The organism is Deltaproteobacteria bacterium (assembly GCA_029860075.1).
Lineage (GTDB): Bacteria > Desulfobacterota > JADFVX01 > JADFVX01 > JADFVX01 > JAOUBX01.
This window is the reverse complement of sequence record JAOUBX010000037.1, coordinates 1-42772: the sequence shown is the minus strand read 5'-3', so window position 1 is coordinate 42772 and position 42772 is coordinate 1. Positions and strand designations below refer to the sequence as shown.

39 protein-coding genes are annotated in these 42772 nt (G+C 44.4%); 16 read left to right on the top strand and 23 right to left on the bottom strand.

Annotated elements, in window-relative coordinates; genetic code table 11:
• The 16 genes from OEV42_12135 to OEV42_12060 all read right to left on the bottom strand — a co-directional run.
• On the bottom strand, window positions 1–343 hold a 343-nt coding region (locus OEV42_12135; protein ID MDH3975020.1), incomplete at its 3' end, for a hypothetical protein.
• 267 nt (window positions 344–610) lie between these two features.
• A complete protein-coding gene (gene uvrB / locus OEV42_12130) occupies window positions 611–2605 on the bottom strand; it encodes an excinuclease ABC subunit UvrB (protein MDH3975019.1) in 1995 nt (664 codons plus the stop codon).
• A gap of 99 nt (window positions 2606–2704) precedes the next feature.
• Window positions 2705–3748 (bottom strand): chemotaxis response regulator protein-glutamate methylesterase, encoded by a 1044-nt coding sequence (locus OEV42_12125; protein ID MDH3975018.1) that lies wholly within the window; start codon window positions 3746–3748, stop codon window positions 2705–2707.
• A 102-nt stretch (window positions 3749–3850) separates the two neighbouring features.
• Window positions 3851–4348, bottom strand: coding sequence for a chemotaxis protein CheD (locus OEV42_12120; protein MDH3975017.1), 498 nt, complete (start codon window positions 4346–4348; stop codon window positions 3851–3853).
• 22 nt (window positions 4349–4370) lie between these two features.
• The gene (locus tag OEV42_12115; GenBank protein MDH3975016.1) at window positions 4371–4868 is read right to left on the bottom strand and encodes a chemotaxis protein CheD; all 498 of its coding nucleotides are present in this window, start codon (window positions 4866–4868) and stop codon (window positions 4371–4373) included.
• The gene (locus OEV42_12110) at window positions 4868–5746 is read right to left on the bottom strand and encodes a HAMP domain-containing histidine kinase (protein ID MDH3975015.1); all 879 of its coding nucleotides are present in this window, start codon (window positions 5744–5746) and stop codon (window positions 4868–4870) included. The genes OEV42_12115 and OEV42_12110 overlap by 1 nt, the downstream gene beginning before the upstream one ends.
• A 40-nt stretch (window positions 5747–5786) precedes the next feature.
• Window positions 5787–6632 carry a protein-glutamate O-methyltransferase gene (locus OEV42_12105; GenBank protein ID MDH3975014.1) on the bottom strand — a complete coding sequence of 282 codons (846 nt, stop codon included), beginning with the start codon at window positions 6630–6632 and terminating at the stop codon, window positions 5787–5789.
• A 1-nt stretch (window position 6633) separates the two neighbouring features.
• Window positions 6634–7683 (bottom strand): LbtU family siderophore porin, encoded by a 1050-nt coding sequence (locus OEV42_12100; GenBank protein ID MDH3975013.1) that lies wholly within the window; start codon window positions 7681–7683, stop codon window positions 6634–6636.
• Between the two features lie 107 nt (window positions 7684–7790).
• Complete coding sequence (locus OEV42_12095) at window positions 7791–9920, bottom strand: methyl-accepting chemotaxis protein (protein ID MDH3975012.1); 2130 nt, start codon at window positions 9918–9920, stop codon at window positions 7791–7793.
• Between the two features lie 46 nt (window positions 9921–9966).
• Entirely contained in the window at window positions 9967–10503 is a 537-nt protein-coding gene (locus OEV42_12090) for a chemotaxis protein CheW (GenBank protein MDH3975011.1), read from the bottom strand.
• 96 nt (window positions 10504–10599) lie between these two features.
• Window positions 10600–13164 carry a chemotaxis protein CheA gene (locus OEV42_12085; GenBank protein ID MDH3975010.1) on the bottom strand — a complete coding sequence of 855 codons (2565 nt, stop codon included), beginning with the start codon at window positions 13162–13164 and terminating at the stop codon, window positions 10600–10602.
• A gap of 105 nt (window positions 13165–13269) precedes the next feature.
• A complete protein-coding gene (locus OEV42_12080; GenBank protein MDH3975009.1) occupies window positions 13270–13638 on the bottom strand; it encodes a response regulator in 369 nt (122 codons plus the stop codon).
• A gap of 19 nt (window positions 13639–13657) precedes the next feature.
• The gene (locus tag OEV42_12075; protein ID MDH3975008.1) at window positions 13658–13972 is read right to left on the bottom strand and encodes an STAS domain-containing protein; all 315 of its coding nucleotides are present in this window, start codon (window positions 13970–13972) and stop codon (window positions 13658–13660) included.
• Window positions 13973–14044: 72 nt separating this feature from the next.
• Window positions 14045–15070, bottom strand: coding sequence for a hypothetical protein (locus OEV42_12070; protein ID MDH3975007.1), 1026 nt, complete (start codon window positions 15068–15070; stop codon window positions 14045–14047).
• Window positions 15067–15333 carry a hypothetical protein gene (locus OEV42_12065; protein MDH3975006.1) on the bottom strand — a complete coding sequence of 89 codons (267 nt, stop codon included), beginning with the start codon at window positions 15331–15333 and terminating at the stop codon, window positions 15067–15069. The genes OEV42_12070 and OEV42_12065 overlap by 4 nt, the downstream gene beginning before the upstream one ends.
• Before the next feature lie 48 nt (window positions 15334–15381).
• The gene (locus OEV42_12060) at window positions 15382–17163 is read right to left on the bottom strand and encodes a methyl-accepting chemotaxis protein (protein ID MDH3975005.1); all 1782 of its coding nucleotides are present in this window, start codon (window positions 17161–17163) and stop codon (window positions 15382–15384) included.
• A gap of 424 nt (window positions 17164–17587) precedes the next feature.
• Between OEV42_12060 and trpB the strand changes: the two genes are divergently transcribed.
• The 7 genes from trpB (at window position 17588) to OEV42_12025 (ending at window position 23474) form a co-directional block, all read left to right on the top strand.
• Window positions 17588–18784, top strand: a complete 1197-nt coding sequence (gene trpB / locus OEV42_12055; protein ID MDH3975004.1) for a tryptophan synthase subunit beta — start codon at window positions 17588–17590, stop codon at window positions 18782–18784.
• Entirely contained in the window at window positions 18781–19638 is an 858-nt protein-coding gene (gene trpA / locus OEV42_12050) for a tryptophan synthase subunit alpha (protein ID MDH3975003.1), read from the top strand. The genes trpB and trpA overlap by 4 nt, the downstream gene beginning before the upstream one ends.
• Before the next feature lie 93 nt (window positions 19639–19731).
• On the top strand, window positions 19732–20382 hold the full coding sequence (locus OEV42_12045) for a Crp/Fnr family transcriptional regulator (GenBank protein ID MDH3975002.1): 651 nt from the start codon (window positions 19732–19734) through the stop codon (window positions 20380–20382).
• Between the two features lie 39 nt (window positions 20383–20421).
• Complete coding sequence (locus OEV42_12040; protein ID MDH3975001.1) at window positions 20422–21189, top strand: 3',5'-cyclic-nucleotide phosphodiesterase; 768 nt, start codon at window positions 20422–20424, stop codon at window positions 21187–21189.
• Between the two features lie 21 nt (window positions 21190–21210).
• Window positions 21211–22056 (top strand): acetyl-CoA carboxylase, carboxyltransferase subunit beta, encoded by an 846-nt coding sequence (gene accD, locus OEV42_12035; GenBank protein MDH3975000.1) that lies wholly within the window; start codon window positions 21211–21213, stop codon window positions 22054–22056.
• A 248-nt stretch (window positions 22057–22304) separates the two neighbouring features.
• Entirely contained in the window at window positions 22305–22790 is a 486-nt protein-coding gene (locus OEV42_12030; protein MDH3974999.1) for a gluconokinase, read from the top strand.
• Window positions 22791–22829: 39 nt separating this feature from the next.
• Window positions 22830–23474 carry a cyclase family protein gene (locus tag OEV42_12025; GenBank protein ID MDH3974998.1) on the top strand — a complete coding sequence of 215 codons (645 nt, stop codon included), beginning with the start codon at window positions 22830–22832 and terminating at the stop codon, window positions 23472–23474.
• A gap of 14 nt (window positions 23475–23488) precedes the next feature.
• On the opposite strand, the gene aat is transcribed toward OEV42_12025, so the two are convergent.
• From aat to mnmD, 7 genes are all read right to left on the bottom strand, one after another.
• Window positions 23489–24190, bottom strand: a complete 702-nt coding sequence (gene aat / locus OEV42_12020; GenBank protein MDH3974997.1) for a leucyl/phenylalanyl-tRNA--protein transferase — start codon at window positions 24188–24190, stop codon at window positions 23489–23491.
• A gap of 57 nt (window positions 24191–24247) precedes the next feature.
• On the bottom strand, window positions 24248–26485 hold the full coding sequence (gene clpA / locus OEV42_12015; GenBank protein ID MDH3974996.1) for an ATP-dependent Clp protease ATP-binding subunit ClpA: 2238 nt from the start codon (window positions 26483–26485) through the stop codon (window positions 24248–24250).
• Window positions 26486–26498: 13 nt separating this feature from the next.
• On the bottom strand, window positions 26499–26813 hold the full coding sequence (locus OEV42_12010; protein MDH3974995.1) for an ATP-dependent Clp protease adaptor ClpS: 315 nt from the start codon (window positions 26811–26813) through the stop codon (window positions 26499–26501).
• Window positions 26814–27083: 270 nt separating this feature from the next.
• On the bottom strand, window positions 27084–27563 hold the full coding sequence (locus tag OEV42_12005; GenBank protein MDH3974994.1) for a hypothetical protein: 480 nt from the start codon (window positions 27561–27563) through the stop codon (window positions 27084–27086).
• Window positions 27564–28649, bottom strand: a complete 1086-nt coding sequence (gene leuB, locus OEV42_12000; GenBank protein MDH3974993.1) for a 3-isopropylmalate dehydrogenase — start codon at window positions 28647–28649, stop codon at window positions 27564–27566.
• A gap of 15 nt (window positions 28650–28664) precedes the next feature.
• Complete coding sequence (locus OEV42_11995) at window positions 28665–29354, bottom strand: hypothetical protein (protein MDH3974992.1); 690 nt, start codon at window positions 29352–29354, stop codon at window positions 28665–28667.
• Window positions 29355–29589: 235 nt separating this feature from the next.
• Complete coding sequence (gene mnmD / locus OEV42_11990) at window positions 29590–30381, bottom strand: tRNA (5-methylaminomethyl-2-thiouridine)(34)-methyltransferase MnmD (protein MDH3974991.1); 792 nt, start codon at window positions 30379–30381, stop codon at window positions 29590–29592.
• Window positions 30382–30621: 240 nt separating this feature from the next.
• Between mnmD and OEV42_11985 the strand changes: the two genes are divergently transcribed.
• The 9 genes from OEV42_11985 to OEV42_11945 form a co-directional block, all read left to right on the top strand.
• The gene (locus tag OEV42_11985) at window positions 30622–31065 is read left to right on the top strand and encodes a rhodanese-like domain-containing protein (GenBank protein ID MDH3974990.1); all 444 of its coding nucleotides are present in this window, start codon (window positions 30622–30624) and stop codon (window positions 31063–31065) included.
• 168 nt (window positions 31066–31233) lie between these two features.
• Window positions 31234–32340 (top strand): hypothetical protein, encoded by a 1107-nt coding sequence (locus OEV42_11980; protein ID MDH3974989.1) that lies wholly within the window; start codon window positions 31234–31236, stop codon window positions 32338–32340.
• Between the two features lie 47 nt (window positions 32341–32387).
• Window positions 32388–33227, top strand: coding sequence for a hypothetical protein (locus OEV42_11975; protein MDH3974988.1), 840 nt, complete (start codon window positions 32388–32390; stop codon window positions 33225–33227).
• 128 nt (window positions 33228–33355) lie between these two features.
• Window positions 33356–34477 (top strand): hypothetical protein, encoded by a 1122-nt coding sequence (locus OEV42_11970; GenBank protein ID MDH3974987.1) that lies wholly within the window; start codon window positions 33356–33358, stop codon window positions 34475–34477.
• A gap of 77 nt (window positions 34478–34554) precedes the next feature.
• A complete protein-coding gene (locus OEV42_11965; GenBank protein ID MDH3974986.1) occupies window positions 34555–35475 on the top strand; it encodes an NHL repeat-containing protein in 921 nt (306 codons plus the stop codon).
• Window positions 35475–39197 carry a cytochrome c3 family protein gene (locus tag OEV42_11960; GenBank protein ID MDH3974985.1) on the top strand — a complete coding sequence of 1241 codons (3723 nt, stop codon included), beginning with the start codon at window positions 35475–35477 and terminating at the stop codon, window positions 39195–39197. Before OEV42_11965 ends, OEV42_11960 begins: the two co-directional genes overlap by 1 nt.
• 214 nt (window positions 39198–39411) lie before the next feature.
• Complete coding sequence (fabG, locus tag OEV42_11955; GenBank protein MDH3974984.1) at window positions 39412–40158, top strand: 3-oxoacyl-ACP reductase FabG; 747 nt, start codon at window positions 39412–39414, stop codon at window positions 40156–40158.
• A 39-nt stretch (window positions 40159–40197) separates the two neighbouring features.
• Window positions 40198–41415: a beta-ketoacyl-[acyl-carrier-protein] synthase family protein gene (locus OEV42_11950; protein MDH3974983.1), complete on the top strand. Its 1218-nt coding sequence runs from the start codon at window positions 40198–40200 to the stop codon at window positions 41413–41415.
• Window positions 41412–42772 (top strand): FAD-dependent oxidoreductase (locus OEV42_11945; GenBank protein ID MDH3974982.1); only part of this gene is annotated, 1361 nt, incomplete at its 3' end. The genes OEV42_11950 and OEV42_11945, both read left to right, overlap by 4 nt.

The window sequence follows — 42772 nt, the reverse complement described above, 5'->3', positions numbered from 1 at the left end:
TAAAGCCGTTTATCCCGTACCCTGATCCGGAATAAACGGCTTTAACCAGTATTTTATGGCTTCCTGCAGGAATATTATCGATTGTTGTGCCATATAGCTCTTTATCACCGATAACATTCCTCAAAACAACCTTACCATCGAGAATAACCTTGTAAGATTCTATTTCAAAAGGTTCCTTGATCCTCTTTAGGAGAGAAATATCTAAAACACCATGGTTCTCTTCAATTTTATCTATTGCATGGGAGTCGTAATTCAAAAAGAAAGGAAGTAAAAGGCAGACAATAAATACAATTTTTTTAGCGAATTTTCGTAAAAAGCCAACCATATGACAATTGTCTTCCATTTTCGAGGCTTGCACATAGTAACTTTTATCATAAGTTACTGCAAATATTATTTTATTTTAATTACCTAAATTATACCTAAACGACCTTTTTTTTCAATAATAATAAGTATTTTATTATTATAGGGACGATAGAAACGCAGCCCGGCTTCGTAACCATTTACCCCCAAAATACCCGCTTAACCTATGGGTGAAAGCACCGTGAAACCAATAGCTTGCGCTATAAATTCATTCCCAAGGGGCCTTCCCAGGTTTAATAATTAGACGTCATTACAATTCTTCCAGTTCCATAAACTCCAGCGCTTTGATTCTGTCCCTGATTTGAGCAGCCTTTTCAAAGGCCAGATCAGCGGCGGCTTCTTTCATCTCTTTTTTGAGTGATTTTATAATTTCAGGAATTTCATCAAGGGGTATGTATTCCCCTTTTTCTTCTTCAGCTTTAGGAACGGTTACATAATCAGATTCATAAATACTTTCAATGATATTTTTTATATTCTTTTTAACCGTTGTCGGTGTAATGCCCTGTTCTTCATTAAACCTGGTCTGCAGCTTCCTCCTTCTTTCCATTTCACTTATTGCTCTCTCCATAGATCCCGTTTTTCTGTCGGCATACATAATTACCTGGCCATTCACATTTCTTGCCGCCCGGCCACAGGTCTGAACAAGAGAAGTTTCAGAACGAAGGAAGCCTTCTTTATCGGCATCCAGAATAGCTACAAGGGAGACTTCCGGAATATCCAGCCCTTCTCTCAAGAGATTGATTCCAACGAGGACGTCATATTCACCGGCCCTTAGCGATCTTATCAGTTCAATGCGTTCAAGGGTCTCCACATCTGAATGCATGTATCTTACGCGGACCCCCATTTCATCGTAGTATTCAGTCAGGTCTTCGGCCATACGCTTTGTTAAGGTAGTCACCAATATTTTATTGCCGCCTTTGACGCACTTTCTTATTTCATTCAAAAGATCATCTACCTGGTTCCCGGCCGGTCTCAAATGAACGATGGGATCAACCAGGCCTGTCGGTCTCACCAACTGTTCAACGACAACGCCTCCCGAGGCGTTCAATTCATAGTCTGCAGGCGTTGCTGAAACATAAATGGCCTGCTTAAGCATTTTTTCAAATTCTTCAAAGCACAAAGGCCGGTTATCAAGAGCTGAAGGGAGCCTGAAACCGAAGTTGACAAGCGTCTCTTTCCTGGAGCGGTCTCCCTTGTACATCCCTCTAAGTTGAGGTATGGATACATGGGATTCGTCTATAACAATGAGAAAATCGTCGGGAAAGAAGTCTAACAGTGTGGGAGGCGGTTCTCCTTCCTTTCTGCCTGTCAAATGTCTGGAATAATTTTCTATCCCCTGGCAATGACCGATTTCTTCTATCATTTCCAGATCATAAGATGTTCTCTGCTCAATTCTCTGCGCTTCGAGATGCATCTCCTGTGACTTGAAATATCTGATTCTTTCTTCCATCTCTAACCTTATATCCTTAAGGGCCCTTTTCAAAGTCTCGGGAGGAATAACGTAATGGCTTCCGGGATAGACAACCACCTTTTCCAGCTTTTCCAGCAGGACCCCCCGCAAGGGATCTACAAGGGATAAAGAATCGACGTAATCACCAAACAACTCTATTCTTACAGCCCTGTCTTCCTCATAAACAGGAAATATTTCTATAATATCTCCCCTTACCCTGAAGGTGCCGCGATGAAAATCGCTATCCTTTCTCTCGTACTGAATTTCAACGAGCTTTCGTAATATGGCATCCCGACTTATTTCATCGCCCTCGGACACCCTGAGAAGCATACCATGATAAGCCTCCGGTGAACCGAGGCCGTAGATGCATGAGACTGATGAAACAATGATGACATCATTCCTTTCCAGCAGGGAATAGGTCGCTTCATGGCGAAGTTTATCTATTTCCTCATTGATGGATGAGTCCTTTTCTATAAAGGTATCCGATGAAGGAAGGTAGGCTTCCGGCTGGTAATAGTCGTAATAGGACACAAAATAACCCACCGCATTTTCAGGAAAAAGTTCCTTAAACTCACCATAGAGTTGCGCTGCAAGCGTCTTGTTAGGAGCAAGAACCAGTGCAGACCGTCCCGTTTGAGCGATAACATTGGCGGCGGTGAAGGTTTTGCCGGAACCTGTGACACCGAGTAAAACCTGATGTTTATCACCACGGTTGACCCCTGAAACAAGTTCGTCAATGGCCGTCCGCTGATCACCGGCAGGAGTAAATTGAGTTGTAAGTTTAAATCCAGACAAGCGCCCTGTGACTTTTGAATTTAACAAATAGGAGAATAATATTTTAATCCGGCAAGAGAAAATGAGCAATGACAATTTTCGGATTCTTATCAGAAATAATCAAACGCACATATTTACCAATGTTTGCGGAATATCCTTAAGAGAAACTACCTTGTCTACGGCCCCCACTTTAATGGCTTCTTTGGGCATGCCAAAAACAACACAGCTTTTTTCATCCTGGGCAATCGTTTTAGCCCCGGCTTCTTTCATCGTCAAAAGGCCACGCGCTCCGTCGGCGCCCATCCCCGTCATGATGATGCCCACACTGTTCGATCCCGCATAAGTTGCAACCGATCCAAAAAGCACTTCCACTGAAGGACGCTGATGGAAAACCGGCGCTTCCTGATTTAATGATACGTAATACCTTGCGCCACTTCGTTTAAGGACCATATGGTGACTCCCCGGAGCAATGAGAGCCGTTCCCGGGTATACGCCATCCCCTTCTTTTGCCTCCCTCACTTCCATAGCGCACTGGTCATTCAATCGTTCTGCAAAGGCCCTTGTGAACTTTTCGGGCATATGCTGAACAATCAAGGTCCCGGGACTGTCAGCGGGCATTCGTGTCAGCACGTCTCTAATAGCCTCGGTCCCCCCCGTAGAAGCGCCAATGGCTATAATTTTATGTGTGCTTTGCGCCAAGGCCCTGGTTTTTAAGGTTCTTCTTAACGGCGCCGCACTTTCTTCTCTTTCCACCCTTTTCAGAACTCTCGCCGAGGCCGCAATTTTCACTTTTTCAATAATGTCCCGGGCAATTATATCCATCCCTTTTTTCAGGTCCATTTCCGGTTTTGCAATAACTTCGATGGCGCCCGCTTCGAAGGCCTTCATCGTCGTTACGGCGCCTTTTTGGGTAAGAGAACTGACGATAACAACGGGAATGGGGAAATGTCTCATTAATTTTTTGAGAAAGGTAATACCATCCATTCTCGGCATTTCCACATCCAGAGTGATCACGTCGGGGTTATATTTAACAATTTTGTCTCTCGCTATGTAAGGGTCCGGCGCCGAACCGATGACATCAAGAGCCCTGTCACCTGATAAAATCGATGAGATAAGGTTCCTCACTACCGCTGAATCATCGACGATTAACACCTTTTTCTTCAATCTAATCTCCAAATTCCGACATGATTAACGTTTTTTCATAAAAAAAAGTTAATCACGTCGTCTTATTATATTTTATTTAGATGCCGGCAAGAGAAGAAAGGCTCAAAGATAAAGCCAGTCACCCTGACGCAGCTTTTCAACCTTATAGGTAAGCACTTCATTCCTGAGTGTGTTAAAGGCAATTTTTCTGCCTACGTTCCCCCCCGTATCATTAGAAACAATCCTGACCTTGTATTTATTAAGCGCTTCCTGCGCCGCTTCAATGTTCTTTGGTCCATGGGTTTTTTTTAAGGTACCTCCCTCTTGAGGTTCTCCACCGCCAAAAATCTGCGCTTCAAGGTTCGCAACTTTCGAACCAAAGTCAACCATGCTCTTGATCAGGGCATAAATCGCTACATTTCCATATTCAACGGTTGTCTTTCCTTTCTCCCTCATCTCGGGAAATATGAAATGACACATTCCCCCATACCTGTTAACGGGGTCCCAGAGAGTTACAGCAACACCGGAACCAACGACAGTTGTAATCACTATCGGTTCTTTGTTGACCAACAAACGCGCCGGTTCCAGAAAAGCGCTTCTATTTGTTATATCTTCATTCATGTTCTATGATTCGCCAAAGGTTTTATTTTAAATTAACAGCCGACTTTTTTATATACCGCATCTTTGCGCTGCCTGTTCCCGTATTAAAGAGAAGCCGTCTCCCCCTCGTGCCACCCATGTCCGAACTGATAATGGGTATGCGTTCTTCAGCCAGTATATCTTCGGCAATAAGAACGTTTCGCGACCCCACATTAAGGAGACCACTCGATGTATCGTGAATAGTGGCCCCTCCGAAGACTTTTGCCTTCAGTTTTTTTTTATTGGAACCGAGCTGTTCCATTTTTTCAATAAGCTTTTTTATAGCAACATTACCAAAGCGCGGGACAGGAAGGCCCTCTCCATTCCAGAGGGGAAGCATGTAATGATTGATGCCACCAATTTTATTAACGGGGTCCCATAGACAAACAGCAACGCATGATCCGAGTATGGTTGTTACAATATGGGGATTTCGATGAACAAAGAGATTTCCCGGATGAAGATAATGGGTATTCTCCTCCGTAACAATATCGGACATTTTCATTAAAACTCCTGTTCTTCATCGAAAAAAAATTCTGTCCCTTCCGTTGAAACCCCTTCCGTCTCTTCTTCAGAGCGGTCCGGCACGGTCAATGTAAATGTGCTGCCTTTTTCAGCCTTGCTGTCTACGGTAATTGTGCCGTCCATAAAATTAACAGCCGCCATGGCAACGCTTAGTCCAAGGCCATGGCCCATATATTTCTTTCTCATCCCCGTATCGAGCTGTTTGAAGCGGTCGAAAATAACGTTCTGATCATCCTTCGCAATTCCAATGCCCTCATCCTTGACTGAGCAAAAAAATGTTTCGTCACATTCTCTGACGGATATATCGATTTTGCCTCCCTCCTTGTTAAACATAATGGCATTGCTTATCAGATTTGACAGCGCTATAGCCATTTTTTCGGAATCCGTATTTATCCATAAAGGAGAAGGCCCGCTCTTTTTCACAACAAGCCCCTTCTCTTCTATCATGGGAGCAAAAGTCATGAGGCACTCTTCAATTAAAGAATGAACGTTAACTTTCGTTATATGAAGATAATTCTCACCGGACTCGAGTTCTGCGGCAGTAAGAATATTTTTTATCTGGAAATCGAGCTTGAGCGCCTCTTTATGAAGCATACCGGCTATCCCTTTGAACCTTTTCTCTTCAATGGACTTCATGGTAGAGAGTTCTTCGCTTAAGGCAACCATCACCGTGAGGGGATTATTTATTTCATTCCTGATATTGGAAAGAAAGTCCGTTTTTAGCTTTTCAGATTCCTGAAGTTTTTTATTAAGCGTTTCGAGATTCTTTGTTACGGCCCTGAGGTCGCTCAGCGCCCGGTTTTTGTCTTCCAGCCGTTTTTTAAATTCTTCAATGAGGTCCTCGTCACTTATATTCATTGGTAAAATTCCTCCGAAGCATTTTTAAAGCTTCATGGCTTTATATTTTTTTATAAATAGTGGGCTGAATATATTTAAAATCCGTCTCTATGCCTGTAAGGCTTTCAGCATGGCCCAGAAAGAGATATCCCCCTTTTTTAAGATGCCTGTATACCCTGTCAATAATCTGTTTTTGTGTAAACTTGTCAAAATAGATCATAACGTTTCTGCAAAAGATAAAATCGAATTCCTTCCGGAAAGGATACCGTGGAATGGTAAGGTTTAACCTTCTGAACGTAACCATATGCCGGAGTTCCCGCTTTACCTTCACCATGCCTGCCTTCCTGCCTTCCCCGCAAAGGAAATATTTCCTTTTCATTATCTTGGAAAGATCGGCAACTCTGGCCTCTTTGTATTCACCATGCCGGGCTTTTTCAAGAACTTCCGTATTAATGTCAGTGGCAAGGATTTTTACTCCCCACTTGCTCGATTCTCCCAGATATTCAGCGAGAGTAATGGCCAGGGAATAAGGTTCCTCACCTGTCGAACAGGCAGCCGACCAGACCCTCAAGGTCCAATCACCTCTGCGCTTTCCTTCCGCCATTATTTCCGGCAAGACGGTTTCAGTTAAAAAATCAAAATGTTTTTGCTCCCTGAAAAAACTCGTCAGATTAGTTGATATAGCATCAAAAAGGTTGGTAAGTTCATCCTTGTTCTCCTCCGTCACATATTTATAGTATGCCTTGAATGTGGGAATACCAAGGAGTCTGAGACGTTTTCCAAGCCTCGTCCTGAGAAGTTCCTTCTTTGCAGGCCCAAGATTTATTCCGATTGTCTGGTAGACAAGATCACTGAGGAGGTTAAACTCTCTGTCTTTAATATGAACGGTCTGCAAAGGGTCTTTCACATTAGAACTCGATAGCAAGCTGAGCCGTCAGGGAAGAAACCTCATCCTTACCTGGGGATCCTTTAAAGGCAACATAGTCTTCATCATATTCTCCACTTAAATATTCCAGCGCAATTGAGGTGTGTTCATAAAGACTAAAGGAAACTGCCACTCCATACTGCTTCTCAGGAAATTCGAAGAGTTCCTTGTTTCCTTCATATTTAGCGGCAAGAGCCAGAGCATCGGTAATAGCAAAAGCGACTTCAACATTGAATGTGACAGGCTGGTCCCCGCTGTTGTCACCATCAGCATCAAGGTCTGTTATTTCAAATTCATCGGCGGCGGCAAGATACTCGGCATCGACGGAAAGAGGCCCTATAGCGGCGCTGACAAAAGCGCTATATGCGGCCACAATATCTTTCAGCTGTATCTCATCTACTGCGCCATCTGCATCGTTAAGTCCCATATCCACCCAGTCAGCATCACTATCAGCAATATCTGAAAGGTAAGAGGCGCCAAAACTTATGCCTTCGACAGGATTAACGACAATGGCTGCAAAGGATGCGTCGACTTTATTGTCATCACCAAGCTCATGAACACCACCGTTAAAGACACCCAGCGATACTTCGATCATTTCATTCCCGTAACCGGCCATAATTGCCGATTCGTTTGTTTCCCCCATTTCAAGTGTCTGCGGATCTGAAATGAAGCTTGAGTTAAAGGCGCCGAAGGGAATATACATCTTACCGGCGGTCATGAAAAAGCCAAACCTATCGGTCAATTTAATGGTCCCTTCATCGACGGTAAATGTCTCCGTATCATCATCTTCATAAAGAACAAGAATATGCCCTTCCACAAACTCGTTAAGTTTCGCATCGAGGCCAACCTCGACAGTTGCGAGAGCAATGTCCGAACCGTCTCCATGATAGTCGTCATTAACAACACCGGCCTCGACCTCTATTACAGCGCCAAGACTGACATTTTCCGACAACTTTGTTTCAGACCGGGCGCTTTGGGGAACCATTGACAAGATCACAAAAAATACCACCGTAATAATTGATAAATTCTTCATGCAACATCTCCTTTTTTAATAATTGTCATTTAAAATTTATTAATCAACCACCCCACGGCAAACCGCAGAGAATGCACATGCCAAAAATTAATATTTAGACTGAATTATTAAAATTCCTTAAACTCCTCCTCATCCATAGGGATAACCTCATTGGGCTTGACCACTTTCTGTGTTGCCACCTTTCTTGCCGGTGCAGCGGCCTTGTGAAGCGCGCCGGGAACCGCTTTTGCCTGACCCGCCGGACCCGCCGGGCCTGCTATTTTCTTTACTGCCGGAGCCCTGTGAACGGTTGCCACGGTTCTTGCGGCGCCTGCCCCTCCAATGATTTCCGAGAGCCTGTCAACGAGGTCTTTAAGACTTTCCGCCTGTGAAGAAAGTTCCTCACTGGCTGATGCCGTCTCTTCGGAGAAGGCCGAATTCTGCTGCGTTACCTGGTCCATCTGTGTAACGGCCTTGGTCACCTGGTTAATGCCTTCCGCCTGTTCACGTGAAGCGGCGGCTATTTCAGAGATGAGGTCTGAAGCTTTGGTCGTATTGCTCACAATTTCATTAAGCACTTCACCCGATTCAGCAGCCAGTTCACTGCCCATCTTCGCCTTGCCCGTACTCTCCTCAATAAGACCTGATGTCGTCTTGGCCGCTTCAGCGCTTCTTCCGGCAAGGTTTCTTACCTCTTCGGCAACGACGGCAAAACCTTTCCCGTGCTCTCCCGCTCTTGCCGCCTCAACGGCTGCATTGAGGGCAAGCAGGTTTGTCTGGAAGGCAATTTCATCGATAACCTTGATGATCTTCGATACCTCTTCACTGCTCTTGTTAATCTCATTGACGGCATCGATCATCTTGTTTACCGAATTAGCGCCCTTAACGGCCGTATCCTTGGCCACAGTCGAAAGCTGCTGTGCCTGTCCGGCATTGTCGGCATTCTGCTGGACCGTAGAAGACATTTCTTCAAGTGACGAGGAGGTCTCTTCCAGTGACGCCGCCTGTTCCGTTGCCCCTTCCGCCAGCGACTGGCTGGAAGAAGAAATTTCCGCTGAAGCTGAAGCCACCTGTTCAGCCCCTTCTCCAACACCTTCGATAACGACATTAATGGGTCTGGTAATACTCCGGGTAATAAGAACGCCAAGAATGATGGCAACGATAAAACCGATGACGACACCTGTAAATATCTGTGTAATGGATGTGTCGGCAACGGAAACAGAAGATTCAGCGGCTTCATCCACCGTATGACCGGCTCTCTCCTCAACAGCTTCAAGCAAACTCTGCATCTTGCCGCCGATAGCATCAGCCGCCTCATCGGCCTCTGCCATATCAGCCCTTACGACGGCAAGTTTGTTCTGTATCTCAAGAAACCTCCTTGCGGCAGGGTTAAATCGCTGGTCGTGGACCTTATCCATGTCGGAAGCAACATTTCTGAGATTCTGGTTGTCTATTGCCGAGATCTCACCTTCGGCGGTACTCCCACCCTTCATGAGCGCCGAGATCCAAACATCGAAAGCATCCATCTGCTCATTATATTCATTGCTAAGTTGGGCAAGGGCTCCCGCCTCAAAGGACTGTCCCGCCTCTTCAATGCGTATCCTCGACTCGGCAAGGGTGGTCTTTATCTCCATGGCCATATCGGCCCAGCTATTTTCCTTCTTCATTATCTTTTCGGCCGATGTTCCGGACGCGATAAGCGACCTGATCCTGGCCTTGACCTGGCCCTCTAACCCCTCGGCAGCCTCCATGACGTCATCATAGGCAGCCTCAAGGGTTCTCATCGTTCTTTCCGCTTCTGCCGAGAGAGCAATTTCCTCTCCCTTCAGGTCGTACAGCTGCTTGATAAGAGGCTGGAATTTATCATTATGAAAGCCGTCGGTATCCTTGACAAGCTGCCTTAATTTTTCATCTTTCGCGGCATAAATGGTGCCGCCATTTACCTGGCCGCCACTAATAACGCCATCGACGTATTTATCGAAAAGCGCCACATTGTCTTCATGCTCCCTCCAGTGTTCCGCCAGGGCTTTATTGTCTTCTACAACAAGGATATCCATAATAATCAATTGATCGCCGGCAACGGCAGCCCCCATTTCCATGGCCGCATCAGAAAGGGGAAAGGTCTGCACTATCGTTTCTGTTCCAAGCTTCATTTCAGTCGCTGCCCGGTAACCAACAAGGCCAACAATAAGAACGACGATGGCGACGCCGATAAAACCGGATATCAGTTTTTTTCCAAGACTCATATTTCCAAACATTTTAGCCTCCCATGTTAAAATAAATTAAAAATGCTCCACGAGGGAATTAGCCGGAGCTATTATCCTTGCCTTTAGTTTCCCTTCGCTGGAGTTCCTCCATCATGACCAGTTCCTCGGAAGTAAGCACCTTGCTGATGTCGAGAAGGATCTTGACCTTACCCTTAACCTTACCCATACCCAGGATGTAATCCGTATTCAGTGTTGTGCCGAAGGAAGGCGTCGCTTCAATATCAACGGTCTCTATATCCATGACCTCGGAAACGGTATCGACAACAATTCCCATCATGACGCCATTCACATCAACGACGATAATACAGGTCCTTTTCCCGTATTCACTCTCCTTAAGACCAAACTTGAGCCTCAGATCAATGACGGGAATCACCTGCCCGCGAAGGTTAATAACCCCCTTAACATAATCAGGCGTTTGAGGTACTGTCGTTATATCCATAATGCCGATAATTTCTCTTACCTTAAGAATTTCAAGACCATATTCTTCATCCTGGAGTTGAAAAGTAAGAAATTTCCCGCCATCTATCACTTTTTCGGTTGATTCTGCAGTCGTTTTTGCACTTTCCTTAGCCATACCTCCTCCTTTCTTAAAAAACGATAATTTCCCCTCATATAAAGTTAAGCATAACTATGAGAGGCTTGCAAACGCTTGCCCGGGTGTATTCATTATTCATGTGCAAACCGATATAATTCCACCGGCATCAAGGATGAGACCTACCTTTCCATCTCCCATAATGGCTCCACCCGATATATAGTTTATTTTCTTAAAGCTTTCGCCAAGGCTCTTAATAACAACCTGCTGCTGTCCCAACAGTTCATCGACGAGCAGGCAGGCCCGCCCGCCCTCTCCTTCAACCTGGATCACCATGGATTCCCAGGGATTCTCATTATTCGCTTCCATTCTGAACAATTTGTGGAGCCTGATAAGGGGAAAAAGGTCCTCCCTGATTTTAACCATTTCTCCTCTTCCCTGGATGGTAATAACCTGCTCCCTGGCAGGCCTTAAAGATTCAACTACGGAAATGGTGGGCAGAATGTAACGTTCTCTGCCCACTCTGACGACCATGCCGTCTATAACAGCCAGCGTAAGAGGGAGTCTTATGGCAAAGGTCGACCCCTTCCCTTTTTCAGAATTAACATCGACCCTTCCGCGAAGTTTTTCCACATTTCTCTTTACCACATCCATACCGACACCTCTGCCTGAAACACCGGTAATCATCTTTGCCGTCGAAAAACCGGGAAGAAAGATAAGGTTGTATACCTGTTCATCGGTCAACTCCTGACCGCTTTTGACCAGGCCCCGCTCTATGGCCTTTTGTAACAGTTTATCCCTGTCAAGGCCACGACCGTCATCACTAATCTCGATAACAATATTTCCTCCCTGGTGGTAGGCTTTTAATGCTACCGTCCCGGCAGCCTCCTTCCCACGGGCCTTTCTCTCTTTCTCCGATTCCAGACCATGATCAACGGCATTTCGCATAATATGAATGAGCGGATCACCAATCTCATCGATAACGGTCTTGTCCAGTTCCGTCTCTTCACCTTCTATATCGATAGAAACAGTCTTGCCCTCCTGTTTGGATACCTCTCTCGCTACCCTGATCAGTTTCTGGAAGGTGGCCTTAATGGGCAGCATCCTGATGGACATGACGTTTTGCTGGACTTCTCTCGTAATCTTGTCCATCTGGGAAAGTACTTTCCTGAAGCCATGGTCATGAATGTGTTTAATGGCGTCATTATGACTGAGCAATGTCTGGATGATGACAAGCTCTCCCACCATATTAACAAGATTATCGAGTTTGTCCGTATCAACCCTGATTGCAGACTGGGTAGAAATGCCGAGTGACTTTTGCCTCTGAAGGGCCTTTTCAACCTTTTCTTCCTTGACAATCCCTTCCTTAACCAGGATTTCTCCGAGAGGCTTTTCCTGGTTTTGGAGCGCTTTTTCAAGCTCTTTTTCACTGAGCTCTCCCATTTCAATGAGTATTTCACCCAGTTTCTTTACCGACTCCCCTTCCCTGTCAAGGGAAAGGCTCGTATACAATCGTTGCTCCTGGCGCATACCGACAAATTCAGCAATCTCACCGGCTGCGTCAGACAATATCTGTGCAACCTGCGGTGTCATCTCTGAAACACCGTTCCTGATTTTGTCGAGAATGGTTTCGGAAAAACCTGCAATGCTGGCTATTTCATGAAAACCAAACATACGCGAATTACCGCAGATAGTGTGAAAGGCCCGGAAAACACCCTCAATATCTTCAGTGGCAGAACCTTCCGTCTCTATTTTCCTCAGGTCATCATTTAAATTTGAGAGGATTTTTTTTGTTTCCCCAAAATAGACAGCAGGGTCAAGAATATCACCGGAGTTTTCTTCTTCCTTTTCTTCTGTCCTTTCCGGCTGTTCAAGCCAGAAATCATCATATTCAACACCGAAATACTCCTGCAGTTCTGCCGGCAGGAGTTGATGGACTTCAATAGCGCCTGTCTCTCTTGCAAATTCAAAAATATCATTAATTTCGTCAAATCCAAGGGATGTGCTATAAAGAAGTTTGATATCTTCCATATAAAGACGAACGGGGTCAAGTTCATCAAGGAGCGGTATTTTTGAGCTGTTACTGCTCACATAAAGCACGTCACCGTCATAAGCAAGAGACTTGATCTGCAGCAGAGGGTCAATGCCCTGAGCCATGCAGCTCTCTTCAAGGGCCATGGTTATCTGGTAAATTCTTTTGCCTTCATCTGCATGAGAAACCACCCTTCCCTTTGTGTCCTCAGGAAGGGATTGAATAAAATCGGCATGGGCAGCGGTTTCGACGCTTTTCTTTTCTTCAACCACGGCCTCCTCTTTCTTTTCGGGAAGAAATTGCTTAACTTTTTCGGCAAGACTGCTGTAAATGCTTTCATCAATAGGTGAACCTTCACGGGTCATCGAGAAAACAGATTTAACGAGATCCAATCCTTCGAAGAGCGTGTCCATTATTTCAATGGAAGGGGATATATTTTCGGACCGGATATAATCGAGGAGGTCCTCCAGGATATGGGAAATATTGCTGAGAGAAGTCAGTTCACAAATACTTGATGAACCTTTTAAGGTATGCATGTTCCTGAATACGGCATTGAGGATCTCTTTATCGTCGGGATTGTTTTCCAGATCGAGCAGAAGGGCCTCAAGGTTTTCTATAATCTCTTCCGCTTCAAGGAAGAAGGAGCTTCTTATTTTATCAATATCATCCATGACATCTCCATAAGCGGCTGCAGAAGTCTCTATCCATATTCATTCAGGCTGATTCTGTGCTGCATTAAAAGCAGTGAGCAAAAAAATTCGACCCGCACAATGCTATTATGGACTTACCCTTCTTACGACGGCAATAAGCTGCTCCGGCTTAAAAGGTTTAACAATCCATCCCGTGGCCCCGGCCTGTTTGCCCTCATCTTTTTTTCCTGCCTGCGACTCGGTAGTAAGAATGATAATGGGAGTGAATTTATATTGGCTTAACTTTCTGATTTCTGCTGTGAGCGCTATTCCATCCATAACAGGCATATTCACATCAGTAATAATGACGTGGAATTTTTCTCCCCCTTTCAGCACATTGAGAGCATCCATCCCGTCTTTAGCGGTAACGACATTATAGCCCTCCTTTTCCAGCGCAAGTGAGATTGTCTGCAACATGGTTACAGAATCATCAACTGCAAGAATCGTCTTCGACATATTAAGGTCCTCCTCCTATTCAGCTATAATCTTTAAGCAATTTATCGAGCTTCAACTCTTCAAAAACCTCTTTAACCCTTCCATGTAAAGGAACTTTCACGTATAACTCACCGTCATCCTTTTTAAAGCGCCTGTAAAACATGAGTATCTTTCCCGTGCCGAAACTGTTGATCTTTTCAACGTCATCGAGGTCGAGAACAACATCTCTTTTACCACTGCGATAGAGGTCGTCCAGGGCCTCCTTAAATACAATGGAGGCCCTGTAGGAGTCGAGGTTTCCCTTTACTTTGAGTATTACTTTACCATGGGCTGCATCAGAAACTTCTATATCCATCTTTCACCTGAATGATCCTTACATTTTTATTCTTATTACAATTCACAGTGCCCCTACCCTTTCAATAACAGCTTAGAAAAGTTCAACATTGTCATCGAGGTCACTATCTTTCTTTTCAACCACTTCCTCTTCCGCTTTTTCTTCCCCGGCTTTTTTACTTTCAGCCCTCTCCTTTTCTTCCGCATTTTGCCGGAGAACTTCATTCATTACTCTTCTTTCAGCCTCCATCGTATACATTTCATCGAGATCACCAATGACGAGGTCTTTTGCTTCCCACTCGTTAATAAGCTTGTCACCAATAGTTGCAATGCGGCTGACCCTTTCAAGCTTCTCCCGGAGCTTTAAAAGGGGAGCGATAACATGTTCCACTTTCTGCTTCGTTATGTCCTGGAACTGAAGTGAAATAATAACAGCGCCGATTTCGTCGGAAATATCGTTATACATACGTGAAAGCACATTAACCGAGTCAGTTACATTGCTGATGGAATGTGTGAGATTATTGTGGGTCTCAACAAGAAATCCATCAGAAATATTCGAAAATTCCTTTAAAAACTTTTCATTGGCGGCGCTCAGTTTTTCCAGGTCCTGAAGGGCCGTTTTCAGGGAATTTTTGTTTTCATCAAGAATTCCCTTTAAATAGCTCGGTCCAAAATCACTTTCACCGCCTTCATTCCTGCCGAGAAGATAATCGACAACGGCATCGGCTTCTTCGGCGCCATCCTTACTGCTTTTAATAATTTTACCAAAATTGTTCCCAATGGTAAGCGCGGCGTCTTCCGACTGAGCAACAACGCCTTCAAGGGCCTTAATGAGCACAGGAATGAGGTTAATTCCATATTCAGCCGATTCCTTTATTTTCATAATGTAGCCATCAAGAATATCGTAACGTTTCTTTTCTCCCTCTAAAATGCGTTTCTTTTTAGAACGGTATAGTTTTAAAACGGTAACGTAGAGGGCGGCAAAGATCACCGGTTGGAACAGGACAAGAGGGTAGTGAAAACCTTTTATGGAGAAAAAGAAAGATAATGCCATGGAAAGGAGCGCGGCTAAAAGGGTGAATATTCCGAGCCTGTGTCTGAATTTACCGAATTTACTCACAGTTCGACTCCTATATTTTTCAGATCAAGGGAGATTGAACCTCCGGCATTGATAATTTTCACTTCACTAAATGTTTTTTTTGCGCTCAAAATCACCTGCGCGGCGGGAGTGGTAATTCTCTCCACATTTACAAGATCAAGACTTACTTTTTTCTTTCCCTTTTTATAAAGGTCGAGCAGGGCAGTTTTTAATTCATCGGCAATATAGATGTCAAGATCTTCACCTTCAACGGTAAGAACATTTTTTTTAATAATAATTCCCACAGGGAGCCTCCCATACTTTTATCACATGTCCAGAACTGCAATGAATTTTTAAAAAAGTTCTATATTCTCTCCAAGGCCATTTTCACCGCCTTTTTCTTCCTCTTTTTCTTTACCTTTCTCTGCCGCTAATTCACTGACGGGAAGCGCTTCAACACCGGGACAGGAGCCGACAATTTTCATTTCAATATCATCAATATCTTCCACAACGCTGCCTAAAATACGGGATGACTTATCATGAACCGTTATGCCGCCGATAAGCGTATCAATATCCTTGACCAGTTCATTACTGTTTGTATCCATAGTGTTTAAGTGAGAGATTATCTTGTCATCCACCATATGGAGAGGATTTAATATATCGATAAGTCTGCTCACTACATCGTCAAGGCCCACCTCTTCAATCTTGGTTCCCGACGCTTCGTAAGCCGAAAGTTCTTTTGCATAGGTAGAAATGCCCTTTAAGGTCTTAAGGATAATGCTCGTTTTAATAGCGGCATCAACGGAAAGTTTCTGGATTTTTTCAGCAAGAAGTCCGACGGAGGCGCCTTCTTTACCCACATGGGCCGCCTTGATCCTGGCATTAAAGGCAATGAGCCTGATGTCGGAACCGATTTCTTCTATATCACTGACATATAAGGAGATGTTGCTCACCGTCCCTGCAACGGAGCTCATTACCTCGGAAAGTTTTCCGCTCGTATCGGCATCTTCTCTTATGGATGTAGTAAAAGAAGACATAACCTGATCCATTTCAAGCCAGAAGGCCGAATAATCTTCACTGACGGCGCCTGCCGCATTACCGATATCGGACGACAGATGGGCCACATTTCGGGCTATTCCCCTTAAATTATTAATAATATCATCTACGGCGGTAACAAGCTCACTTTTGACAGATAAAATGTCACTTTTCAGAAGTCTGCAATTACCTAAAACCTGAGAGAGTGATTCAAGGCGCTTATCATCACCGGCCTCTGCATCCTCCTTTTTCAACATTTCTTTCAGACTCTTCAATGCCCCTGAAGCCTGATCTATTTTCTGGTGCGTTATATCATGAAACTGAAGTGAGACCATTATTTCACTTAAATTGCCGGAGATCTCGGACGATCTGCCGGAGATTACATTGGTTATACCCGCCGCATCGGTTGATTTGTTCTTCATGTTCTTTACGGCGCCCAGACCGAGGCTCGTATTATTCAGAATATCTCCGGCAAGCACGGCCTGTCTATCCTCTAAAGAGCGCAGCGTTGTAATGGCGTTATTAACAAGATAACTCAGAGATTTTGCCTGTTCCAGAATGTCCGATGATTTTGAATTAATCAATTTGGACATACTTTTAATATTATCGGCCAGCGCATTAAAGCTGCTGTCCCGCCTGCTTAACTTGACCGTTACTATTCTCGTTGAAATGGCCAGCATCTGGAGCATCTGGGCTATTTCCTTCAGGTCTTTTCCCGGATTTTTAATGCTTTTAATCATTTTGAGGATATCACGCAATTTAACCATGCAATGATCCATTTCCGTTTTGATACGGTTGAGATAGCCGCTGACCCTGTCCTGAAGTCCCTGAAAATCACCAATGGCCCTGGCAATTTCCTTACCCAGAATCAGCTCGGCACTTGATGAGGCTGTTGTTGAAATTTCTGTGACGCGTGAGTAAAAATCATTGAGGTTTGATCCGATGGAAAGAAATTCGACCTCCGTTTTGCCGTTTACACTTTCGAGGTCATCTGCGAGACACTTAATTTCGTCTGAAAGGCCGGAAAGAGAAATAAGATTATCTGAACCGCTGTAAGTGGAAGATTGTTTTACAATATCATCTTCAGAATTTAATTCCATTTCACTCTCCCGCCGGACATAGATAGATATCAATTTAGTGATAAGTGATTATTCTGACTTATAAAATCCCGCACAAACAGAAATATTATACATTTTGACCGATTTTAACACAGAATATTTAACTTATCAAAATATATTTTAAAATCCGGCATTTAGCAAACTTTGATTTGACGAAACCCTTCCTAAATATTCCGACAGTTCATAAAAAAGATTAGGGGCATGTTTTCTTATTTCCTTCCTTATATATTAGTAATATCACAATGAGACGCCATTGCAACAAACATTTACCCTCAAGGAGTTCACTGCCCTGCTATTATTGTCTTTACGCCTCTTTTTAGCCCCTTTCCATAAGGCAGTGAAAAAAGACAATTAACTTGCAACAACTTAATTAATATGGTACTTTTTTGTCAGCATCAAGGAGGAAATGAATCACTTGCTACCAGACAGAAACGGACATTTCGGCCTCTACGGAGGCAAGTATGTACCAGAGACCCTCATGGCCCCTCTTGAGGAGCTTGAAAATGCCTATAAAAAATTTCTCAAAGATTCTCATTTCAAGTCGATCTTAAAGCAATGCATGTCAGATTACATTGGGAGGGAAACGCCGCTTTATTTTGCCGAGCATCTCACGGAGGCCCTTGGGGGAGCAAGAGTCTATCTCAAAAGAGAGGATCTCTGCCATACGGGAGCCCACAAGATAAATAATGCCCTTTCTCAGGCCCTGCTTGCGAAAATGATGGGAAAAAACCGGCTCATTGCAGAGACAGGGGCAGGTCAACATGGTGTAGCAACGGCAACAGCGGCATCTTATCTCGGTCTGGACTGTGAAGTTTACATGGGAACGGAGGACATGCGCAGGCAGTCGCTTAACGTTTTTCGCATGAAGCTTCTCGGCGCCAAAGTGACCGCTGTCGATAACGGCAGTAAAACATTAAAAGACGCCATTAATGAAGCCATCAGGGACTGGGTGACTAACGTGGAAGAAACCTACTATGTTATGGGGACGGTTTTCGGCCCTCATCCCTACCCGGTCATGGTAAGAAACTTCCAGTCCGTTATAGGCAAGGAAGCAAGAAAACAAATATTGAAGAAAGAAGGACGGCTGCCGGACCTTCTCATTGCCTGTGTCGGCGGAGGAAGTAATGCAATGGGCCTTTTCTACCCCTTTTTGAAAGACGAAAGTGTAAAAATGGTCGGCGTTGAGGCGGGCGGTGAAGGCATCGGCTCGGGCAGGCATGCAGCCCGTTTTGCCGGTGGCACCGTTGGCATTCTTCAGGGAACAAAGAGCTACCTCTTGCAGGACGAAGATGGCCAGGTGCTGGAAACACACTCTGTTTCGGCAGGTCTCGATTATGCCAGTGTCGGCCCCGAACACTGCTACTATAAAGATAAGGAAAGAATCGATTACACCTACGCAACAAATGACGATGCGCTTGATGCATTTAAAATACTGGGCCGTCAGGAAGGGATAATTCCGGCCCTCGAAAGCTCACACGCCCTTGCCCATGCCATCAGGGTGGCCCCTGACATGGACAAGGACGAAATCATCATCGTCAACCTCTCGGGACGGGGTGATAAAGATGTAAACCATGTTGCCCATATACTGGGAGTAACACTTTGACAGCCATTTCCAAAACTTTTAAGCAACTTAAAAAGCAAAATGAGAAGGCGCTTATAACCTACATCATGGCGGGAGACCCTTCTATCGAGGCAACGGAACAGCTGATCTATGCCCTGGAAGAGGGCGGCGCGGATATTATAGAGCTTGGCGTTCCTTTTTCTGACCCGCTTGCTGACGGTCCCGTCATTCAGAGAGCATCGGAAAGGGCCCTTGCTTCAAAAACCAATCTTATGAAGGTCTTTAACCTGGTCAACAGGGTAAGAGAAAAATCTTCCATTCCAATCGTCTTAATGACCTATTACAATATAATATATAATTATGATGAGCGTTCTTTTGTTACCGACGCTTTAAGAGCCGGTGTTGACGGCGTCATTATTCCCGACCTGCCGCCGGAGGAGTGCAAGCCGCTCATTAAGCAGTCCCGCAAGGAAGGCCTGGACCTTGTTTTTCTTCTTGCGCCGACAAGTAACGATAAACGTATTTCATTAATTTCCGCTAAATCAAGGGGATTCATCTATTATGTCTCCTTAAAAGGTGTAACAGGCACGAGGGAAAGTTTAAGCAGTTCTGTTAAACCCATGGTTGACAAGATCAAGGAGGCAACGTCTAAACCGGTGGCAGTGGGATTCGGCATCTCTAACGCGAAACAGGCGGCCATAGCCGGTGCGGCGGCAGACGGTGTGGTTATAGGGAGCGCCATTGTAAAACTCATCGAAGAAAACGTGGACAGTGATTCCATGATAAACAGCGTCAGGGATTTTGTAAATTCCATTAAGCTGGGAATGCGGCATACCCCTGCCAGCTTTGAAGAGGACACGAGAATACTTGGAGATTATCTGTCGGAAACATTATAATGGGGCACTTTGCCAGGCGGTAAACTGCAGGGGATGTAAGGGCAGGAGAATTTTACTTTATGAAACAATTTATTTTTAGTGGAGGGTAAGCTGATGGGAACCGATAATCTTCTTATTCAAAAATTTGGGAAAACCGTCCCGGCAGGCACCGTTCTTTTCAAGGATGGTGAATCAGGGAACCAAATGTACGTTATTCATAGCGGTAAGGTAAAGATCACAAAAAAAGTAGGGAAAATTGAAAAAACACTGGCTATTCTCCCGGCAGGCGAGTTTTTCGGTGAAATGGCTATTTTAAACAATGAACCACGGACGGCATCGGCCGTTGTTGAAGAAGACAGCAAACTTCTCGTCATAGATCCCAAAACATTCGAAGCCATGATAAAGGGTAATTCTGAAATTGCCTTGAGAATGATTAAAAAGCTGGCTCAAAGATTGAAGCAGGCTGACGAACAGATCGAAAATCTCATGATAAAGGACAACAACACCAAGGTTGTGAGCACCCTTGCCAAACTTGCAGACAATGAAGGAGAAAATACCGACAAAGGAGTAAAGGTCAAGATCACCGTATCCGACCTGTCCACAAAAACGGGGCTTGAACAGGAAAAGGTTACTGAAATATTAAATAAAATTATCAAGGCCGGATTGATCAGTGTCGGGGGAGACAGTATCATCATAGCGGATGTTATCAAACTAAGAAAATTCCTTGATTTTCTTGCTCTAAAAGAGCAGTTTGGAGAGGGATAGAAGCCGGTTTAAGGGGATAAGCTTCTCATAAGGATCAATATGCAGATTAAAGTTCTTGGATGCTATGGCGCAGAACTGCCCGGCTTTAAAACATCATGTTTTATGCTCAATGACTCGACGCTTATTGATGCCGGCGCCGTCACTTCAATATTAACACCTCATGAGCAAAGAGGTATCAGAGATATTCTTGTCACCCATTCTCACCTGGATCATATAAAAGATATTCCTCTTCTTGCCGATAATATTATCGGAAGCAATCCCGGCCGGATAAACGTCATCAGTTCCGGTGAAGTTATCGCTATTTTAAAAGAGCACCTTTTTAATAACAGCATATGGCCCGATTTTTCGAAAATCCCGACACCTGAAAATCCGGTCATTAATTTCAAAGAGATTGAAGTCGGCAAGCCCTTTCAAATTAACGGCACGACGGTTACTGCAATAAAGTTGAACCATGTTGTTCCTACTCTGGGCTATATTTTCACTGAAAACGGAAGTTCTGTAGCCATCCTGGGGGATACGCGGGATACGGAAGAAATATGGCAGGCGCTGAGTAAAACAGATAACCTTAAAGGTATTTTCATTGAAACTTCTTTTCCCGACAGTATGGTTGAGCTTGCGCAACTAAGTGGCCACCTTACTCCCAAAATGCTTGCGTCTGAACTTGGCAAACTAAAGGGAAAGGCAGACACCTGCATTTATGTTTACCATATGAAACCGAATTATCTGGATACCCTGAAAGAAGAGATAAGGGCCATTAAAAACAGTAATATATCCATCCTCGAATTAAATCAAACATTCATATTCTAAAATACGGGAACGCAATAAGCTATGGCATGGTTTAAAATAAGTAAAGCCCCAAAACTAAAAGTTGAAAACAAGAAAGTCCAGATGCCGGCAGGACTCTGGCTTAAATGTAACGGCTGCGGGGAAATCATTTATAAAAAAGAGATAGAGAAGAACCTCAACGTCTGCCCCAAATGCAACTATCATTTTCGTATCTCCGCAAAAAAAAGAATGGAAATGATCATGGATGAGGGCTCTTTTTCCTTATTTGCGTCAGAACTTGAACCGGTGGACCCTCTCAAATTCAGGGACTCGAAGAAATATACGGACAGAGTAAAAGAGGCCCAGAAAAAAACGAAACGCAAAGATGCCATTGATCTGGTGGAAGGGAACATAAACGGTACTCCCGCCATTGCAGCCATCTTCGAGTTCGGCTTCATGGGAGGCAGTATGGGATCAGTAGTCGGCGAAAAAATTACAATGGCCATTGAAAAAGGCCTGGCGAAGAATAAAGGCGTCATCGTATTTTCTTCTTCCGGCGGAGCCAGGATGCAGGAAGGTATTTATTCGCTCATGCAGATGGCTAAAACCAGCGCCGCCCTTGCAAAACTGAAAAATGCAGGCATTCCATTTATCTCCGTCCTCACTGATCCCACCTATGGTGGTGTTACGGCCAGCTTTGCCATGCTGGGAGACATTATTATTGCTGAACCGAAATCGATGATAGGCTTTGCCGGTCCCAGAGTTATTGAGCAGACCATACGTCAGCCCCTTCCCGAAGGATTCCAGAAAGCCGAATACCTTCTCGAACACGGTATGGTCGATATGATCGTAGAACGGAAAGCGTTAAAGGAAACCCTTTCAAGACTTTTATCTATGCTAAAGAAGTAACTTAAGACAAAAAGCAGGATTATCCTTTTGTTTCTATAAGATCATAGCAAGCATATCGTCAAAGATTATACGCAAAAATTAGTCATTCACCCTCCCACATGCAGCAGGGTATAAGTGTAGAGACCGGAGCCCCCATTTATACCATAGTCGGGAGAGTTGCGTCTGTGTGTGGGGGGGGGCAATTTTTTTATTTAAGCCGGCGCCGCGCTTTTTCCTGCAAAATTGATTGTCTTCATTAAAGTGCCTATATGACAATTATAATAATGGGTGTTTCCGGATCGGGAAAGACTGCAATAGGGAAGACACTCGCTGCAAAGCTTCATTGGCAATTTATTGACGGTGATGACCTGCACCTGCCTTCCAACATAGAAAAAATGAGAAAGGGTGTGCCGCTTACGGATAGAGACCGTATGCCCTGGCTTGAGTCCATCAGGAAGCGTATTATGGATTTGGCAAAAAAAGAGACATCAGCCATCATTGCCTGTTCGGCACTAAAGGAATCTTACAGGAAGGTTCTTCTTTCCGCCGATAGAGATATTAAACTGGTCTACCTGAAAGGAACTCGTGAAATGATCGAGAAAAGGCTCAGAGAAAGAAAAAAACATTTTTTTGATGCAGCCCTGCTTTCAAGTCAGTTTGAGGCGCTGGAAGAACCCCGTTACGCATTGACCGTTCATATTGCTCAAACACCTCATAGCATTGCAGATATGATCAGGAAAAAATTTGGCCTCTAACCCTGAAACAACAAGGGCATATCATTTTTGAGGTAATATATGGCTCAACGAAAAATATACGACATATCGATTCCCATTTCTGAATCAATGATCGTCTGGCCGGGAGACGGCAAGGTTGAGATTTCTCAATTAAGCCATCTCTCAAAGGGGGATGCCTCCACAGTTAGTCAAATCTATATGGGCTCTCATACAGGCACTCATGTTGATGCGCCATCACACTTTATTGCTGAAGGAAGGGAAGCAGACAATCTCGACCTGAATCTTCTTACAGGACCGGCCCTCGTTGTCGATGCCAGAGGATTTGAATCCATCACGGCCCGGTCACTTGAAAAGCTTTCCATCCCCCGGAAAACGAAAAGAGTACTTTTTCTGACAAAGAACTCTCAATTCTGGTCAGAGAATGAAAGTGAGTTCCGTAAAGATTTTACGGCAATAACTGAAGATGGCGCCCACTGGCTGGTTTCCCGGGGGATAGGCCTCATCGGCATAGATTATCTTTCCGTCGCTCCTTTCAACAACGGTATTCCCACGCATAAGGCGCTATTAGGCAATGACGTAATTATTGTTGAAGGGCTGAATCTGAGTGGTATTGAGCCGGGAAGCTATGAGCTTGTCTGCCTGCCCTTGAAGATCAGTGGCATTGACGGTGCTCCGGCGCGGGCTATATTAATTGAAAAACCATGATTTGAGCACAGCCATCAATGGTCATTAAAAATACCAAAATCAACGGGACACTGTTCTCCTGAGGGAAATACTCCCCCTTTAATGAGCCTGTCAAGAAACTCATTTCGCCTGATTCCCCTGGCTCCAAAGCTTTTCAAATGTTCTGTCGGCATCTGGCAATCGATTAAATGGAATTTTCTCTTTTCAAGGGCCCTGACCATGGATACAAAGGCCGCCTTCGATGCGTCTGTAACAGTATGAAACATGGATTCACCAAAAAAGCATTTGCCGAGACACAGTCCATAAAGGCCCCCCGCCAGCTTACCTTCATACCAGCTCTCTATGGAGTGGGCAAAACCCATCTCATGCAGTTTGCAATAGGCCCTTATCATCTCCTTTGTTATCCAGGTCCCTTCGCCTCCCTCTGTCCTGACCTGGGCGCAGGATTTGATTACGTCATTAAAGGCCTTGTTTACAGTTACGGCAAACTTCCCCTTTTTTAAAACTTTTTCAAGGCTTCTTGAAACACTGATTTCAGAAGGAACAATGACAAACCGGGGATCAGGTGTCCACCAGAGTATAGGATCATCGGCGTTAAACCATGGGAAGATACCGGAAGAGTAGGCAAGAAGAAGGCGTTCGACGGAAAGATCTCCGCCTATAGCGAGAAGACCGTTCGGTTCTGCATGCGACTGGGGAGGAAAGATGATCTCATCTATGAGTTGATATACAGGCATTTAAATAAGATGCGCTCTTTCTGACGGCAGGTTCCCGGAAAATAAGAGAATGGACGATCAATTATAGCTAAAGCTAAAAGTCTCACCCTTAAGGCCGACCTTTACAGAGCCCCCGTTTTGCAGTTTGCCGAATAGAATTTCCCTGGAGATAACATCGCTAATGGAGGTTTCTATGAGTCTTGCCAGAGGCCTTGCGCCATAGGCCGGGTCGTATCCTTTTCCGGCAAGATGCCTTTTGGCCGAAGGAGAAAGCGTAATCGTTACATTGCTCTCTTCAATGCGCATTGCAAGCTCTGCCATAAACTTGTCTACCACACTCTCCATCACCTTTTCAGAGAGGGAATCAAAGGCAATGATGCCGTCGAGACGATTTCTGAATTCAGGAGAGAAGTTACGCTCTACCGCCTGGCTGTTGCTCCCGGCAACGGGATTGCCAAAACCGATGGGGGTAGCGCTCATCTCCCTGGCCCCTACATTGGAAGTCATAATAAGAATAATATTCCTGAAGTCGGCTTTTTTACCGTTATTGTCGGTCAACGTTCCGTGGTCCATCACCTGAAGTAAAATATTGAAGAGATCAATATGGGCCTTTTCTATCTCGTCAAGAAGCAAAACGGCATAAGGATGCTTTTGAAGCGACTCCGTAAGAAGCCCCCCCTGCTCGAAGCCGACGTATCCGGGAGGAGCGCCTATCAATCTGGAAACAGAATGTTTCTCCATGTACTCACTCATATCGAAGCGGATAAATTCGACGCCCATATTGAGGGCAAGCTGCTTTGCAACTTCTGTTTTCCCCACACCCGTCGGCCCTGTAAAGAGGAAGGAACCGACAGGCTTATCGGGATTACCGAGCCCTGCCCTTGAACGGAGAATGGAACGGCAGAGCGAATTAATGGCTTCGTCTTGTCCGAATACTTTTCGCTTAATATTCTTTTCAAGCGACCTGAGGTCTTTTTTATCAGATCTCGATACCCTTTTTGAAGGAATGCGGGCCATTTTGGCAATAACAGACTCTATATCCTTCATATTAACTCTTTTGCTTCGCTTCGAATAGAGCTTATGAAATGCCCCTGCTTCATCGATTACGTCGATGGCCTTATCAGGAAGATGCCTTTGACCGATATGACGCGCAGAAAGTTCGGCGGCAGCCTTTAAGGAATCATCACTGTACTTAACACCATGATGCTCTTCGTATTTAGACTTAAGGCCTTTCAATATTTCTATGGTTTCTTCAATGGTGGGTTCGGGCACATCGATCTTTTGAAAACGCCTCGAAAGGGCTCTGTCCTTTTCAAAAAAGTTTCTGAACTCTTCATAGGTTGTCGAACCGATGCAGCGAACCTCTCCCGAAGCCAGCAATGGTTTGAGCACATTAGAGGCATCCATAGAACCGCCGCTTACGGCGCCTGCGCCGACAATGGTATGAATTTCATCAATAAAGAGAATGGCTCCCGTATCCTTCTGGAGGGCCTTGATTACGGCCTTGAGACGCTCCTCAAAATCCCCCCTGAACTTTGTACCGGCAAGAAGCGCTCCCATATCAAGAGAGTAGATATTTGATTCTCTCAGTTCATCGGGCACTCTGTCCTCACTGATCATGAGGGCCAGCCCCTCGGCAAGGGCGGTTTTACCCACACCGGGTTCACCCACATAGATAGGATTATTCTTCCGTCGTCTGCACAGAACCTGTATGGTACGTTCAAGTTCTCTGTCTCTGCCGATGAGAGGATCAATCTTTCCTTCGTCAGCTCTATCTACCAGATTGACGGTAAATACGCCAAGCGGGTCCCATTCATTCGATTTTCGCGTTTTTTGGGTATCTTTTTTAAGAGGGAAGGGATCAGGATCATTCTGCTCACCGGTCATCTTGATAAGGCCGTGAGAAATGTGGTTAAGCACATCGAGCCTGCTAATGCCCTGATTTTCCAGAAAATGAACGGCATGAGAGTTCTTCTCTTCCATCATGGCCGCGATCATATCGCCGATCTCTATCTCTTCCTTGCCGGAAGACTGCAAATGAAGAACGGTTTTCTGGATCACCCGCTGCAAACTCATTGTCTGCTCCGGCATATACTCCTTGTCATCAGGAAGGGTTTCAAGATGATTATCAAAAAAGTCTTCCAGCATTTCCCTCAGCACTTCCACATCACCACCGCATGAAATGATAACATCAATGCCGGAATCATCATGAATGGAGGCGTAGAGAAAGTGCTCCAGCGTCAAATATTCATGATGGCGTCTTTTGGCTTCGCTTACAGCGAGAGAAAAGGTAATCTGCAGTTCCTGGCTGAACATAACGATTTTCTCCTTAAGCCTCCTCTACGGAACAACGGAGAGGGAAACCTTCTTCCGCCGCCATAGAGTGAACCTTTTCTGCTTTTGTTTCAGCTATTTCAAAGGGATAGATTCCACATAGCCCTTTTCCCTTAAGGTGTACGTTAAGCATAATTCGATTCGCTTCCGTTTGCGATTTGCGAAATACCTGTTCAAGCGCTTTTACAACAAACTCCATGGTTGTATAATGATCATTATGCATTAAAACCTTGAACAGCGGAGGAACTTCACTCTTAAGAGAGTTAAGGGTTGCACTTTCAGATTCATCAAAGGGTAGTTCTTCTCCCACTTTTACTCTCCTTAAATTTCTTTATAGTTATCAGTCTAACACAAAAAAAAGAACAAGGTCCAGCATCAGATAAGTTTAAATAACTTATCTTGTGAGCAGCAATGCGAACCATTTTTGGTCTGCAGCAGGTGAGTATTTATTGATATGCCCCGATGAAAATAGTTCATCGGGGCCTTACATTGATTTACATGCCGGGGTATTCGTTAATGCCCGCTGGAGAGACATACTCCATTCCCCCCTTTTTTAATAAATAGATTGGAGTAATCAGGATTAATGCCTGAACCTGTAATGACAATTATTGCAGTTAACAATCAGCTCGGAAAGGTGCAGCAGCGCCTTGTCTCTATCACCCGCTCCTGCTGCGGCTACAAGCTCATCCGCTTTTTTATGAAGCGCCATGCCGAGTGTAAGGAAATCAGGCTCTCCTGTCACATTACTCACGGTAGAGCACTTTTTTTCCTCTTCGGGACTCCAGCCAAGTTTTTTTGAAAGTTCACCGGCCCTGTCAAGATCATTTTCAGCGAGCGCCTTCGTAATTTCACTAACTCTATTGAGATGCTGCCGCATCATCGCCTTCTGCTTGACCTTCACAGGCGCAGGCAGTTTCAGTTCGGCTCTATCATCTCGGGCAGGCTCTCCACTCACAGGTTCATGCATGAGTCCATGTTTGGCGGAACATGCCGTCAGCAAAGAGAATAAAAAGATAATTAGAAAAAGATAAATACATCGCTTCATTGTCATACCTTTCATTTATGAATTTTCCAGTTCCGCTACAATAAGATCGCCCATTTCCTTACAACCCGCCGATTTGGAGCCTTCCTGCATAATATCAGGCGTTCTGTAGCCCTTATCGAGAATTCTTACAATAGCAGAATCAATATCATCGTAAACATCATCCATGCCAAAGGCATATTTTACCATCATTGCAGCAGACATGATTGTTGCAATAGGGTTTGCCTTTCCCTGGCCGGCAATGTCAGGCGCGCTGCCGTGAATAGGCTCAAAAATACCAATTTCACCGCCGATACTGGCCGAAGGAAGCATACCGATGGACCCGGTCAGCATAGACGCCTCATCAGACAGAATATCTCCAAACATGTTGGTTGTCACAATAACATCAAACTGCGCCGGATATCTGATCAGCTGCATTGCCGCATTGTCGACATACATATGGCTGAGTTCAATATGCGAATAATCTTTATGCACATTAGTAACCACTTCTCTCCAGAGTTCGGTACATTCGAGAACATTTGCCTTGTCCACGGAGCAAACTTTTTTCCCTCTTTTTCCCGCCACTTCAAAGGCGACCCTTGCTATACGCTCAATTTCAGGCGTCGTATAGGTAAGCGTATTAAAACCTTTTTTGCCACCGCCGGGAAGCGTTTCCACACCTTTGGGCTGACCGAAGTAAATACCTCCCGTAAGTTCTCTTACCACCATGATATCGATACCTTCGATAACCTCCCGCTTAAGCGTCGAGGCATCGGCAAGGGCATCATAGATCTTTGCAGGCCTTAAGTTGGCAAAGGCGCCGAGAATTGCTCTCAGCCCCAGAAGCGCCCTTTCAGGCCGGATGGAGTAATCGAGGTTCTCCCACCGGGGACCGCCGACGGCGCCTAAAAGAACGGCATCTGATGACTGAACGAGTTCTTTCGTTTCATCAGGAAATGGACCACCCGTTGCATCGATGGCAGCGCCACCAATCAGTCCTTCCGTAAATTCAAATTGCACTCCCTTTTTTTTGCTGACAACACCAAGGACCTTGATCGCTTCGGCTATTATTTCAGGGCCGATCCCGTCTCCCGGAAGTACAGCCACTTTTTTTACATTACTCATTTTTAATATCCTCCATTACCTGTGTTCATAACTTTTGCGCACGGGACCAGCGGAAGTCCTTTTCCACATAGCTGCAAGCGCAGTTTCATATTTTTGTTTATAATTCTTCCATAAATTCAGTAGAAATGGATCAATTTTAACAGCTTCAGGAGAAATATTAGCCTTGTAACTCCTGAACTCACTGATCTTCTCTTTCATGGCCCTGACAGTCTTCGCAATAGACTTTTTTCTTTCTAAAGATTTTTCATTCTCCAACGTCTTCTGAAGCGCCTTTACCTCATCAATGCCACTATTGATGAGTCTGTCCAGTTCTTTCGCCTGCTCAAGCTCTTCCTTCTTGATATCAAGGTACTTGCGAACTTTATCCATTTCATCAACGATATTCCAGAATTCCCGGGCCGTCATCCCTCTCTTTTTGAAAATATTACTATACTCCAGTTCTGTTCTTGCACTGCTATGAGCAATCATAACGAGCGTTCTTTTTTCATAAACTTCCTCTTCCCTGAGGGAAACCTTCCTGATATAGGCTCCGATATCGCCTGCAACGTCAATCCAGAGGGACAATCTCTCCTCAGTAATTGGAGGAAAGGGCTTTTCCGGCTTTTTAACGGCAGGCGCCGGTTTCTCCTCTGCCTTCTTGCAGGACGTAAAAAAAACAGGGATGAATAAGAAAAAGACAAATAACAGATAGTTTTTATTGCGCATTTTGACTCTATCTTTCTGGTTTTACAGCCCCTTGCACATAGTACCCGTTAATTGCAGAAAGCGGAAAAACCCATTTTACATAAGCTATCGACTCAACCCGAAGAACTGCTCCAGTCAATAGAATTGACGCACGAATATAGCAAAAGAGCCGCTTTATTACAAGGTTTTTCGGCTCTAATCAGGCACCGCCACCTTCACAGTCAGTCATTATTCATAATCAGGAATTGAAATATAATTATTTCTCTTTTAACTTTTCCCTGTAACTGAAGATTTCCCGGGCCGTAAAATTTAAGGGGGGATCATAAAAAGGTATTCTTTCAGGTGAGTTTTTCAGCTTTTCAAGATTCCTGGAGTTCATAAAAAGGTGATCAGCTTTTTTGGAAGCCACCGTTCCACCGCGCTTCATCTTGTCACCGGGCCCCTCACCGATATGGAAACCGGCCTCAACAAGTCCGGCCCTTACCGGTGTCGATACGCTGTAAGTTGCTAACATGGCGTCCTCTTTCATCCGTTTATAAAGCGTTTTAAAAAAATGGACTGTCCAGAGTTGCGGGTTCTTCTTCACGGAAAAAGGATCAAGGAAGACAGCGTCAAAACACTCGTCAACCTTCTTTACCTCTTCCCTGGCATCACCGCACAAGATCCTAATGTTAATACCATCACTAAAATAGCGCTTCTCTTTAAGGGCTTGAAGAACAATACGATAAAGCCCCCTGTATCTGGAAGGGACTTCTATCTTATTCAAAACCTTAAAATCGATGAGGTCTTTTTCCAGGGATATCACATTGATTTGACAATCACTATTGGCATCTTTCGCACTGTATAAAGCGGCCAGGACGTTATAGCCGAGGCCGAACCCTACATCGAGAATGCTTATGGCTCCACCACGGGCCAGCGCTTTTATGCCGCAGGGCCTGCAATATTTTTCAAAAGATTCCCTTAATGCGCCATTTCGCGAATGATAGGTCTCACCATAAACATCCGAGTAAAAGCTAAATGAACCATCATCAGTTTTAACTGCCTTCATGACATCCCTTCCACTGTCTTTTCTCATACCATTTTAAGGTCTGCTTCTCTTTAAATCAACAGTGGATCGAAGCTCCCCGCCGCAGGCAGCGGGCCATGAGCATGGACATATCCTTCCGGCAATATCCGCACAGACGGAGGAAGCGCTTATGGCGGCAAATCAAATTAAATCAGGACAATGATGACTTTTATAGATTATATCTGTTGAAAATGGAGACGCTATCTGTTATATATGCTGGCCATGAAATTTAAAGATAAAGTTTCTGTCGCCGTTGTTCTCTTTCTTCTCTTTCTTGCGCTCAGGTATGAGTACATGGAATCTGTAAGGCAGATTCCTTCATCAAGGTCAAATGAGAATAAAGAAGCGCTTTTTGACGGCATCACATCAAGTGAACTCTCCCGCCTCATTACAAATAAACATGAGTTCGTCCTTATCGATGTGCGCTCTTCCGGTGAATACAGGAAAGGTCGTATTCCCGGCGCCCTTTCCATTCCTTTTTCCGGGATCAAATCAAAAATCAGCCGGTACAACAAATCAGACACGATCATACTCTATTGCGAGAGCGGTCCATGGAGCAGAGTTGCCTATAGTGAACTCAAGAAAATGGGCTTTGAAAATATCAGAATTCTGATCAATGGAATTGTGGGTTGGAAGTGGGAAATAGGGGGCCAGCTGGAAAAGTAAAAATTTAATAACTACTGAACATATTTATTTTTTTAGATTTTCTGTATACATTTTTAAAAAATTGTATACAATTTTTGCTTTTTTTATTGACAAAGCATTATATATCTAATATACAAGTACTCACATTATTTTTTCCCGTCCTTAACTAACTATTCATGGGAGTTTGTTATGCGAAAAATGTCTACCTGCCTGCTTCTTGTTTTCACCTTTATTACCTGCTTTACCCTATTACCTGAAAAGAGTATTGCTGCCGACGACGAAAACTGTCTCATGTGCCATAAATACAGAAAGATGGGAATGATTGATCCGAATGGAGTCAGGAAGTTCTACTATGTAGACGAGCCGACTTTCGTACAGACCGTTCACTCCCGCGTACCCTGTAGAGATTGTCACTACTTCATTGACCGGATTCCTCATAGCGAAGTCAAGCAGGGGGTAACTTGCGATACCAAATGCCATGTTATCAACCCGGCAACAGGCGAGAGGTTCAGTCACAAACCGATCAAGGACGTTTATGACAAAAGTGTCCATGGCAGGGAAAAGCTGCCTCAAGGTAAAACGGAAGAGATCGATAAAAACAAACCTTACTGCATCTTCTGCCATATCAATCCTATTTACAATCCGGCCGAGCGCAAAGACGGACCACCCAGGGAAGTTACGGACAGGTGTAATGTGTGCCATGAAAATGATCAGTTTGCCAAACATTGGTATATGCATACTGCCCGAAGGGTAAGAGAAGTCAAGCGAAACTCGGCGCAAATAGTCGAGCTTTGTAATACATGCCATACAAATGAGAAATTTCTCGAACAGCAGCAGGAAATGAATGAAGCCATTCTCGGCAAGGAAATGAGCAGAAAATATACTTTTGCCGGACAGGCCTATAACGATTCATTCCACGCCAAGGTTGTCAAGTACGGTCTCGATGAGGCGGCAAACTGCCTCAATTGTCATGCAAAGACTGAAAACTACTACATGAGCGTTCACGATATCAGACGCTCCTCTGACCCTGAATCTCCTGTACACGTCGAAAACAGAGTGAATACATGTAAAAAATGTCACTATCACAGGAACGCTGACGAGTCTTTTATCAACGTCGATCCGCATCCTACTGCAAGACTTGATGACAATCCATTTATTTTTTACGCATCTATCGTTTATAACATAATTGCCTATGTCGCATTCTTTGGGCTCGTAGGTCTGAAATCGATTGAAACCTTTGGCAGGGTCAGACATGGCGTACGTCTGTTCATTCGAAACGGGTCAAGTTGGAGATAATCTTAAAGCGCTTCTTTTACCTCAACTTTAAAGGAGGATATTCATAGATGAGTACTGAACAAGAAAAAATTGATGCACTGATAGAGAGACTGCCTGACAATCTCTATAAAATCGTGGATTCAAACCCCCTGGGTGATATACAGCGTTATTCCATACATATCAGGATACAACACGCCTTAACTTTTATCTCCTTCTTTTTTCTCGCTTCAACAGGGCTGCCCATCCATTTTAATGATGCTTTCTGGGCGCAACCGCTCAATGCAGCCTTCGGCGGTATTGAAAGCACAAGAATAATTCACAGGATTAATGCGGCGGCTATGGTTTTCACCATGGTCTACCACGTCCTTACTATTCTTATCGGCACAATTATGAAAGTTAAGGAAGGCACTTTCGATATTAAAAGAACCCAGATCCCAATGCCTAAGGACCTTTTTGACATCATCCATGACCTTAAATTCTTTGCAGGCATAAAAAAGACCAGACCCAAAATGGACAAGTTCATGTATAAGCAGAAGATACATTACCTCGCTGCTGCCGGTGGAAATACCATCATGGTAGTTACGGGAGCCTGTTTCCTCTTTCCTGATATTGTGGCAAAGATTTTGCCCGTTGATCAGTACTACGTGCAAAGTTTTGCCAGGCTTGCCCATCCCCACGAAGCGGTGCTTGCGCTTCTTGTTATCGCATTCTGGCACTGGTATAACGTTCATCTCGAGCCGGGCAGATTCCCCATGCAATGGACATTTTTAACAGGAAAGATAGCCAGGGAGCACCAGATAGAAGAACATTTCTTTGATTATGAAAGGGAACTGAGAAATAACCCTGAAGAAAGGGCTTACATTGAGAAAGTTCTGAAAGAACATGAAAAAGGAAAAACTAGTGAATAATGTTCAAACGTCGACTGAGCCTTTTTCAAAGTATCATTGCATATGCTTCACTGTTAGTTGTCATAATTTGGATGCTCGGTATTGTAATATTCTTTTTGGACCTACTATTTAAAGCGGGAGACTAAACGATGACAGATGTATATATTGGGGTAGCCATAACGGTATTAATACTCGCCATTCTCTTTTACATTGATGTAAAAACAAAGTATGGCAAATACGGGCCCGGCAAAGACAAAAAAATTACGGCATGGTCTCTGGGAGACAGAAAAAATCATCCTTTAGGCGCATGGGTCGTATCAGCCTTTCTCTGGTTAATACTCATCTCAGTCGGTTACGGAACGGTACAATATATGCTTTTCGGTCATCATGGACCTCATTTTGCTACTAAACTGGGCTTGGGCCATCATGACGAAAAGGGAAAAAGCGATCTGCTCGGTGAGGTAAAGCATGAAGGAATACTCGAAAAAAATCGTCACTTTCACAACCTTGTGGAAGATACCACAAGAATTGACAAAAATCCCGTCTGTTATCTGTGTCATGGAAACTTCCCTCATAAAAGACGTCGTTTTATCAGAGTAATGATGAATATGCATACGCAGTTTATCGGCTGCTTCACCTGCCATGTCAATCCCGAGTATATTCCTGAACAGGATATAACCTTCAAGTGGTTTAACTACTCCGACAATAAACCGACAGGGAAACCCTTTGGTCTGCAATACAATGACCAAACGGGAAGAATTGAGGAAACGGACGACTATTATTCTAAGATCATCGGTTTTATTACGGTAAGAGGAAAAGAAGAAATGCTTGAAATTCCTCAGGACGCCCCAATTGGTGTTGAATACCTGAAGATCCAGAAAGAACTTGCCGGTGACTTGCAGTTGCAAGGCCAGTTCAAGAACAGGATACACAAAAATGTCATGCCTAAAGGACGATTTTGTACAAGATGCCATACTGCTGAAGATAAGAGTTACCTGCCTTTTAGAGCACTTGGCTTTAGCGACCAGAGAATTGATGATCTTACGGGTCTTAATATCGTAGGTATTGTACAAAAATACAAAGGATTCTTTATTCCTTCACTCTATCGTGGTGACCAGAAAGAATCAGACGAAGTTATTAATACTCTCGTTGGAAAAGATGCCGTCAAAAAGCCAAAAGCCCCCAGAGGAGCCGTATTTGATCCCAAGGCGTGGTGGAGAGAAAATTATGTTAAGGAACAAAAAGCACCTGAGAAGGTTTGGAACAAATAATTCAAACAAAATAATATACATTTAATCTGTGTGGGTGTGGTATTGTTAGATACCACACCCTTTTTATTATAAATGCTATGACGAACAAACTGATACCAATAATTGTTTTTGTATTATTATTTTCTCCCGCCTTGTCTTCAGGGGAAAGGAAAAAAGCAAAGACCGTAAGAATAAGCAAGGTACTGGAAATTAAGGGTCCTGCAAATGATCCCCTTGAGCTGCCTACCGACCTTGTCGTCAACTCCAAGGGAAATGTCTATACTGTTGATGGCGTCAATAACCGTATTCTTGTCTATAGTAAAGACGGTTCCTTTCTCTTTGGATTTGGAAAGAGCGGCAGCAAAGCCGGTGAGTTTAAGAATCCCGTTGGAATAGGTATATCACCTAAAAATGATATTTTTGTCGCTGACAAAGATAATAAGAGAATCCAGTTTTTTTCTCAGCAAGGTAAGTTCAAGGGTATTATCGATCTTCAAAAAATGGGAGTTGTCCCCATTGATGTTGCCATTGAGCCGGGTACGGGTCACTGTTTTATTACAGACAACAAAAAACACAGAATTGTCGTTTATAAGCAGAATGGTGATTTTGTCAGAGCCTGGGGTGAGAGGGGTGAACAGGACAGGGAATTCAGATACCCTGCTACTCTCTGGTTTCAAGACCGGAAATTATATATTGCAGATATACTTAACTCAAGAGCCGTCGTCTACAGGAATGACGGACGACTATACAGAACCGTCGGCGAATGGGGTGTTTTGCCCGGCCAATTTTTCAGACCTAAAGGTGTCACTGTCGATAAGACGGGGAATATCTACATTTCCGATAGTTACCTTGATGTCGTTCAGGTATTCAATAATGAGGGAAAGTTCCTCCATGTACTTGGCGATGAGAGCGGAAAAATAAGGAGGTTCAAAAGTGCAGCTGGAATTTTTGTCAAAGGGAACCTTCTCTATGTAGCGGAGATGCTTGAAAACAAAATATCGGTATATAAACTGAAATAATGTCCAGACTTCATTCCAAAATCATTCTACTTTTATTTCTGACCCTGATTTTATCACTATCTTCTGTAAGTGATCTAATGGCAGCCAGGAAGATTTCTGCCCAGCGTGAGTGCTCTACCTGTCATATCATGTGGCTGGAGCAATTAAGGCAAAAAGAGGTGGAACCTCTCATAGAATTAAAAGCGCAGCCTGTCGTCATTGCAGGCAAACAGGGTGTTGTAAGTACGGAAAGAATGTGCTTTACCTGCCATGATGGTTTCATTCTCGATTCTCGATTTGCATGGAAAGACAATAAAAAGAATTTTCACCCGATAGGCGTAACACCAAAAAATGTAAATATCCCCAAAAGAAAAGATGGAACGGAGGTCTTCCCTCTTGATACAAATGGTCAGGTTTATTGCGGAACCTGTCATTCAGCCCATGGCGTCGAATGGAGCACCAAGGACAGTCCCATCTTTTTGAGGGAGTCCAATAAAGACTCCATGATGTGCATGATTTGCCATATTAAAAGGGCTACGGGTCCGACGGAGGGCAATCACCCCATCAATAAAACATCTATCGATATCCCTAAAAAAATTCATGATCTCGGCGGTAAGACAGGTTCTTATCAAAATCAGGTTATATGTCAATCCTGTCACAGGGTTCATGGAGCCAGAGAGAAAAAGCTTCTCCTTACAAATAATGATAATTCCCGCCTATGTGGAATTTGTCATAGCGATAGATATGCAAAAAATATTCAAGAGGCCAGGGAGATGCATACTCATCCCGTTAATATAGTCTCCGAAAAAGTGAAGATTGCAGATGAAGTCATAGAAAGTGGCGGAAGAAAAGGGACTAACGGTGAGATTATCTGCCAGACCTGCCACAGGCCTCATTATGCAAAGCGTGAGGGAGGCATTCTTGTGGACAGCAATAAAGACTCTGCCCTCTGTAAAAAATGTCATCAAGACAAAAAGAGTGTTCAAATAACAAAGCACAACCTTCAAAACAGCGCGCCTGACGCAGCCAATGCAAAGGGACAGACAACGGTTAAGAGTGGCCCTTGCAGCGCCTGTCACATTCCACATAAAGGGAAAGGTCCAAAAATGTGGGCCCGTGAATTGTCGGGCACGGAAGACAATATTTCCAACATGTGTAAGAGTTGCCATTCTGAAGGAGAGGCAGGGCAGAAAAAACCTATTGGAAACCATTCTCACCCTGTTAATGCCGATCTGGCGAAAGTAGGTGGCGAAACTTCCTTCCCCTTGTTCGGCAGTGATGCTAATCCTGTCGAACCCGGTGATATCGTTAATGGCAAAGTAGTCTGTGCCACCTGCCATAATGTACATCAGTGGAACTTCGAAGATCCTGAAGAGGGTTCTCTTGATGAAGGCGACGGAACAAACAGTTTTCTAAGAAAAGCAGCCGCACCGGCCCCCAACCTCTGTGCCGACTGCCACAGGGACAAGAAGTTTATCGTTAAAACAGATCATGACATGAGAGTAACCTCTCCGAAAACGACTAACACTAAAGGAGAGGACGTATCTAAAACAGGGGTATGTGGTCAGTGTCATATGATCCACAATGCACCGACGAAAGCAAAAATGTGGGCAAGAGAAGTTTCCGGAGAAGGTGATATTGTGGCCCAACTATGCCTCTCCTGCCATAATGAAAATGGGCCTGCAAAAAAGAAACAGACAGGACAATATTCACATCCAACGGGCAAGCCTGTATCCAATCTTAATATTACCATCTCAGATGACGGAAGCTGGAGTCACCCGCTCTTAGAAAAAGTAAGTGAAAAAAACCGAATTAAACTCACTCCCCTCCCCTTCTTTGATGATGAAGGCAAGAGAGTATCTAAAGGCAACGTTTCCTGTGGTTCTTGTCACGATCCTCATATCTGGGATGCTGCAAAGGTTAAGGAAGGTAGAGGTAAAAACATTGAGGGTGACGGCTCAAACAGTTTCTTAAGAATCAAAAAAGACCCCGATTCAGCGCTTTGCAAGAATTGCCATGTTGAAAAACGCTCTGTCGTCGTGACAAAACATAACCTGCAGCTTACGGCACCGGGCCAGAAAAATATACTTGGCGTAAAAGCCAAAAAGGGTGATATATGCGGTTCCTGCCACCTGCCACATAATGGAAGCGGGCCCAAAATGTGGGCAAGAAATCCTTTTACACAGGGTGATCAGGTGGAGAGGCTCTGTAAGAGCTGCCATGAAAAAGATTTGCCGGCGGAAAAGAAGCAGGTCGGTAAATTCACTCATCCTGTGGGCAAGCCCATTAAAAATCTCGGCATTACTCCTGAATCAAAAGAGGTATGGACTTTTAAGAATGACAAATATAAGGCCAGCATTGATAAAGAACCGATAAAAACCCTCCCTCTCTATGCCAAGAGTGGAGAGAAAGTTGCTGACGGCAATGTAAGTTGCGGAAGTTGCCATGATCCTCACCAATGGGATTCTGCTTCCTATCCCTCTGAAGTTCTTATCGATGAAGACAAAGCTGACAAGAGTGTTAAAAAATCAATAGCTTCCAAAATGAAAAAGGTAAAGAAAGAAGAAGGTGATGCAAAAAACAGCTTCCTTAGAATACCGAATGCACCTCAGGCAACCTTATGTAAAAACTGCCACGTTGACAAAAGGTCTGTTGAACTATCAAAACATAATATGAACATTTTTTCAGAAGAAGAAAAAAACGTTCTCGGCCTTACAACGAGAAAATCAGGCACTTGCAGCGCTTGTCATCTACCTCATAACGGTGTTTCTGCAAAAATGTGGGCAAGACCCGTTAAACCCGGAAATGCCGTTGTTTCTCTTTGCAAGAGTTGCCATGAAAAGGGATTGGTAGCCGAAAAGAAACTTGCCGGAGATTATTCTCACCCTCTGGAAGCAGATATCAGGAAGGCGGATGGAAAAACGTCATTCCCCCTATACAATAATAAAGGTCAAAAGAAGTCACCTGCCATGGGAGGAAGGGTTGTCTGTACTTCCTGTCATGATCCTCATCAGTGGGATGCGAGAAACCTTATGACAACAGCAGGCGCTTCCAGAATAGTAGAAGGTACGGCAAGAAACAGTTTCCTTAGAAAACCGGCTTTCCCATCTCCTGATCTCTGTATAGAATGTCATGAAAACAACAAGTATATCGAATTTACGGACCACGATTTTTCAATTTCAGCGCCTACTGCCAAAAATACCGACGGCAAGACTGTTACCGAAACTGGTAAGTGTGGTTTTTGTCATATGATTCATAACTCACCAAACAGCATCAGAATGTGGGCACATGATCGGGGTCCAGGTGATGACGGAATGGAAACACTTTGCAGAAGCTGTCATTTTGAAGGTAAAATTGCCAAGAAAAAAATACCCAAGAATTTCAACCACCCCATAGAAATCAAGGTAACGTCCAATGTTCCAAGAAAGGCCCGGTCAAGAAAGAAGAAGAAGAAAAAACAGCCATTTCCTGTATTCGAAATAGATGGAAAACGTACCAAAACAGGAATTATCACCTGTCCCACATGTCACAATCCACACCTCTGGTCGCCTGACAATCCTGATTATGGTCCCGGTACTGCGACGGAAGGTAACTCGACTAACAGCTTTTTAAGAGGAGTCAGTGATGTGGCTTTCTGTTCAAACTGTCATGGATTCGATGCCATCTTCAGATTTAAATATTATCACAGTTCTACTTCAAGGAAGCGAAGCGTGCCTATCACCGGCGGCAGCGGCAAAGAATAAATTTTTCTGCCCCTTTCTTTCTCTCCCGAAGAAATTCTTTTGTATACCTTCCCTATAATTTCCCAATCATTTTTCACATCTTATGCAACCTGTCAATGAGGGATTCACGGGTTGACATGCTCACAAAATAGACTATATACTAAGTATCGTCAGGATGGCTTTCGAATTCAAATAGCCGCTTCCGCAAATTAAAACCAAAAGGAAACCGATGTCTATGAGCAGCCTCAAAGATGAAAAGAATAACAAAATTGCCCTCATTACGGGTGCCAGCAGAGGGCTTGGCGCATCAATCGCCTTAAGGCTGGCAAAAGCAGGTTATGATATTTGGGCAAACTATAGCAGCAACAAAGAGGCGGCAAATAAAGTTAAAGCAGAAATCGAATCCCTGGGACGTCATTGCAAGCTGCTGCAATTCGATGTTCGTGACAAGGAAGCTATTGATGAAGCGCTTTCTCCGGAACTCGAACTTTGCACACCCCATGTGCTGGTAAATAATGCCGGCTTTACGAAGGACGGCCTCATGATCTGGATGAGCCAGGAAGAGTGGGAAGATGTTATCGATGTAAGTCTCCTCGGTTTCTTCCTCGTTACCAAAGCCGTTCTCATGGGCATGCTGAAAAGAAAATCGGGCAGAATAATTAATATTACTTCAACGGCGGGACAAAGCGGACTGCCGGGACAGGCCAACTATTCAGCTGCAAAGGCCGGTCTTATTGGCGCAACCAAATCTCTTGCGCTGGAAGTCTGTAAAAAAGGGGTAATCGTTAATGCCGTGGCTCCCGGATTTATTGAAACCGATATGACTGCTGAACTTCCTTTAGATAAAATACTGCCTACCATTCCCGCCGGAAGGTTTGGCACTGCCCAGGAGGTAGCTGCCGCTGTGGAGTTCCTCTCTTCAGACGAGGCATCTTATATTATAGGCGAGACAATTTCAATTAACGGCGGAATATATACTTGAGATGCATCTGATCTCTCTTTAACTCTCTTTTTTATAAATATGCACCAGGTAGCTATTACAGGAATAGGCATTGTTTCTTGCCTCGGAACGGGAACGGAAAAAGTCCTTCAGGCCCTTAAGGAAGGACGGTCGGGAATCGTACTTGATGAAGAAAGAAAAGAAGCAGGCTTCAGGAGCGCTTTGACAGGCCGCATTGAGGACTTTAAAAAGCCCGGGCTGGAACGAAAGAAATACCGCACCATGACCGACTTCGGTATTCAGGCCTATGGCGCAGCCCTTGAAGCAATCGCAATGGCGGGCTGGAATGAATCGGAAATTAAAAGTGATAAAACAGGCCTCATTATAGGCAATGACTCGACGACCCTGGCCAACTATAAACAGGTAGAAATAACACGTCGCGAAAAAAGCACCTTTCCCATCGGCGCCGGAATCGTTTTCCAGGCATTGAATTCAACGGTTACAATGAACCTTAATACCATTTTGGGTACAATGGGGGCCTCATGGACCTTAAGCGGCGCCTGTGCCAGCGGCGGGCATGCTATCGGCCAGGCCGGCGACCTCATTGCCATGGGACGGCAGGAAAGAATTATCTGCGGAGGAGCACAGGAAATAAACTGGGAATCTGTATCGAGCTTTGATGCGACGAATGCATTCTCCTTAAGAGAAGATGACCCTCCCCGTGCTTCGAGACCTTTCGATGCTAAAAGAGACGGACTTGTTCCCAGCGGCGGAGCGGCGATTGTTGCGCTTGAGAGACTGGACCTTGCAAAAAAGAGAGGCGCTCACATCCTGGCAATTATCAGGTCCTATGCTTTCAGCTCCGATGGCGCCAATCTCTCCGTTCCTTCCGGAGAGGGGCTTGAAAGGTGTATCAGGGAGTGCCTTAATCGTGGAAAAACATCGGCAGATGCCATCGATTACATCTCTGCCCATGCAACCTCAACACCCATCGGTGATGCGGCAGAGGCAAGAGCTATTCATGGCGCCTTTGGTGACAACAGCCCCTGGATTTCTTCCACAAAATCAATGACCGGCCATGAAATGTGGATGGCCGGGGCGGCCCAGGCAGTCTATTCCATCCTCATGTCCCGGGGACGCTTTATTGCCCCCAATATCAACTTTAAAAAGCAGGAAGAAGGTATTCCAAAGCTTAACATTGCGGCGGAAACAATCGATAAAAAGCCTGACCTTATTCTATGCAATTCAGCAGGCTTTGGCGGCACCAATTCCTGTCTGCTGCTGGATACATGCATTTGAAATACGACACTGTCATAATCGGTTCAGGAATGAGTGGTTTAACGGCTGCGCTTACACTTGCTCAAAATGGCCTTAAAGTTGCCCTTGTCGAAAGCTGTGGCCATATTGCGCCCCTTTTGAAACGCTTTAAAAGAGGAAACGTCTGGTGTGACCCGGGCCTGCATTATTCCGGCGGTTTTGAAAAATCAGGGCCCCTTACCGTCATTTTTAACTATCTCGGCATGGAACAGAGAATTAAATCCATTCCCATGAATAGTGAATGCTACGACGAACTGAACATTGGTGACAAGGTCATTTCACTTGCCGGCGGTTTCGACGGTGTAAGAGCTTCCCTATCAAAACACTTTCCTCAGGATACTAAAGCAATCCTTGCCTATACCGACAAAATTCAAAAGATCATGAATGAGACACCCTTCATTAATTTTGATCTCGCCTTTGCTGATTTTTCCAGGATTTCCCATGTCGATGAGAGCCTTTTTGATTTTCTGGACTCGGTAAATGCCACTAAGGAGCTAAAAGACCTTCTCAGCCATTACGGTCTTTTTTTATATGGCGTAAAGGGCAGTGAAGCCCCTTTTTATATTCATGCCCTTGTAATGGGTTCATTTTACAAATCACCTCACACACTTGAAGGGGGTGGTGATGAAATCGTTAATGCCTTCCGGGAACGTCTTATGGAAGAAGGCGTTCATACTTTCTGCAATTCACCGGCAACCGGATTAAAAATAGATGACAAGCGCCGCCTGGAGGGTATTATTATTTCAGGCAATAAACTTCTCCAATCAGAAAATTGTATATTCACTGCTCACCCTCACCTGCTGGAAAAAATATTGCCTGAAAGGGCCGTCCGTCCGGCCTATCTTTCGAGGCTGCGGGACATGAAAAACACGCCTTCTGTCTTTTCCCTTTATCTTGAACTTGACGAAATTCCCGAAAGACTGCATCATACTAATGTCTACAAATTTTCAGCTGACAAAAATGAAGAATCATCGCTTGCAATTATGTCTTGCGATCCTGAAATATATGACAAGAAAAAAAAGGGCCTCTGTATTCTCGTTAATGCCAAAACAATTGATCCCCAAAATATACCCTATGGAGAGAAAAAAAGAACGCCCCAATACAGAGACTACAAAAAAAGATTAACGGAACGAACAGTGAAAGACTTGATAAATTTCTATCCTGAACTGGAAGGACGGTTCAAGGTTGTGGCAAGCGCCACGCCTTTTACCTATGAGAGATATACGGGTTCCCCCGGGGGCGCATCTTATGGATTAAAACAGTCTGTACAGGAGATGAAGCTTGGCCCTGTCACATCCATTCTGGGCCTTTATCTGGCAGGCCAGAGTATTCTCATGCC

What these genes read in the sequence shown, in the direction of transcription:
- OEV42_12025 (MDH3974998.1), top strand. Translation starts at nt 22,830, where the DNA reads ATGGCTCAACGAAAAATATACGACATATCGATTCCCATTTCTGAATCA.
- OEV42_11980 (MDH3974989.1), top strand. Translation starts at nt 31,234, where the DNA reads ATGCGAAAAATGTCTACCTGCCTGCTTCTTGTTTTCACCTTTATTACC.
- mnmD (MDH3974991.1), bottom strand. Translation starts at nt 30,381, where the DNA reads ATGAAGGCAGTTAAAACTGATGATGGTTCATTTAGCTTTTACTCGGAT.
- OEV42_12110 (MDH3975015.1), bottom strand. Translation starts at nt 5,746, where the DNA reads ATGAATATAAGTGACGAGGACCTCATTGAAGAATTTAAAAAACGGCTG.
- OEV42_12005 (MDH3974994.1), bottom strand. Translation starts at nt 27,563, where the DNA reads ATGAAAGGTATGACAATGAAGCGATGTATTTATCTTTTTCTAATTATC.
- OEV42_12085 (MDH3975010.1), bottom strand. Translation starts at nt 13,164, where the DNA reads ATGGATGATATTGATAAAATAAGAAGCTCCTTCTTCCTTGAAGCGGAA.
- OEV42_12060 (MDH3975005.1), bottom strand. Translation starts at nt 17,163, where the DNA reads ATGGAATTAAATTCTGAAGATGATATTGTAAAACAATCTTCCACTTAC.
- fabG (MDH3974984.1), top strand. Translation starts at nt 39,412, where the DNA reads ATGAGCAGCCTCAAAGATGAAAAGAATAACAAAATTGCCCTCATTACG.
- OEV42_12100 (MDH3975013.1), bottom strand. Translation starts at nt 7,683, where the DNA reads ATGAAGAATTTATCAATTATTACGGTGGTATTTTTTGTGATCTTGTCA.
- OEV42_12075 (MDH3975008.1), bottom strand. Translation starts at nt 13,972, where the DNA reads ATGGATATAGAAGTTTCTGATGCAGCCCATGGTAAAGTAATACTCAAA.
- OEV42_12080 (MDH3975009.1), bottom strand. Translation starts at nt 13,638, where the DNA reads ATGTCGAAGACGATTCTTGCAGTTGATGATTCTGTAACCATGTTGCAG.
- OEV42_11950 (MDH3974983.1), top strand. Translation starts at nt 40,198, where the DNA reads ATGCACCAGGTAGCTATTACAGGAATAGGCATTGTTTCTTGCCTCGGA.
- accD (MDH3975000.1), top strand. Translation starts at nt 21,211, where the DNA reads ATGGCATGGTTTAAAATAAGTAAAGCCCCAAAACTAAAAGTTGAAAAC.
- OEV42_11960 (MDH3974985.1), top strand. Translation starts at nt 35,475, where the DNA reads ATGTCCAGACTTCATTCCAAAATCATTCTACTTTTATTTCTGACCCTG.
- OEV42_11985 (MDH3974990.1), top strand. Translation starts at nt 30,622, where the DNA reads ATGAAATTTAAAGATAAAGTTTCTGTCGCCGTTGTTCTCTTTCTTCTC.
- clpA (MDH3974996.1), bottom strand. Translation starts at nt 26,485, where the DNA reads ATGTTCAGCCAGGAACTGCAGATTACCTTTTCTCTCGCTGTAAGCGAA.
- OEV42_12045 (MDH3975002.1), top strand. Translation starts at nt 19,732, where the DNA reads ATGGGAACCGATAATCTTCTTATTCAAAAATTTGGGAAAACCGTCCCG.
- trpB (MDH3975004.1), top strand. Translation starts at nt 17,588, where the DNA reads ATGAATCACTTGCTACCAGACAGAAACGGACATTTCGGCCTCTACGGA.
- OEV42_12095 (MDH3975012.1), bottom strand. Translation starts at nt 9,920, where the DNA reads ATGTTTGGAAATATGAGTCTTGGAAAAAAACTGATATCCGGTTTTATC.
- OEV42_12040 (MDH3975001.1), top strand. Translation starts at nt 20,422, where the DNA reads ATGCAGATTAAAGTTCTTGGATGCTATGGCGCAGAACTGCCCGGCTTT.
- OEV42_12090 (MDH3975011.1), bottom strand. Translation starts at nt 10,503, where the DNA reads ATGGCTAAGGAAAGTGCAAAAACGACTGCAGAATCAACCGAAAAAGTG.
- leuB (MDH3974993.1), bottom strand. Translation starts at nt 28,649, where the DNA reads ATGAGTAATGTAAAAAAAGTGGCTGTACTTCCGGGAGACGGGATCGGC.
- OEV42_12030 (MDH3974999.1), top strand. Translation starts at nt 22,305, where the DNA reads ATGACAATTATAATAATGGGTGTTTCCGGATCGGGAAAGACTGCAATA.
- OEV42_11975 (MDH3974988.1), top strand. Translation starts at nt 32,388, where the DNA reads ATGAGTACTGAACAAGAAAAAATTGATGCACTGATAGAGAGACTGCCT.
- OEV42_12115 (MDH3975016.1), bottom strand. Translation starts at nt 4,868, where the DNA reads ATGAAAATGTCCGATATTGTTACGGAGGAGAATACCCATTATCTTCAT.
- OEV42_11970 (MDH3974987.1), top strand. Translation starts at nt 33,356, where the DNA reads ATGACAGATGTATATATTGGGGTAGCCATAACGGTATTAATACTCGCC.
- OEV42_12120 (MDH3975017.1), bottom strand. Translation starts at nt 4,348, where the DNA reads ATGAATGAAGATATAACAAATAGAAGCGCTTTTCTGGAACCGGCGCGT.
- aat (MDH3974997.1), bottom strand. Translation starts at nt 24,190, where the DNA reads ATGCCTGTATATCAACTCATAGATGAGATCATCTTTCCTCCCCAGTCG.
- OEV42_11995 (MDH3974992.1), bottom strand. Translation starts at nt 29,354, where the DNA reads ATGCGCAATAAAAACTATCTGTTATTTGTCTTTTTCTTATTCATCCCT.
- OEV42_11965 (MDH3974986.1), top strand. Translation starts at nt 34,555, where the DNA reads ATGACGAACAAACTGATACCAATAATTGTTTTTGTATTATTATTTTCT.